At 71.7% G+C, this 56626-nt stretch carries 57 protein-coding genes (2 of these 57 running past the window's edge); 28 read left to right on the top strand and 29 right to left on the bottom strand.

Features of this window, described 5'->3' with window-relative positions; genetic code table 11:
- Positions 1–146: the 3' portion of a hypothetical protein gene (locus tag OG370_RS27055; protein ID WP_328468649.1), read on the top strand. 124 nt of this gene lie to the left of the window's left edge; only the last 146 of its 270 coding nucleotides appear in the window; its start codon lies off the left edge, out of view; its stop codon occupies positions 144–146.
- 63 nt (positions 147–209) lie between these two features.
- Here the strand turns inward: OG370_RS27055 and ychF are convergent, their stop codons facing one another.
- A complete protein-coding gene (gene ychF / locus OG370_RS27050; RefSeq protein WP_328468647.1) occupies positions 210–1298 on the bottom strand; it encodes a redox-regulated ATPase YchF in 1089 nt (362 codons plus the stop codon).
- A gap of 211 nt (positions 1299–1509) precedes the next feature.
- Here ychF and OG370_RS27045 point away from each other — a divergent pair, with 211 nt between their 5' ends.
- Complete coding sequence (locus OG370_RS27045; RefSeq protein WP_328468645.1) at positions 1510–2121, top strand: DUF6542 domain-containing protein; 612 nt, start codon at positions 1510–1512, stop codon at positions 2119–2121.
- Here OG370_RS27045 and ppgK read toward each other — a convergent pair.
- Positions 2042–2779 (bottom strand): polyphosphate--glucose phosphotransferase, encoded by a 738-nt coding sequence (gene ppgK / locus OG370_RS27040; RefSeq protein WP_328468643.1) that lies wholly within the window; start codon positions 2777–2779, stop codon positions 2042–2044. The two genes, OG370_RS27045 and ppgK, sit on opposite strands and share 80 nt — an antisense overlap.
- Before the next feature lie 30 nt (positions 2780–2809).
- A complete protein-coding gene (locus OG370_RS27035) occupies positions 2810–3805 on the bottom strand; it encodes a 4-hydroxy-3-methylbut-2-enyl diphosphate reductase (RefSeq protein ID WP_328468641.1) in 996 nt (331 codons plus the stop codon).
- Between the two features lie 59 nt (positions 3806–3864).
- Between OG370_RS27035 and xseA the strand changes: the two genes are divergently transcribed.
- From xseA to OG370_RS27020, 3 genes are read left to right on the top strand one after another with little or no spacing between them, the layout of a single operon-like run.
- The gene (gene xseA / locus OG370_RS27030; protein WP_328468639.1) at positions 3865–5076 is read left to right on the top strand and encodes an exodeoxyribonuclease VII large subunit; all 1212 of its coding nucleotides are present in this window, start codon (positions 3865–3867) and stop codon (positions 5074–5076) included.
- A 50-nt stretch (positions 5077–5126) separates the two neighbouring features.
- Positions 5127–5510 carry a cupin domain-containing protein gene (locus OG370_RS27025; protein WP_328468637.1) on the top strand — a complete coding sequence of 128 codons (384 nt, stop codon included), beginning with the start codon at positions 5127–5129 and terminating at the stop codon, positions 5508–5510.
- Between the two features lie 10 nt (positions 5511–5520).
- The gene (locus tag OG370_RS27020; RefSeq protein WP_328468635.1) at positions 5521–5763 is read left to right on the top strand and encodes an exodeoxyribonuclease VII small subunit; all 243 of its coding nucleotides are present in this window, start codon (positions 5521–5523) and stop codon (positions 5761–5763) included.
- Between the two features lie 81 nt (positions 5764–5844).
- Here the strand turns inward: OG370_RS27020 and OG370_RS27015 are convergent, their stop codons facing one another.
- A complete protein-coding gene (locus tag OG370_RS27015) occupies positions 5845–6327 on the bottom strand; it encodes a DUF4245 domain-containing protein (RefSeq protein WP_443060897.1) in 483 nt (160 codons plus the stop codon).
- Positions 6328–6542: 215 nt separating this feature from the next.
- Between OG370_RS27015 and glpX the strand changes: the two genes are divergently transcribed.
- Together glpX and OG370_RS27005 are read left to right on the top strand one after the other, a co-directional pair.
- Positions 6543–7574 carry a class II fructose-bisphosphatase gene (gene glpX, locus OG370_RS27010; RefSeq protein WP_328468631.1) on the top strand — a complete coding sequence of 344 codons (1032 nt, stop codon included), beginning with the start codon at positions 6543–6545 and terminating at the stop codon, positions 7572–7574.
- 456 nt (positions 7575–8030) lie between these two features.
- Complete coding sequence (locus tag OG370_RS27005) at positions 8031–9407, top strand: hypothetical protein (RefSeq protein WP_328468629.1); 1377 nt, start codon at positions 8031–8033, stop codon at positions 9405–9407.
- A 68-nt stretch (positions 9408–9475) separates the two neighbouring features.
- On the opposite strand, the gene OG370_RS27000 is transcribed toward OG370_RS27005, so the two are convergent.
- Positions 9476–9829 carry a WhiB family transcriptional regulator gene (locus tag OG370_RS27000; protein WP_443060751.1) on the bottom strand — a complete coding sequence of 118 codons (354 nt, stop codon included), beginning with the start codon at positions 9827–9829 and terminating at the stop codon, positions 9476–9478.
- A gap of 396 nt (positions 9830–10225) precedes the next feature.
- Entirely contained in the window at positions 10226–10945 is a 720-nt protein-coding gene (locus OG370_RS26995) for a DUF1707 SHOCT-like domain-containing protein (RefSeq protein WP_328468627.1), read from the bottom strand.
- 259 nt (positions 10946–11204) lie between these two features.
- Between OG370_RS26995 and OG370_RS26990 the strand changes: the two genes are divergently transcribed.
- From OG370_RS26990 to OG370_RS26980, 3 genes are all read left to right on the top strand, one after another.
- Positions 11205–12860 (top strand): fumarate hydratase, encoded by a 1656-nt coding sequence (locus OG370_RS26990; RefSeq protein WP_328468625.1) that lies wholly within the window; start codon positions 11205–11207, stop codon positions 12858–12860.
- 254 nt (positions 12861–13114) lie between these two features.
- Positions 13115–13870: an SDR family NAD(P)-dependent oxidoreductase gene (locus OG370_RS26985; RefSeq protein WP_328468623.1), complete on the top strand. Its 756-nt coding sequence runs from the start codon at positions 13115–13117 to the stop codon at positions 13868–13870.
- Positions 13871–13882: 12 nt separating this feature from the next.
- Positions 13883–15079, top strand: a complete 1197-nt coding sequence (locus OG370_RS26980; protein ID WP_328468621.1) for an epoxide hydrolase family protein — start codon at positions 13883–13885, stop codon at positions 15077–15079.
- A gap of 84 nt (positions 15080–15163) precedes the next feature.
- Here OG370_RS26980 and OG370_RS26975 read toward each other — a convergent pair whose 3' ends face one another.
- The gene (locus OG370_RS26975; protein ID WP_328468619.1) at positions 15164–15859 is read right to left on the bottom strand and encodes a TetR/AcrR family transcriptional regulator; all 696 of its coding nucleotides are present in this window, start codon (positions 15857–15859) and stop codon (positions 15164–15166) included.
- A 301-nt stretch (positions 15860–16160) separates the two neighbouring features.
- Here OG370_RS26975 and OG370_RS26970 point away from each other — a divergent pair, with 301 nt between their 5' ends.
- A complete protein-coding gene (locus OG370_RS26970) occupies positions 16161–16997 on the top strand; it encodes a helix-turn-helix domain-containing protein (protein ID WP_328468617.1) in 837 nt (278 codons plus the stop codon).
- Positions 16994–17218, top strand: a complete 225-nt coding sequence (locus OG370_RS26965) for a DUF397 domain-containing protein (protein ID WP_328468615.1) — start codon at positions 16994–16996, stop codon at positions 17216–17218. Before OG370_RS26970 ends, OG370_RS26965 begins: the two co-directional genes overlap by 4 nt.
- 64 nt (positions 17219–17282) lie before the next feature.
- Here OG370_RS26965 and OG370_RS26960 read toward each other — a convergent pair whose 3' ends face one another.
- Positions 17283–17681, bottom strand: a complete 399-nt coding sequence (locus OG370_RS26960) for a YybH family protein (protein WP_328468613.1) — start codon at positions 17679–17681, stop codon at positions 17283–17285.
- A 140-nt stretch (positions 17682–17821) separates the two neighbouring features.
- Between OG370_RS26960 and OG370_RS26955 the strand changes: the two genes are divergently transcribed.
- The 3 genes from OG370_RS26955 (at position 17822) to fomD (ending at position 20552) form a co-directional block, all read left to right on the top strand.
- Entirely contained in the window at positions 17822–18220 is a 399-nt protein-coding gene (locus OG370_RS26955) for a hypothetical protein (protein WP_328468611.1), read from the top strand.
- A 236-nt stretch (positions 18221–18456) separates the two neighbouring features.
- Complete coding sequence (locus OG370_RS26950; protein ID WP_328474444.1) at positions 18457–19842, top strand: class II fumarate hydratase; 1386 nt, start codon at positions 18457–18459, stop codon at positions 19840–19842.
- Positions 19843–19865: 23 nt separating this feature from the next.
- On the top strand, positions 19866–20552 hold the full coding sequence (fomD, locus tag OG370_RS26945; RefSeq protein WP_328468609.1) for a cytidylyl-2-hydroxypropylphosphonate hydrolase: 687 nt from the start codon (positions 19866–19868) through the stop codon (positions 20550–20552).
- A gap of 143 nt (positions 20553–20695) precedes the next feature.
- Here the strand turns inward: fomD and OG370_RS26940 are convergent, their stop codons facing one another.
- Positions 20696–21649, bottom strand: coding sequence for an IS481 family transposase (locus tag OG370_RS26940; protein ID WP_328468607.1), 954 nt, complete (start codon positions 21647–21649; stop codon positions 20696–20698).
- A 279-nt stretch (positions 21650–21928) separates the two neighbouring features.
- Between OG370_RS26940 and OG370_RS26935 the strand changes: the two genes are divergently transcribed.
- The 8 genes from OG370_RS26935 (at position 21929) to OG370_RS26900 (ending at position 31805) form a co-directional block, all read left to right on the top strand.
- On the top strand, positions 21929–22627 hold the full coding sequence (locus tag OG370_RS26935; RefSeq protein WP_443060750.1) for a class I SAM-dependent DNA methyltransferase: 699 nt from the start codon (positions 21929–21931) through the stop codon (positions 22625–22627).
- A 67-nt stretch (positions 22628–22694) separates the two neighbouring features.
- On the top strand, positions 22695–24908 hold the full coding sequence (locus tag OG370_RS26930) for a SpoIIE family protein phosphatase (RefSeq protein WP_328468605.1): 2214 nt from the start codon (positions 22695–22697) through the stop codon (positions 24906–24908).
- A gap of 202 nt (positions 24909–25110) precedes the next feature.
- A complete protein-coding gene (locus OG370_RS26925) occupies positions 25111–26568 on the top strand; it encodes a catalase (RefSeq protein WP_328468603.1) in 1458 nt (485 codons plus the stop codon).
- A gap of 212 nt (positions 26569–26780) precedes the next feature.
- Entirely contained in the window at positions 26781–27725 is a 945-nt protein-coding gene (locus OG370_RS26920) for an SPFH domain-containing protein (RefSeq protein ID WP_328468601.1), read from the top strand.
- A 15-nt stretch (positions 27726–27740) separates the two neighbouring features.
- On the top strand, positions 27741–27968 hold the full coding sequence (locus OG370_RS26915; RefSeq protein ID WP_328468599.1) for a toxin-antitoxin system HicB family antitoxin: 228 nt from the start codon (positions 27741–27743) through the stop codon (positions 27966–27968).
- Positions 27969–28066: 98 nt separating this feature from the next.
- Positions 28067–28591 (top strand): PadR family transcriptional regulator, encoded by a 525-nt coding sequence (locus OG370_RS26910; protein ID WP_328468597.1) that lies wholly within the window; start codon positions 28067–28069, stop codon positions 28589–28591.
- A 59-nt stretch (positions 28592–28650) separates the two neighbouring features.
- Positions 28651–29319: an ABC transporter ATP-binding protein gene (locus tag OG370_RS26905; protein ID WP_328474440.1), complete on the top strand. Its 669-nt coding sequence runs from the start codon at positions 28651–28653 to the stop codon at positions 29317–29319.
- Positions 29316–31805 (top strand): ABC transporter permease, encoded by a 2490-nt coding sequence (locus OG370_RS26900; RefSeq protein WP_328468595.1) that lies wholly within the window; start codon positions 29316–29318, stop codon positions 31803–31805. Before OG370_RS26905 ends, OG370_RS26900 begins: the two co-directional genes overlap by 4 nt.
- 53 nt (positions 31806–31858) lie before the next feature.
- On the opposite strand, the gene OG370_RS26895 is transcribed toward OG370_RS26900, so the two are convergent.
- From OG370_RS26895 to OG370_RS26880, 4 genes are all read right to left on the bottom strand, one after another.
- On the bottom strand, positions 31859–33433 hold the full coding sequence (locus tag OG370_RS26895; protein ID WP_328468593.1) for an AI-2E family transporter: 1575 nt from the start codon (positions 33431–33433) through the stop codon (positions 31859–31861).
- Between the two features lie 135 nt (positions 33434–33568).
- Positions 33569–34252, bottom strand: a complete 684-nt coding sequence (locus tag OG370_RS26890; RefSeq protein WP_328468591.1) for a transglycosylase SLT domain-containing protein — start codon at positions 34250–34252, stop codon at positions 33569–33571.
- A gap of 419 nt (positions 34253–34671) precedes the next feature.
- On the bottom strand, positions 34672–35991 hold the full coding sequence (locus OG370_RS26885) for a PhoH family protein (RefSeq protein WP_328468589.1): 1320 nt from the start codon (positions 35989–35991) through the stop codon (positions 34672–34674).
- 171 nt (positions 35992–36162) lie between these two features.
- Positions 36163–36924 (bottom strand): isoprenyl transferase, encoded by a 762-nt coding sequence (locus tag OG370_RS26880; protein WP_328468587.1) that lies wholly within the window; start codon positions 36922–36924, stop codon positions 36163–36165.
- 213 nt (positions 36925–37137) lie between these two features.
- Between OG370_RS26880 and mgrA the strand changes: the two genes are divergently transcribed.
- On the top strand, positions 37138–38181 hold the full coding sequence (gene mgrA, locus OG370_RS26875; RefSeq protein ID WP_328468585.1) for an L-glyceraldehyde 3-phosphate reductase: 1044 nt from the start codon (positions 37138–37140) through the stop codon (positions 38179–38181).
- Positions 38182–38302: 121 nt separating this feature from the next.
- Here mgrA and OG370_RS26870 read toward each other — a convergent pair whose 3' ends face one another.
- Entirely contained in the window at positions 38303–39022 is a 720-nt protein-coding gene (locus OG370_RS26870; protein WP_328468583.1) for a prepilin peptidase, read from the bottom strand.
- A 66-nt stretch (positions 39023–39088) separates the two neighbouring features.
- On the opposite strand from OG370_RS26870, the gene OG370_RS26865 reads away from it, so the two are divergent.
- Positions 39089–39439: a DUF192 domain-containing protein gene (locus tag OG370_RS26865; RefSeq protein ID WP_328468581.1), complete on the top strand. Its 351-nt coding sequence runs from the start codon at positions 39089–39091 to the stop codon at positions 39437–39439.
- 131 nt (positions 39440–39570) lie between these two features.
- Here the strand turns inward: OG370_RS26865 and OG370_RS26860 are convergent, their stop codons facing one another.
- From OG370_RS26860 to OG370_RS26810, 11 genes are all read right to left on the bottom strand, one after another.
- Positions 39571–40233: an OmpA family protein gene (locus OG370_RS26860; RefSeq protein WP_443060749.1), complete on the bottom strand. Its 663-nt coding sequence runs from the start codon at positions 40231–40233 to the stop codon at positions 39571–39573.
- A gap of 7 nt (positions 40234–40240) precedes the next feature.
- The gene (locus OG370_RS26855; protein ID WP_328468579.1) at positions 40241–40606 is read right to left on the bottom strand and encodes a hypothetical protein; all 366 of its coding nucleotides are present in this window, start codon (positions 40604–40606) and stop codon (positions 40241–40243) included.
- Positions 40607–40851: 245 nt separating this feature from the next.
- Positions 40852–41412 (bottom strand): pilus assembly protein TadG-related protein, encoded by a 561-nt coding sequence (locus tag OG370_RS26850; RefSeq protein ID WP_328468577.1) that lies wholly within the window; start codon positions 41410–41412, stop codon positions 40852–40854.
- Between the two features lie 29 nt (positions 41413–41441).
- The gene (locus tag OG370_RS26845) at positions 41442–41699 is read right to left on the bottom strand and encodes a Flp family type IVb pilin (RefSeq protein ID WP_328468575.1); all 258 of its coding nucleotides are present in this window, start codon (positions 41697–41699) and stop codon (positions 41442–41444) included.
- 189 nt (positions 41700–41888) lie between these two features.
- On the bottom strand, positions 41889–42779 hold the full coding sequence (locus tag OG370_RS26840) for a DUF5936 domain-containing protein (protein ID WP_328474436.1): 891 nt from the start codon (positions 42777–42779) through the stop codon (positions 41889–41891).
- A 22-nt stretch (positions 42780–42801) separates the two neighbouring features.
- Positions 42802–43722: a type II secretion system F family protein gene (locus OG370_RS26835; protein ID WP_328474434.1), complete on the bottom strand. Its 921-nt coding sequence runs from the start codon at positions 43720–43722 to the stop codon at positions 42802–42804.
- A gap of 53 nt (positions 43723–43775) precedes the next feature.
- On the bottom strand, positions 43776–45110 hold the full coding sequence (locus tag OG370_RS26830; RefSeq protein WP_328468573.1) for a CpaF family protein: 1335 nt from the start codon (positions 45108–45110) through the stop codon (positions 43776–43778).
- On the bottom strand, positions 45107–45586 hold the full coding sequence (locus OG370_RS26825; protein WP_328468570.1) for a TadE/TadG family type IV pilus assembly protein: 480 nt from the start codon (positions 45584–45586) through the stop codon (positions 45107–45109). The genes OG370_RS26830 and OG370_RS26825 overlap by 4 nt, the downstream gene beginning before the upstream one ends.
- Positions 45583–47172: an AAA family ATPase gene (locus OG370_RS26820; protein WP_328468568.1), complete on the bottom strand. Its 1590-nt coding sequence runs from the start codon at positions 47170–47172 to the stop codon at positions 45583–45585. The genes OG370_RS26825 and OG370_RS26820 overlap by 4 nt, the downstream gene beginning before the upstream one ends.
- Positions 47173–47260: 88 nt before the next feature.
- Positions 47261–47995, bottom strand: a complete 735-nt coding sequence (gene cpaB / locus OG370_RS26815; RefSeq protein ID WP_328468566.1) for a Flp pilus assembly protein CpaB — start codon at positions 47993–47995, stop codon at positions 47261–47263.
- A gap of 12 nt (positions 47996–48007) precedes the next feature.
- Positions 48008–48856 (bottom strand): hypothetical protein, encoded by an 849-nt coding sequence (locus tag OG370_RS26810; protein ID WP_328468564.1) that lies wholly within the window; start codon positions 48854–48856, stop codon positions 48008–48010.
- 362 nt (positions 48857–49218) lie between these two features.
- On the opposite strand from OG370_RS26810, the gene OG370_RS26805 reads away from it, so the two are divergent.
- Complete coding sequence (locus OG370_RS26805) at positions 49219–50643, top strand: chitinase (RefSeq protein ID WP_328474432.1); 1425 nt, start codon at positions 49219–49221, stop codon at positions 50641–50643.
- A gap of 114 nt (positions 50644–50757) precedes the next feature.
- Here the strand turns inward: OG370_RS26805 and OG370_RS26800 are convergent, their stop codons facing one another.
- From OG370_RS26800 to OG370_RS26790, 3 genes are all read right to left on the bottom strand, one after another.
- Complete coding sequence (locus OG370_RS26800; protein ID WP_328468562.1) at positions 50758–51201, bottom strand: RidA family protein; 444 nt, start codon at positions 51199–51201, stop codon at positions 50758–50760.
- A gap of 101 nt (positions 51202–51302) precedes the next feature.
- Positions 51303–52157 carry an IclR family transcriptional regulator gene (locus OG370_RS26795; protein WP_328468560.1) on the bottom strand — a complete coding sequence of 285 codons (855 nt, stop codon included), beginning with the start codon at positions 52155–52157 and terminating at the stop codon, positions 51303–51305.
- Positions 52154–53257: a sugar kinase gene (locus OG370_RS26790; RefSeq protein WP_443060896.1), complete on the bottom strand. Its 1104-nt coding sequence runs from the start codon at positions 53255–53257 to the stop codon at positions 52154–52156. The genes OG370_RS26795 and OG370_RS26790 overlap by 4 nt, the downstream gene beginning before the upstream one ends.
- Before the next feature lie 269 nt (positions 53258–53526).
- Here OG370_RS26790 and OG370_RS26785 point away from each other — a divergent pair, with 269 nt between their 5' ends.
- Together OG370_RS26785 and OG370_RS26780 are read left to right on the top strand one after the other, a co-directional pair.
- Positions 53527–54810, top strand: a complete 1284-nt coding sequence (locus tag OG370_RS26785; RefSeq protein WP_328468557.1) for an alanine racemase — start codon at positions 53527–53529, stop codon at positions 54808–54810.
- Between the two features lie 119 nt (positions 54811–54929).
- Positions 54930–56522, top strand: coding sequence for an N-acyl-D-amino-acid deacylase family protein (locus OG370_RS26780; protein WP_328468555.1), 1593 nt, complete (start codon positions 54930–54932; stop codon positions 56520–56522).
- 36 nt (positions 56523–56558) lie between these two features.
- On the opposite strand, the gene OG370_RS26775 is transcribed toward OG370_RS26780, so the two are convergent.
- A protein-coding gene (locus OG370_RS26775; RefSeq protein WP_328468553.1) for a KAP family P-loop NTPase fold protein crosses the window boundary here: on the bottom strand, positions 56559–56626 show its end. 2200 nt of this gene lie beyond the right edge of the window; only the last 68 of its 2268 coding nucleotides appear in the window; the start codon falls outside the window, past its right edge — the gene reads right to left on this strand; its stop codon occupies positions 56559–56561.

Raw genomic sequence — 56626 nt, 5'->3', positions numbered from 1 at the left:
GGCTGCCTGCGCTGATCAACGAACTGACCACGACGGCTCACACCACCGGCGCCTCCGAAGCATGGCGTGCTCTCGGGTCCGCCTACCGGTCCACGCACGACGTGACGATGAAGTGGGGCTACTACGACCTCGGCCTTGCGGACTGAGTGCGGACCGCCGGGCCGCCCAGCCCGCTCCGCCGCAGGTCAGACGGCCTTCCGCCCGCTCGGCTAGACGTTGAAGCGGAACTCCACCACGTCGCCGTCCTGCATGACGTAGTCCTTGCCCTCCATGCGGGCCTTGCCCTTCGCGCGGGCTTCGGCGACGGAGCCGGTGGTCACGAGGTCGTCGAAGGAGATGACCTCGGCCTTGATGAAGCCCTTCTGGAAGTCGGTGTGGATCACGCCCGCGGCCTCGGGTGCGGTGGCGCCGCGCTTGATGGTCCAGGCGCGGGACTCCTTGGGACCGGCCGTGAGGTAGGTCTGGAGCCCGAGGGTGTTGAAGCCGACCCGGGCGAGGGTGGCGAGCCCGGGCTCCTCCTGACCGACGGACTGGAGGAGTTCGAGGGCCTCGGCGTCGTCGAGTTCGGCCAGGTCGGCTTCGAGCTTGGCGTTGAGGAAGATCGCCTCGGCGGGGGCGATCAGGGCGCGCTGCTCGTCCTTGAACGCCTCGTCGGTGAGCTCGTCCTCGTCGACGTTGAAGACGTAGAGGAACGGCTTCGTGGTGAGCAGGTGCAGCTCGTGCAGGAGGGCGCCCTGCTCGGTGTCCTTGGTGATGCCGTGGGAGAAGAGGGTGTCACCTGCGGCGAGGATCGTCTGCGCGGCCTCGGCCGCGGCCAGCACCTTCGCCTTGTCCTTCTGCATCCGCGATTCCTTGGTCAGGCGCGGGATCGCCTTCTCCACGGACTGCAGGTCGGCGAGGATCAGCTCGGTGTTGATCGTCTCGATGTCGTCGCGGGGCGAGACCTTGCCGTCCACGTGGACCACGTTCTCGTCCTTGAAGGCGCGGATCACCTGGCAGATCGCGTCGGACTCCCGGATGTTCGCGAGGAACTTGTTGCCCAGGCCCTCGCCCTCCGAGGCACCGCGGACGATGCCGGCGATGTCGACGAAGTCCACCGTGGCGGGGAGCACCCGGGCCGAGTCGAAGATCTCGGCGAGCCGGTGCAGCCGTGGGTCGGGCACGCCGACCACGCCGATGTTGGGCTCGATGGTGGCGAACGGGTAGTTGGCCGCCAGCACGTCGTTCTTGGTCAGGGCGTTGAAGAGCGTCGACTTGCCGACATTCGGCAGGCCGACGATTCCGATGGAGAGCGACACGTGACGACTTCCCGTGGGCAGGAGGTGGGGGCTGGCGCCGACCAGTCTACGGGCCGCCGCGCCACCGGCGGGACGCCCACCCGACCTCCGCCCATCACCCCCGCGTCAACCCCGCCTCACTCGAACGGAGCACTTCGAACAGAGGGCCCAGGCGAGCGAATCCGCGTGTCCCGGACCTGCGCGACCAGCGCAACCCGCCTACGTTGAGTAGGTGGAGCAACACACTGCGCGTACGAGCACCACCGCCCGCCAGGTCCCCGCCGCACTCCCGTCGAAGGCGGCGCCGGCAGCCTCGGCGGCGGCGTCCGGATCGACCGCGGCCTCGGCCTCGACATCCGCGTCCGCGCCGCCCCGGCCGAGCAACCGGCTCGCGGCGGCCGCGCACCGGCTGCGGGCCCTGCCCCGCCCCCGTCCCCGCCTGACCGGCCTCGGCACGGGCGCCCTGACCACCGTGGTGACGGTGCTCGGCGGGGCCGTCGACTCCCTGCTCTTCGACGGCCCCGGCGTCCTCTTCGGGCTGGTCTTCATCGCCGTGTGCATCGCCGCGGCGGTGTACGTACGGCCGTACGACCTGGTGGCGGCACCGGTGGCGGCGCCCATCGCGTTCGCGGTGGGCATCACCCTGACGGCCGACAGCGGCGACGGCAGCCTGCTCGGGCACGTGGTCGGGGTCTTCACCGGCCTGGCCCTGATGACCGGCTGGCTCTACACCGGTACGGTGCTCGCCGCCGCGATCGTGGCGGTCAGAGCTTTGCGGCAGCCATCGCGGCGCCGACGATCCCCGCGTTGTTCTGCAACTCCGCGGGGACGATCTCCGCGCTGATCCCGTGGATCAGCGGCAGGAACTTGTCGGGCTTCCGGCTCACCCCGCCGCCGATCACGAACAGGTCGGGCGAGAAGAGCATCTCCACGTGCGCGAGGTACTTCTTCAGCCGGTGCGCCCAGTGCTCCCAGCTCAGATCCTCGTCCTCACGGGCCTTGACCGACGCGCGCTTCTCCGCGTCGTGGCCGTGCAGTTCCAGGTGGCCCAGCTCGGTGTTGGGCACCAGGTGCCCGTCCACGAACAGCGCGCTGCCGATCCCGGTGCCGAGGGTGAGCAGCATGACGGTGCCGCCGCGGCCGCGGCCGGCCCCGAAGGTCATCTCGGCGACCCCCGCGGCGTCCGCGTCGTTGAGGATCACCACCGGCAGGCTCAGCCGCTCGCTGATCAGCTTCCGCGCGTCCACGCCCACCCAGCCGCTGTCCATGTTGGCGGCGGTGCGGGTCACGCCGTCCACCACCACGCCGGGGAAGGTCACGCCGAGCGGGCCCTTGTGGCCGAAGTGCTCGACCACCTCGGCCACGCCCTCGACGACACCCTCCGGTGTCGCCGGCTGCGGGGTGGGCACCTTGTGCCGCTCGTCCGACAGGTCGCCCCGGTCGAGATCGACCGGAGCGCCCTTGATTCCCGTACCGCCGATGTCCACACCGAACATGTTCATGGCCCCCAGGTTAAAGGTGGGTGGAACCGCTCACCTCTTGGCCGATTCCCGCTCGACGGCCTCCGCACGCAGATCCCGGCGCAGTTCCTTCGGCAGCGAGAACTGGATGGACTCCTGCGCGGAGGTCACCACCGACACGTCGTCGAAGCCGCGCGCGGCCAGCCACTCCAGCACCCCGTCGACCAGCACCTCCGGTACGGACGCGCCCGAGGTCACGCCGACCGTGCGCACGCCCTCCAGCCAGCCGTCCTCGCACTCCTCGGCGAAGTCCACCAGGTACGACGCGCCGGCGCCGGCCTGCAGCGCGACCTCGACCAGCCGGATGGAGTTGGAGGAGTTGCGGGAGCCGACCACGATCACCAGGTCGGCGTCGGCGGCGATCTGCTTCACCGCGACCTGGCGGTTCTGCGTGGCGTAGCAGATGTCGTCGCTCGGCGGCGAGACCAGCCGCGGGAAGCGGTCCTTGAGGGCGTCCACGGTCTCCATCGTCTCGTCGACCGAGAGCGTGGTCTGCGAGAGCCAGACCACCTTGGACTCGTCGCGCACCTTCACCTTGGCCGCGTCGGCGGGGCCGTCGACCAGGTGCATGCGCTCGGGCGCCTCGCCCATGGTGCCGACGACCTCTTCGTGGCCCTCGTGGCCGATGAGCAGGATGTCGTAGTCCTCGCCGGCGTAGCGGACGGCTTCCTTGTGCACCTTGGTGACCAGCGGGCAGGTCGCGTCGATCGAGGCGAGGCTGCGCTGGGCGGCCTCCTCGTGCACGACCGGGGCCACGCCGTGCGCGGAGAAGATCACGATCGCGTTCTCGGGCACCTCCTCCGTCTCGTCGACGAAGACGGCGCCCTTCTTCTCCAGGGTCTGCACCACGTACTTGTTGTGCACGATCTGCTTGCGGACGTAGACCGGGGCGCCGTACTGCTCCAGCGCCTTCTCGACGGTGATGACGGCACGGTCCACACCCGCGCAGTACCCGCGGGGGGCGGCGAGGAGGACACGGCGGGTGGAGTCAGAGGTCATGCGGTCCATCGTACGGGGCCGTCTCCGGGGCGGGGTGGGGTGTCGGCGGGGCGCACTAAGGTGCGGGTATGGCTCTGAACACCTCGGCGGAAGCGCCGATTCCGGTCGGCGAGGTGTCGCGGCTGATCGGCGGGTGGATCGACCGGCTCGGCGCGGTGTGGGTGGAGGGCCAGATCACGCAGCTCTCCCGCCGCCCGGGTGCCGGGGTGGTGTTCCTGACGCTGCGCGACCCGTCGCACGACACGTCGTTGTCCGTGACCTGCTACCGCGCGGTGTACGAACAGGTGGCCGACGTGGTCGGCGAGGGCGCGCGGGTCGTGGTGCACGCCAAACCGGAGTGGTACGGACCGCGGGGCACGCTGTCGCTGCGGGCGAGCGAGATCCGGCCGGTCGGGATGGGCGAACTGCTGGCGCGGCTGGAGCAGTTGAAGAAGTCGCTGGCGGCCGAGGGGCTCTTCGCGGCGGACCGCAAGCGCCCGCTGCCGTTCCTGCCCGGGCTGATCGGCCTGGTGACCGGCCGCGCGTCGGCCGCCGAGCGGGACGTACGGGAGAACGCGCGGCTGCGCTGGCCCGCCGTCCGCTTCGAGGTGCGGAACGTCCCCGTGCAGGGCGCGGCCGCGGTCCCCCGGGTGGTCGAGGCGGTGCAGCAGCTCGACGCCCACCCGGAGGTCGACGTCATCGTGGTGGCGCGCGGCGGGGGCAGCGTGGAGGACCTGCTGCCGTTCTCCGACGAGCGGCTGGTGCGGGCGGTCGCGGCGTGCGGCACCCCGGTGGTCTCCGCGATCGGGCACGAGCCGGACACGCCACTGCTCGACCTGGTCGCCGACCTGCGCGCGTCCACCCCCACGGACGCCGCCAAGCGGATCGTGCCGGACGTGCGGGAGGAGCTGGCCCGCGTCCGGTTGGTACGGGACCGGGCGCTGCGGGTGCTGCGCGGCATCCTCGACCGGGAGGAGCGCGGGCTTGAGGCGGCGCTCAGCCGTCCCGCCCTCGCGGCGCCGTACCGCATGGTCGAGCAGCGCGAGACGGAGGTCGCCGACCGGGTGGACCGGGCCCGGCGCACCCTGGGGCACCTGCTCGACCGGGCCGACGCCGACCTCACCCACACCCTCGCCCGCGTCGTCGCCCTCTCCCCCGCGGCCACCCTCCGCCGCGGCTACGCGGTCCTCCAGCGCGAGGACGGCGCGGCGGTCCGCGACCCGGCCGAGGTCGCCGACGGCGACACGCTGCGCGCCCGCGTCGCCGAGGGCGACTTCACGGTGCGGGTCCAGGTGAACTGAGGCGCGAACCGAGCGGAAGAGGGCGGGTTGATGCCGGAAGAGGGCGGGCGATGAAGGACGAGCACGAGTTCCACGACACGGCGGGGGTGCCGTGGCGCGCGGCCGAGGGCGCGCCCGGGGTGAGCGAGCGGCCGCTGTCCGCCGGGCCCGATCCGGCGGTCGAGCAGACCCGGCTGGCCCGTTGGGAGCCCGGGCTCGACACCTCCGCGGCGGGCGTGATCCGGCACCCCTACTACGAGGAGGTGTACCTGCTGGAGGGCGAGTTGGAGGACCTCACCCTCGGCCGCACCTTCAGCGCGGGGCACTACGCCTCCCGCCCGCCGGGCATGCCGCACGGCCCCTACCGGACGAGGACGGGGTGCCTGATGCTGGAGATCCGGTCGCCGGACCGACCTCGCTCCGCGCCGCTCGGGACTGTCCGCAGTACGCCCTAGGCTTGCGGGCATGGCAGACGAGGAATCCACCAGCGCCGTACTCGGCTACGAACAGGCCCGCGACGAGCTCGTGGACGTGGTGCGCCGCCTGGAAGCGGGCGGCGCGACCTTGGAGGAGTCGCTCGCCTTGTGGGAGCGGGGCGAGGAGCTGGCCAAGGTCTGCCGGCGCTGGCTGGAGGGCGCCCGGGCCCGGCTGGACGCCGCGCTGGCAGCGGAGGACCCCGAAGAGGCGGAGAGCGCCGAGCCCGAATAGCGCCCCACCCGCCCACGGCAAGGTCCGACTCACGGCAATGTCCGACTCACGGCCTGAGGGCGCCGACGGGCCGGAAGCCGCTTACGGCTTGAGGGTCGCCGCGAAGCGCTGGAGCTGGGCGTCCGGCGCCGTACCGAGCACCACCGTGGTGACGCCCTTCTCCTCGCGCACCAGCGCGTCGTAACGCCCGCCGGTGTAGTACTGCCAGCTCGCCCCGCCGACCGCGACCGTACGCCCTGCGTCGCGGTGCGCGTTGATCGTCACCTGGCTGATGAAGCCGGTCGGGTCGCCGTTGGACTGCTCCAGCGCCACGTACTGCTGGTCGGGGTCGATGAAACCGAGGTGCCAGGTCACGTTGCGGCGGTCGCCCGCGGTGTACGTGACGGAGGTGGCGTGCCACTTCGCGCTGAGCCCTTCGGGGCCGGCCACCGGGTAGGGCGCGTCCCGCCTCGCCTGCTTCAGCTCCACGCTGTACCCGACCGTCTCCGTCTTGACCGGGGTCCCCTTGGAGTCGTGCGGGATGAACAGATAGATCAGGTAGACGACGACCCCGAGCACGAGCATCGACAGGACCAGGTCCCGGATCGTCTTGTTGCCACCACGCTTGTCCGCTGCCACGCGCCCTATCGTCCCCCATGGGCGTTTGCGGCCCGTCCGCCGGGTACCCGAAGAGTTGGTGACTGCTCATGTGACATGTCCCCTGCTCAGATTTGCAGTTCACCCGATAAGGTCGCAGCACCCTCATTTTCCGGCCGTCCCCGTACAGAAAGGTGCGCGTGATGACCGAACAGCACTTGCCTCCGCAGCTCGAAGTGAGTCCGGAGGCACCCGACCGCAACCTCGCCCTGGAACTGGTCCGGGTCACCGAGGCCGCCGCGATGGCCTCGGCCCGCTGGGTGGGCCGAGGCGACAAGAACGGAGCGGACGGCGCCGCCGTCAAGGCCATGCGCACCCTCGTGCACACCGTGTCGATGAACGGCGTGGTCGTCATCGGTGAGGGCGAGAAGGACGAAGCGCCGATGCTCTACAACGGCGAGCGGATCGGCGACGGCACCGGTGCGGAGTGCGACGTCGCCGTGGACCCGGTGGACGGCACCACGCTGACCGCCAAGGGCATGCCGAACGCCGTGTCGGTGCTCGCGGCGGCCGACCGCGGCACGATGTACGACCCGTCGGCGGTCTTCTACATGGACAAGCTGGTGGTCGGCCCGGAGGCGGCCGAGTTCGTGGACATCACCGCGCCGCCCGCGGTGAACATCCGCCGGGTGGCGAAGGCGAAGGGCATCGCCCCCGAGAACGTGACGGTCGTGGTGCTCGACCGGCCGCGCCACGACGAGTTGGCCCGGCAGATCCGGGAGACCGGCGCGCGGATCAAGTTCATCGCGGACGGCGACGTGGCGGGCGCGATCATGGCGGCCCGCGAAGGCACCGGCGTCGACATGCTGCTGGGCATCGGCGGCACCCCGGAGGGCATCATCACCGCCTGCGCGATGGCCTGCATGGGCGGCACGATCCAGGGCCGGCTGTGGCCGAAGGACGACGCGGAGCGGCGCAAGGCGCTGGACGCGGGCCACGACCTGGACCGCGTGCTGCACACCACGGACCTGGTCAGCGGCGACAACGTGTTCTTCGTGGCGACCGGCATCACCGACGGCGAACTGCTGCGCGGCGTGCGCTACCGGGCGGAGACGGCCACCACCTCCTCCCTGGTGATGCGGTCGAAGTCCGGCACGATCCGGCAGATCGACTCGGTGCACCGGCTGTCGAAGCTGCGGGCATACAGCGCGATCGACTTCGACCGGGCGAACTGACCGCCTCCTCACCGCCGACCGACCGCCAACTGCCCGCCCCGGTAGGGGAAGAGGACGCCAGGCGAGCCGGGCCGGGCGCTGCCCGCCATCCGTCGCGACGGGTGGCGCGCCCGCGTCGCCGGCCGCCTGCGTCCCTCGGCCACGCGTACGCGTGCGTGCATACGTATGTACGTGAGGCCCCGGTCTCGCACCCGACCGTGACACCCTTCACCGCTGCCACCCGGCGCGATAGCGTTCCCCTTCGCCGGGGGGTGTCCACGTGGGGAACTTGGACGCGGGGGCATCCGTCCGCCCGACTGAAGGCGACGGAGAGGCGTACCAGTGAAGCGTGTCGACGGGGACGGAAGAGCACCGGAGACGAAGACAGGGACGACGACGAGGACAAGGACCGGGACGGGGACCCGCAAGGGGCGGTCCCGGGCGGGCAGGTGGCGGCTGACCGGCCGCGTCACGGCGGTGGGGATCGCGGCGCTCGCGCTCGGCCTCGCCTCCTTGGGCGCCGCGGGCTCGGCGAGCGCGTCGCCCGGAACCCCGGGCAAGGCGGTCCGCGCCTCGTCCGCGGCGGCGGCGAAACTCGAACTGACGGTGCACCGCGTATCGGACGCGTCGCAGCAGGCGATGGACGACACCTTCGCCAACAGCAGCATCCACACCATCGCGAACACCGTGAACCACCATCTGCACACGGTCACCGGCGGCGACTGCACCGCCGACGAGAAGGACACCGCGCCCCTCACCCCGACCGCGAGCAGCGCCTACTGCTGGGACGCCGGGGACGCCGCCACGCAGAGCTTTTCGCCCCAGGGCATGACCTCCTCCGGCGACGCCGACGGCGACGGCGTGTGGGGGACCGACCGCGTGCTGCTCTCCGGCTGGGCCAGCGCCCCCAAGACCACCGCCATGGGGCGCATCGCGGTGATCAACGACACCGACGGGTCGCCGAACAAGCTCGGCTACCGGTGGGTGCTGCCGGTCATCCCCACCGCCGGCGGCACGAACTTCGCCCGCTTCGGCTCGCACATGGGCGGCATGGTGTGGTGGGGCGACAAGCTGCTGGTCACCGCGTCGCTCGACGGCGACGCGCACCACAACGCGATCTACGTCTTCTCGACCAAGCACATCTACCAGGCGAACACGAACGCCTCCTGGATCGGCCACCGCGGCAGCCAGGTGTCGGCCCACGGCTACCAGTACTTCTGGCCGGCCATCGGGTCGTACAGCGTCACCTCGGGCTGCTCCTACAAGGATCACAGCGCCGACCGGCTGCCCTGCTTCGACGGGCTGTCCATGGACCGGTCGCAGGACCCCTACACGCTGGTCGCCAACGAGTGGGTCTCCTCGGGTACGGTCGGGGCGACCTCCCGGATCTGGCGCTACAAGCTCGCGCCGACCAGCCGTCTGATGCCCATCGCCGTGAACAGCGCCGGCCACGCCGATCCGATCGACGTGTACGACACGGACATCGTCGGCATCCAAGGCACGCTGAATCAGACCGAGAACGGCGAGAGAGTCGTCTACACCGCTGATTCGCTGGGCAGTCCGGGGGTACACGGCATCCCATGGCGGGTTCCGCTGCCTGCCACCGGAGCGCAGACCGCGGCACACGCGACCACCTCGACCGGCGGCAGCACCAGCGCCGGCACCGCCGCCGAGCACTCCTGGGCACAGCACTCGGAGGGGATGACCTTCATGGCCGACCAGAACCAGGTGTGGGCGCAGACGGAATGGGCCGCGGCCCCGGACGGTGAGTACCCGACGACCGGCACGGTGGTACGGCAGCGGATCGTCTTCTCCGTCCCGATGGACGATCTACGGTCCTCGCTGGTGTCCTGACGGCTCCTGGACGACTCCCTGACGACTCCTTGTGGGCACCGCCGACCGCCACCCGCGGCCGGCGGTGCTCAGCCGGCGGCGGCGATGCGGGGGGCCGTGTGCTGGAGTTCGACCTCGCGACGGCGCCTGCGGGCGAGCACAACGCGGCGCTCGGCGGCGGTCATGCCACCCCACACTCCGTACGGCTCCGGCTGCAACAGGGCGTGTTCACGGCATTCGAGCATCACCGGGCACCGCGCGCAGACCCGCTTGGCGGCTTCCTCGCGCGACAGCCGGGCCGCCGTCGGCTCCTTCGACGGAGCGAAGAACAGCCCCGCCTCGTCGCTTCGGCAGGCGGCCTCCGAGTGCCAGGGGCCGCCCAGATCCCGCGGGTGTCCGGGCGGGAGCGTGAGGTCCGTGGCGGGCTCGATCGGTTGAAGCACGGGAAACTCCTGACGACGGCGTTGGGGGTCCCCCAGGCGCGGCTCTGGGGGAGATTGCCACGCTTGCCCGTCGCTGCCCGGCGCCCGGCGAAGCTGGGCGGAGCTGCCGTGCGGCGGCGTGCCGTTCCCCTACCCGCTGTGCGCGACTTCATGCGCACCGTGTTCGTTCCCGCGTACGACCATCGCTCCGGCGTGCGCCGCCCCGGTCGTCCGGAATGCCGGGGGCGGGCGGGAGTTGGGGCCGGAGTCGGGCCAGGCTTCGGGCGCGAGCCGCCCGGGAGGAACGGCCGGCGTCCGCGTCAGGGCGGTGTCAGCCGTGTCGGGCCGCGTCAGGCCGGGGCGAGCAGCGTCAGACCGTGCCGGTCGCTGCCGCCACCGTCACCGCGGTCACCACCGTCAGCCTTCGAGCCGCTTCTTCGCCCAGTCGACGACCTTCTTGCCGCGCTTGGCCTTGGCCTCGACCCCGCCCCAGAAGGCGACGCCCACGACCCGGACCGACGGCGCCTGCGGGTCGGGGGCCTCGAAGGCCCGCACGTCGGCGCCGCCCATGATGCCGATCACGCCACTGCCTTGCAGCGTGACGTTCTCCGGGACCTTGATGCTGATGCCACCCATGACCGCGGTGCAGTGGATGACCAGTTCCGGCGAGGTGAACGTCGCCTCGGTCAGGTCGATCTCGATCCCGCCCATGACCGCGACCGCGGTGATCCGGTTGCCGACCCGCCAACGGCCCTTGCGTTCCGCTCCGCTGAGGATGCCGACCAGGGTGGGGTTCTCGCCGATCGGCTCGCCCGCGTACGAGCGCGCCGCGGCCGAGGGCGCCGCCGCGGTGGTCACACGGCCCGCGGGCAGGTCCCCCACCAGCGGCTCCAGTTCGCCGACGGTCTTCGCGGCGTAGACCCGGTCCAGCCGCTCGGAGTGCTCCTCCGCGTCGAGGCGGCCCTCGGCGAGAGCCTCGCGCAGGATGTCGGCCATCCGGTCGCGGTCGGCGTCCGAGGCTCGCAGGGCGCCGCCGGCCGTCTGCGGGACCGCCGGGGCGGCGGGGCTGGTCGCCGGGCTGGGGCGGTCGGGCGTTTCCGCGGGCTGCGAGCGCTTCTGGAGCGGCGATTCGTCCACCCGACCACCGTACACAGCCGTCCACAGACGCGATAGATCGCGACTACCCCGAGGGCCCCCTGAGCCCTCCCTTAGGGGGCGCGGGGAATCGGCCCGCACCGGCTTCGGCGCGGGCGCTCCGTACCACCTTCGGCCGGGGCGCCCGCGACCCCCGGCGGGCCCTCCACCGGGGCACCCGGCCCCGCGGCGGAGGCGGGGTGCGGGGGAATTACTCTGAATATGCTTCAGCGTCGACGCAGCCGAGTGAGGATTGCCGCATATGCCCGAGTTCACCTATACGGATCTGCTTCCGCTCGGTGCGGACCCCACTTCGTACCGCCTGGTCACCGCCGAAGGCGTCAGCACGTTCGAGGCGGACGGCCGCACCTTCCTGAAGGTGGAGCCCGAGGCGCTGCGGCGCCTGGCCGCCGAGGCCATGCACGACATCTCGCACTACCTGCGCCCGACCCACCTCGCCCAGCTCCGCCGCATCCTGGACGACCCGCAGGCCAGCCCGAACGACCGCTTCGTCGCCCTGGACCTGCTGAAGAACGCGAACATCGCGGCCGCCGGCGTGCTCCCGATGTGCCAGGACACCGGCACCGCGATCGTGATGGGCAAGCGCGGCCAGCAGGTGCTGACCGAGGGCGGCGACGAGGAAGCCCTGTCCCGCGGCATCTACGACGCGTACACCAAGCTGAACCTGCGCTACTCCCAGATGGCCCCGCTGACCATGTGGGAGGAGAAGAACACCGGCTCCAACCTGCCCGCCCAGATCGAGCTGTACGCCACCGACGGCGGCGCGTACAAGTTCCTGTTCATGGCGAAGGGCGGTGGCAGCGCCAACAAGTCCTTCCTCTACCAGGAGACGAAGGCGGTGCTGAACGAGGCGTCGATGATGCGGTTCCTGGAGGAGAAGATCCGCTCGCTGGGTACGGCCGCCTGCCCGCCGTACCACCTGGCGATCGTGGTCGGCGGCACCAGCGCGGAGTTCGCGCTGAAGACGGCGAAGTACGCCTCCGCGCACTACCTCGACGAGTTGCCCGCCGAAGGGTCCCCGGCCGGGCACGGCTTCCGGGACAAGGAGCTGGAGCAGCAGGTCTTCGAGCTGACCCAGAAGATCGGGATCGGGGCGCAGTTCGGCGGGAAGTACTTCTGCCACGACGTGCGCGTGGTGCGGCTGCCGCGGCACGGCGCGTCCTGTCCGGTGGCGATCGCGGTGTCCTGCTCCGCCGACCGCCAGGCGCTCGCGAAGATCACCGCGGAGGGCGTCTTCCTGGAGCAGTTGGAGACCGACCCGGCGCGTTTCCTGCCGGAGACCACCGACGAGCACCTCGACGACGACGTGGTCCGCATCGACCTCAACCGGCCGATGGACGAGATCCGCGCCGAGCTGACCAAGTACCCGGTCAAGACCCGGCTTTCGCTCTCCGGGCCGCTGGTCGTCGCGCGCGACATCGCGCACGCCAAGATCAAGGAGCGGCTGGACGCGGGCGAGGGGATGCCGCAGTACCTGCGCGACCACGCGGTCTACTACGCGGGCCCCGCGAAGACCCCCGAGGGATACGCCTCCGGGTCCTTCGGGCCCACCACGGCCGGCCGCATGGACGCGTACGTCGAGCAGTTCCAGGCCGCCGGCGGCTCGTTCGTCATGCTCGCCAAGGGCAACCGCTCCCAGCAGGTCACCGACGCGTGTGCCGCGCACGGCGGTTTCTACCTCGGCTCCATCGGCGGCCCCGCGGCCCGCCTCGCCCAGGACTGCATCAAGAAGGTCGACGTCCTCGAATACGCGGAACTCGGGATGGAGGCCGTCTGGAAGATCGAGGTCGAGGACTTCCCGGCGTTCGTCGTCGTCGACGACAAGGGCAACGACTTCTTCCAGGACCCCGCCCCCTCCCCCACCTTCACCTCCATCCCCGTCCGCCCGAGCGCCTGAGCCCTCCCCTCCACCCGCTCCACCCGTCCGCTCCACCCGACCGACGCGGCCCCCGGCCCGGCCTCCACCGGCCTCCGGGGGCCGCGGTGCGTGCGGGGCGCACCCCCATACCTTCGCGTTCATGTACTCAAATCCATAAGCTCGCCCATCCATGCGCAGAAGGCAAAGCCATCGCGGGAAATAATCTGTACTTGAGTACAGTTACATGAGGCAAGGGGGACTGCGCGAACGGGAACGAACGGGAAGGGCAGCACATGGACTACGACATCGCGGACAAGGTCATCGCGGTCACCGGGGCCGGCCGCGGACTCGGCAGGGCGATCGCGCTCTGCCTGGCCGGGCACGGAGCGCGCGTGGCCGTACTGACGCGCGAACAGGACCAGGCCGAGGAGACCGCCGCGCAACTGGCCGCCGTCACCGACGCCGAGCACATCCACACCGCCTGCGTCGACGTCACCTCCGAGGACCAGGTACGGGAGGCCGTGGCCGACCTGGACCGCCGGTGGGGCCGGGTGGACGCGCTCATCAACAACGCGGCTCTCATGCCGGCGATGACACCGGTCGTGGACGTCGACATCGCACTGGTCCGCAAGGTCATCGACGTCAACCTGATCGGCTGCGTCATCACCACCAAACACTTCGCGCCACTGATGGTCCGCGGCGGCGGAGGCCGCATCGTGAACATCAGCAGCATGATCGGGGTGCAGGCGAACCCCGGCCAGACCGCCTACGGAGCCAGCAAGGCCGGCGTCAACATCCTGACGAACGTCGTGCATCGCGAGCTGGCCGACCAGGGCATCCGCACCGTCTCGCTCGCCCCGGGCCTGACCGACACCCCGGGGATGCGCGCGATCGCCAGCGACGAGTACATCGAACGCGTCGCCGGGGCCTACCCGGGAGGACGCCTCGGCCGGCCGGAGGACGTGGTCGAGTTCGTCGCCTTCCTGTGCAGCAGCGCCGCGCACCACCTGTCCGGCACGCTGCTTCCGATCCGACCCGTCACCGGCTGAGAGGGACACATCATGACAACGGGCAGGACGACCAACGACACGACGACCACCGGCACGACCCCTGAGGAGCCGGACGACACCGCGATCCGTCGCTTCGAGATCCACGTGCCCGACTCCGCCGTCGACGACCTCAAGGAGCGGCTCGCCAAGGTCCGCTTCCCGGAGAAGGAGACGGTCGCGGACTGGTCGCAGGGCATCCCGCTCGAATACACCCGGCGGCTGTGCCGCATCTGGCGCGACGAGTACGACTGGCGCACGGTCGAGACCGAGATCAACCGCCGCGACCAGTGGATCACCCGCATCGACGGCCTCGACATCCACTACCTGCACGTCCGATCGGCCCGCCCGGACGCCCGCCCCCTGCTGATCACACACGGCTGGCCGGGGTCCGTCGTCGAGGCGCTCGACGTCATCGACGGCCTCGTCGAACCCCCCGCCGACCAGCCGGCGTTTCACCTGGTGATCCCGTCCCTGCCCGGTTACGGCTTCTCCGGCAAGCCGGCCGGGCCCGGCTGGAACCTCGACCGGATCGCGGACGCGTGGGCTCAGCTCATGGCACGCCTGGGCTACGACCGTTTCCTCGCCCAAGGCGGCGACTGGGGCGCGATGATCACGACGACCCTCGCACTGCGGCACCCGGAGCGTGTCGCGATGATGCACACGACCGTCCCGTGGGTGCTGCGCCCCACCTGGTTCGACGACAAGGACCTCAGCGATCTGGAGCGCCGTTGGCTGGCGGAGCGGGAGGAGTTCGTACGGACCGGCACCGGGTACGCCGCGGAGCAGTCCACGAAGCCCCAGACGCTCGGCTACGGCCTGACCGACTCCCCGGCCGGGCAACTCGCCTGGATCGTGGAGAAGTTCTTCGAGTTCACCGACAACGACAGCGGGCCCGAGAGCGCCGTTCCGCTGAAGCGCATCCTCGACAACCTCTCGGTCTACTGGTTCACCGCGACGGCGGCCTCGGCCGCCCGGCTGTACTGGGAGAGCCACGGGCGCATGGACATGACGGCACCCGTGACGGTCCCCGCGGGGGTGTCGGTGTTCCCGCGTGACCTGATGAAGCTGCCGCGCGCCTGGACCGCGGACCGGTTCAAGGACCTCCGCCACTGGCGCGCGCTGGACCGCGGCGGCCACTTCGCCATGCTGGAGGTTCCGGACGTCTTCGTCTCCGAGGTCCGGGAGTGCTTCTCGAAAGCGGACCGGTGACGAACTGCGCCGCGCCGCGCCCGGAGCTGACCACGGGGCCTGGCGGGCGAGCGCCCACCGGTGACAGCGGGGGTTGCGCGCCGCTTACTCCGGCGGCGGTTCCGCCCCCGGCGCCGCCAGGCGCGTGAGCTCCAACGAGCGTACGAAGTCGATGGACCGCCTCAACCCGAGGCGGTCCGCTTCGACGCAGAGACCGGTCAGCACCGGTTGGAGGTGAGCCGTGAGCGCTTCGAACAGCCCCCCCACCGGTACCTTGTTCTGCGGGCCTGCCCAGCGCCACAGCACGTCCAGGTAAACCGCCCGGATGACATCACCGGCCGTCTTCGGGTCGATGTCGTCGACGAACTCGCCGTCGCGCTGCCCGTCGCGGACCACGCCGGCGAACAGGTGCGCGGCGACCGGCTCCTCGACGATCGGCCCGCCCGATCGCACCCACGCGGCGATGAACACCCGTCCCTCGTCGCGCCGTTGCTCGTAGTCGTCGGCCATCACCCGCATGATCACCAGCAACCGGGCCGCGGCGGAGGCGCGCCGGGCCGACGGACCGGCGTCGTACGCCGCCATCGCCGACTGCATCGCGGCGCGCCGCTCCGCCACCCACGCGGTCACGAAGTCGTCTTTCCGCGGGAAGTGGTTGAACGCCGTCTGCCGGGCGACTCCGGCCGCCCGTGCGATGTCGTCGAAGCTCGTCTCGTCGAACCCCCGGCTGACGAACAGCTGCCGGGCCGCCGTCAGCAGCCGCTCCCGCGTCTGCTGCTTGCGGTCCTCCTGCCGCGCCATGCCGGTGCCCCTCTGCCCTCGCGTCATCAGTGCACTCGGGTCGTGCTCAAGCGTATCCGGGCCACTCCCAGGGAGGTGACACCCGGCTCACGCCTCGAACATTAGCTCGAAAGGGCTAACTTCGTTCGCTTTCCTTCCCTTTGGGCCGAATCGGTCCGTAAGGTCGAATCCGGAGACAAGCGGACGGCCGGCCCGTCGGACGTCGGCCCGCCCCGGACAGCCTTGCCGGGGCAGGCCGGGCCGACCAGGGGTGGCGGGGTTCCGAACGGCTCGGAACCATCGACCTTTCGGGGGTGCGGAGATGATGGATGTTCAGGAGCGGGACAGCTGGCAGCAGGGCCGGAAGGACGGCGCGGCGTATCTGGGCCGGGAGGTCAGATACGCCCGGGAGCATCTGGGATTGACACAGCAACAGCTCGCCGAGCAGACGGGATACGAACGGCCTCACGTGACCCGGGTGGAGAGCGGGCAGCTCCTCGCGTCCGAGCAGTTCGTGAAGGCGTGCGACCGCATCTTCGAGACGTCGGGCTTCTTCACGCGGTTACGGGAACGGGTCACCGAGCGCGGCCACCCGGGCTGGTTCGTGCCGTACGTGAAGTTGGAGCAGGGCGCGAAGGAGATCTGCGACTACTCCAGCACTCTACTGATGGGCATGTTGCAGACCCCGGAATACGCGGAGGCGACCTTCCGGGCGGCCAACCCCCGTGAGGACGACGGGCAGATCGAGACGCGAGTCGAGGCGAGACGGCAGCGGTATGCCGTGATGGAGGGCAAGCGGCCACCGCTGCTGTGGGTGATCCTGCACGAGGCGGTACTGCGCACCGAGGCCGGCGGACGGGCCGTGATGGCGGCGCAGTTGGAGCACCTTGCACTGCGGGCGGCGAACCCGAACATCACCGTGCAGGTCCTGCGGTTCTCGGCGGGAGCCCCGACATCTTCCGCGCCCTTTATCCTACTGTCGTCATGGGACGGGACCCGGGTGGTGTACTCGGAGACCCGCAACGCGGGGCACGTGGACGACTCGGTGGAAGCGGTGGAGAGCGCCCGGGGAGCGTACGACCGGCTCCGCGCCGCGGCCGCGTCCCCGCAGGACTCGTTGTCCCTCATCCGAAGCATCGCGGAGGAGCACACCAGATGAGCCACACCGCCGACACCACCAGCACCGCCTGGATCAAGAGCAGTTACAGCGGCGGCGAGGGCGGCAACTGCGTCGAGTGGGCGCCCTCCCACATCGCCGCCCACGACACCGTGCCGGTGCGCGACTCCAAAAACCCTGACGGGCCCGCCCTCGCCTTCACCCCCTCCGCCTGGACCGCCTTCATCACCGCGATACGCACCGGCGAACTTCCCACCGCCTGAGCCGCAAAGCCGGGCTCGGGCCCGGGAGGGTGGGCAGCCGCGTCCGCAAGGCGGCCGCCCGTCGTCAGGTGCTGAGGTGCTCGTGCTGCATCTTCCACTCGCCGTGCCGTTTGACGACCACGTTCGTGCCTCGGCCCTGTCCGGATCGGGGCTGCCCGTCGACGAGCCCGGTCCAGCGGAAGCGATAGCGGCACACGGCGTGCTCCGGGGTGAGGACAAGCCATTCGAGGTCGCTGATCTCGTAGCTCTCGTCCTGGATGGCGTCGAAGGTCCGCTGGACCGCGACCGCGATCTCGCGCTCGCCGCGGTAGGAGCCGTCGGTGAACCAGTAGACGGCGTCCTCCGCGATCATCGGCAGCACCCGGCCGATCCGGTGGCTGTTGTTGGCCTGCTCGTACCGCCGCAGGAAGGCGGTGAGTTGGGCTTCGAGGGCGGGCGAGGAGCCCGGGGTGGGTGGTTGCACGTTTCGCATATTCGCTCAAACGAGCGAATCATGCACGGTTCCCCTTCCCTGGCGCACCGGTTCGCACATACGCTCGGAAATGTGGAGGTAAGCGGGCGAACGCGTCGGAGAGATCGATGGTGTTGGAGGTGCGTGGGCGGATGAACGGTCAGCAGGGTGAGGCCGGCGAGATGCTGCGTGGGGTCCTGATCGGGGAGAGCCTCCGGGTCGGGTCGGCGCTCGACGGCGTGCCCTTGCAGGTGTCGACGGTGCGGCGGATCGCGGTGACCGGTGCGGCCGAGGGGCAGCCGGCCCAGTGGACGCTGCTGGACTTCCGAGCCCCGGAAGCGGAAGCGGAGCGGCTGGCCGCGGCGCTGGCCGACTGCCTCGCGCCGAGCGGGGGTTGGTACGTCAACTACAACACCGCGGCCGACGCGTTCGTGGTCTTCGCCGACCGCGTGTTCCGCTACCCGCGCGGCGACCCGGCGGGGCGCGCCGAGGTCGCCGCCTACGGCCGCGGCATCGGCATACCGGAATCCCAACTCGACTGGGAGGACTGAGCTCCGCCCGTTCGCGCAGCGCACCCCCGGCGACTGCGGGAGCGGGGCGGAATGCACATGCACGCCAGAGAGCGGGGTGATCCATTGCACGACGGAGGGCCGACGGAGGCACGACAGCGGGAGGACGGCGGCACGCTGAAGGCACCCGGAGACCGCTGCCGGGCTTGGCCGCGCGCGGGCGCGTCCGGGGGAACAAAGGGAGGGAGCGAGGCACTGTAGGAGGTATGGACGACGGTATGGACGACTTCCGGGTCGAGCACGACTCGATGGGCGAGGTGCGGGTTCCCGCGGCGGCGAAGTGGGGCGCGCAGACCCAGCGCGCCGTGCAGAACTTCCCGATCTCAGGGCAGCGGATCAGCCGCGCGCACATCCAGGCACTGGCCCGGATCAAGGCCGCGGCGGCGAAGGTGAACGCCGAGCTGGGCGTGATCGACGCCGACATGGCGGCGGCCATCGCCTCGGCGGCGGACGAGGTCGCCGCGGGGACATGGGACGCGGAGTTCCCGATCGACGTGTTCCAGACCGGCTCGGGCACGTCGTCCAACATGAACACGAACGAGGTGATCGCCGCGCTGGCCACCGAGCGGCTGGGCCGCAAGGTGCACCCGAACGACCATGTGAACGCCTCCCAGTCGTCCAATGACGTGTTCCCGTCCTCGATCCACATCGCGGCGACCGCGGCGGTGACCGGAGACCTGGTGCCGGCGCTGACCCGGTTGGCGGAGTCCCTGGAGGCGAAGTCGGCGGAGTTCGCGGGCGTGGTGAAGGCGGGCCGCACCCACCTGATGGATGCCACGCCGGTAACGCTGGGGCAGGAGTTCGGCGGGTACGCCGCGCAGGTGCGGTACGGCGTCGAGCGGCTGGAGGCCTCACTGCCGCGCCTGGCGGAGCTGCCACTGGGCGGCACCGCGGTGGGGACGGGGATCAACACGCCGCCCGGGTTCCCGGCCGCGGTGATCGCGGAGGTCGCCCGGGCGACCGGCCTCCCGCTGACCGAGGCGCGCGACCACTTCGAGGCCCAGGGCGCCCGGGACGGCATCGTGGAGGCGTCCGGCCAGTTGCGGACGATCGCCGTGGGGCTGACGAAGATCGCCAACGACCTGCGGTGGATGGCCTCGGGCCCGCGCACCGGGCTGTCCGAGATCAGCCTGCCCGACCTCCAGCCGGGCTCGTCGATCATGCCGGGCAAGGTCAACCCGGTGGTCCCGGAGGCGGTGCTGATGGTGGCAGCGCAGGTGATCGGCAACGACACGGCGATCACCGTCGCGGGCGCCGCGGGCAACTTCGAGCTGAACGTGATGCTCCCGGTGATCGCCCGCAACGTCCTGGAGTCGGTACGGCTGCTGGCGAACGTCTCGCGGCTGCTCGCGGACCGCACGATCGACGGCATCACGGCGCACCCGGAGCGGGCCCGGGAGTACGCCGAGTCCTCGCCGTCCGTGGTCACCCCGCTGAACCGCTACATCGGCTACGAGGAAGCCGCGAAGGTGGCGAAGAAGTCGCTGGCTGAGCGGAAGACGATCCGGCAGGTGGTGATCGAGGAGGGGTACGTGGAGCGCGGCGAGCTCTCCGAGGCGCAGCTCGACGAGGCGCTGGACGTGCTGCGAATGACCCACCCGTAGCACGCCTTCCGTAAACTCTGTTCATGACAGCCGACCTCGACACCACGCAACCGGACGGATCGAACGCGCCGCGGCCGGGCCGCTGGGCCCCTGGTGACCATGTGCTGTGGCGCTACCGCGGCAATGGCACGGACGAGGTGCACATCTGCCGCCCGGTGACGGTGGTGCGCGACGAGCCGGACCTGCTCGTGGTGTGGCTGGCGGCGGGCACCCGCTGCATCAAGCCGGTGCTCGCCGACGGCACTCCGCTGTACCAGGAGCCGCTGGCCACCCGGTACACCAAGCCCCGCACCCGGGTGGCGGAGGAGTGGTTCGGCTCGGGGGTGCTGAAGCTGGCCCGGCCGGGTCAGCCCTGGTCGGTGTGGCTGTTCTGGGAGCAGGACTGGCAGTTCAGAAGCTGGTACGTGAATCTGGAGGAGCCGCTCAACCGGTGGTCCGCGGGGGTGGACTCGCAAGACCACTTCCTCGACATCTCGGTCCACCCGGACCGTAACTGGTACTGGCGGGACGAGGACGAGTTCGCGCAGGCGCAGGCCGACGGGCTGATGCCGGCCGAGCTGGCCGCCCGGGTCCGGCAGGCCGGCCGGGAGGCGGTGCGCGCGATCAGGGCCTGGGACCCGCCCTTCCGTGACCGCTGGCAGGACTGGCGGCCCGACCCGTCGTGGCCGGTGCCCGAGTTGCCGTCCGACTGGGACCGCCCCGCGGTGTGAGCCCGGGAGCAGGGGAGCGCGGGACCAGCGAAGACGGGGGGCGCGCGCGCAGGTCCGGGCGCCGGTCATGATCCCCTTGGCGCGCCCCGGGCCGTCGACCGTAGGATCGTCCACCGGAAGCCTGCGCAATTGCCCAGCACGGCCTAGATGTACTGACCCGTTAGGTTGGGGACGCGGCTGGCGGGTGGTTGGCCTTTGAGTGCGGTGTGTCCGCGGTGGTGATTGTAGGTGTGGAGCCACTGCTGATAGGCGGCGCGTCGTTCGGCGTCGGTGCGGTAGGGCTTCGCGTAGGCCCATTCGTCCAGCAGGGTGCGGTTGAACCGTTCGACCTTGCCGTTGGTCTGGGGCCGGTAGGGCCGGGTGCGTTTGTGTGAAATACCTTGCTCGGCAAGGGAGTTGCGCCACAGATGTGACTTGTAGCAGGAGCCGTTGTCGGTCAGGACCCGCTGGACGGTGATACCGGCGGCGGCGAAGAAGGCGTGGGCGCGCTGCCAGAACCCGACGGCGGTCTCTTTCTTCTCGTCGGCCAGGATTTCGCTGTAGGCCAGGCGGGAGTGGTCGTCGATGGCGTTGTGCAGGAAGCTCATGCCCGCCTTGGTGCGGTTCTTGCGGCCTGCTTGCCGGCCGAGGACCTTGTGGCCGCCGCCGTCGGGGATGTTGCCGAGTTTCTTGATGTCGACGTGGACGAGGTCGCCGGGGGCGGCGTGTTCGTAGCGGCGGATCACCCGGCCGGTGGCACGGTCCAGGTGGGCCAGACGGGCCAGCCGGTAGCGGGTCAGGACACGGTGCACGGTCGCCGGGTTCAGCCCGAGAAGGTAGGCGATACGGGCCGGTCCCCACCGGCGCAGGACACGGACCTTGATGATCCGCCGCTCGGTACGGGTCGGTGTCCGGCGCGGGCTGGAGTGCGGGCGCGAGGAGCGGTCGACCATCCCGGCCTCGCCCAGCTCCCGGTAGCGGGCCGCCCACCGCTGAGCCGTGGTGGGCGAGACCTGGAAGCGTTCGGCGGCCCGGCGCAGGGTCCACCGGTCGTCAACGATGCAGCGGGCCAGCCGCAGACGGCCGGTCTCGGTCAGAGGTGCATTACGGTGGGGCATGAGGGCCTTCTGATCGTTCGATGTCGATGTCGCAATCCACACCGAACCCGGAAGGCCCTTACTCGTTCAAGATCACCCCACCGTGATCACTGTCACCAACCTCCGTGGACAGAACACCTAGAGTTTGACGCCACGTCACGGGGGTACAAACGAGTGCCGCTCCTGTGCATATGCCAAACAACGCCCCACCGGACCCACCCTTCCCGTCACCGCTTCACCCCGGTCCCATCCCAGCCCCGTCCGTCACAACAGTCACAGCAGCCAGGGAGGCCCTGAGCAGTGGATACCGACGGTTACGAGCCCGTTGGCACGCCGTCCGACAACCCCGCGGCGGCGTCGGGGCGGGACCGTACCGGCCAGGCCGAGGCGTTCGACGCCATCGGCGACCGGTACGACGAGGCGTTCCCGCACAAGGACGGCCAGATCACCGCGGGCAGCTGGCTCATCGCCGAACTGCCGCCCGCCGCCCGGGTGCTCGACCTCGGGTGCGGCACCGGCCTGCCGACCGCCCGGCAGTTCGTCGAGGCCGGCATGCGGGTGACGGGAGTGGATCTGTCCGCCGGCATGCTGGCCAGAGCCCGGTCGAACGTCCCCGAGGCGGAGTTCGTGCAGGCGGACGTGGCGGACCTGGTCGACGGCGGGCCGCTGACCGCCGGCGGCTTCTCCGCGATCGCGGCGTTCTTCACCCTGCTGATGCTGCCCAGGGCCGAGATCCCGGCCACGCTGACCGCCGTCCGCGAACTGCTGGAGCCCGGCGGTCTGCTGGCGCTCGGCATGGTCGAGGCGGACGTGGACGACGTACCGATCCCTTTCCTCGGGCACACCGTGCGGGTTTCGGGGTATCTGAAGGACGAGCTGCGCGAGATCGTGGTGGACTCGGGCTTCGAGGTGATCAAGGAGATGTCGTACACGTACGCGCCGGCGAGCACCGACGTGCCGCCGGAGGAGCAGATCTTCCTCTACTGCCGACGCGCCTGACCCAGACCAGGCCCGAGCCCCGCCTCGCGCTGGCCGCGGCGGAGCACCGACGGATGGACCTACTCGCGTGACCACGGACCCGCCCCGCCCACCCCGGCCGCACACCGTGCCGTCCCCGCAGGACCCGCGCGGCAGCTTCGGCGTGCGCGAATCGGCACCGCCGGCCCAGGACGACACCACCACGACGCCGAGCGGCGCCGGGTCCGAGGCGCACGACCACGACCACGCGGGGCACCCGCCCGCCGCCCGCGCGCACGACGAGCAGACCACCGAGCCCGCCGCACCCACCCGGCCCGGGGCGTACAGTGCACGGCGGAGCGATGGTGCCCCGGCGGCCGGGCAGCACCGCGCGGAAACGGCGCCGGGCGAGGCGCGCGGCGGGGCCCAGCCCGAGGGGCCCGCGCAGTCCCCCGCCCCGGCACACGACACGGGATGGGTGCCGGCAGTGACGGAGGGGAGCGAGGCGTTGAGCTCGTTTGTGAGCACACCGCCGCGGGGCACGCCGCTGGACGCGGCCGGCCACACCGCGGCCGGGCACACCGCGGACGAGGACTCGGTGGGCATGCGCATCCCGATGCCGGTGCAGACCGGCCCCGAGGCGGACCGGCTGCGGTACGTCGGCGCGGCCACCCGGCGGATCGCCCGCGGCCTCGACCTGGACGAGATCCTGCTCGGGCTGTGCCGCTCGGCGGTGCCCGCGTTCGCCGACGCGATTCTGGTCTACCTGCGCGAGCCGCTCCCGGTCGGCGACGAGCGCCCCTCGGGTCCGCTGCGGCTGCGGCTGCGCCGGGCCGACGGCGGCCTGGAGGGGCCCGGCGACACCCCGGACATGCCGGTCGGCGACCTGCCGGCGCTGGAGACCCCGTCCGGCGGCGCCCCCGAGACCATCGGGGTGCTGCTCGACGGTCCGCTCGCCGAGGTGCTGCGCGGGGTGCGCCCGGTCTTCGCGGACTCGCCGCGGGCCGCGGACGCCCTCGCCGAACTCCTCGGCAACCCCCCGGGCCCGTTGCCGGTCGGCCGCCGCGCGCTGCTGGCCCCGCTGCGCGGCCGCCGCCGGGTGATCGGCGCCGCGGTGCTGCTGCGCCGCGCGGACCGGCCGCCGTTCGAGTCCGACGACCTGCTGGTCGCCGCCCAACTCGCCACGCACACCGCGCTCGGCGTCGACAAGGCGGTGCTCTACGGCCGCGAGGCGTACATCGCCGACGCCCTCCAGCGCGAGATGCTGCCGGACTCGCTGCCGCAGCCGACCGGTGTGCAGCTCGCCAGCCGCTACCTGCCGGCCGCCGAGTCCGCGCGGGTCGGCGGCGACTGGTACGACGCGATCCCGCTGCCCGGCAGCCGGGTCGCGCTGGTGGTCGGCGACGTGATGGGCCACTCCATGACCTCGGCGGCGATCATGGGCCAACTGCGCACCACCGTGCAGACCCTCGCCGGGCTGGACCTCGCCCCGCAGGAGGTGCTCTACCACCTCGACGAGCAGGCCCAGCGGCTCGGCCAGGACCGGATGGCCACCTGCGTCTACGCGGTGTACGACCCGATCGCGCACCGCCTGGTGGTGGCCAACGCCGGTCACCCGCCGCCCGTACTGCTGCACGCCGACGGCCTCGCCGAGGTGCTGCGGGTGCCTCCGGGCGCCCCGATCGGCGTCGGCGGCGTGCCGTTCGAGGCCGTGGAGCTGCCCGCGCCCGCCGGGGCCACACTGCTGCTCTACACCGACGGCCTGGTGGAGTCCCGCACCCGCGACGTCTGGGGCGGTATCGAGTTGCTCCGCGAGCGGCTGCACGACGCCGCCACCGTGGTCTCCCCGCCGCCCCTGGAGCCGCTGTGCGACGAGGTGCTGGAGATCCTGGGCCCCGGTGACCGCGACGACGACATCGCGCTGCTCGCGGCCCGGTTCGCCGGGATCGCGCCGAGCGACGTCGCGTACTGGTTCCTGGAGCCGCAGGCCCAGACCGCGGGACGCGCCCGCCGGCTGGTCCGCCAGGCGCTGATGCGCTGGGGCCTGGACGACCAGGTCGACGCCGCCGAGCTGCTGGTCAGCGAGATCGTCACCAACGCGGTGCGGTACGCGGAACGCCCGGTCACCCTGCGGCTGCTGCGCACCGACGTGCTGCGCTGCGAGGTCGGCGACGACGCCCCGCTGCTCCCCCGGATGCGGCACGCCGCTCCCGAGGAGGAGGGCGGCCGCGGCCTCTACCTCGTCAACCGCATGGCGCAGCGCTGGGGCGCCACCCGTCTGGGCGCCGGCAAGGTCGTCTGGTTCGAGCTCCCGCTGCCCTGATTTCCGGCCCTTCACCTCCGGGGGCTCAGTGCCCGCATTCCGGCGCAACCGAGTTGGCGGGGGTGCCGTCACCGGCGTGGCCTGAGTGCCTTGAGTCGGCATGCCTCAACGAATGTTCGGTGCGAGGGTGGGTAGCGGCCCGCGAGACGATGACCGGTGTCCTGATGCGGCATCGGCCCAGGAGGACCCGGAAGGACACTCCATGAGCACGTCGAACATCCCGCCCACCACCGACAACGCCGGCATCCCGGTGGAGAGCGACGAGCATTCGCTGACCGTCGGACCCGACGGCGCGATCCTGCTGCAGGACCACTACCTGATCGAGAAGATGGCCCAGTTCAACCGGGAACGGGTCCCGGAGCGGGTGGTGCACGCCAAGGGCAGCGGGGCGTACGGCCGGTTCGAGGTGACCAACGACGTCAGCCAGTTCACCAAGGCCGACCTGTTCCAGCCGGGCCGCTCCACCCGGATGCTGGCCCGGTTCTCGACGGTCGCCGGTGAGCAGGGCAGCCCCGACACCTGGCGCGACCCGCGCGGCTTCGCGTTGAAGTTCTACACCGAGCACGGCAACTACGACCTGGTCGGCAACAACACCCCGGTGTTCTTCGTCCGCGACACGATCAAGTTCCAGGACTTCATCCGCAGCCAGAAGCGCCGCCCCGACAACGGCCTGCGCGACAACGACATGCAGTGGGACTTCTGGACGCTCTCCCCGGAGTCCGCGCACCAGGTGACCTGGCTGATGGGTGACCGCGGCATCCCGAAGACCTACCGGAACATGAACGGCTACGGGTCGCACACCTACATGTGGATCAACGGCGCCGGCCAGAAGTTCTGGGTGAAGTACCACTTCAAGACCGACCAGGGCATCGACTTCCTCACCCAGTCCGACGCGGACGCGATGGCCGGGCAGAACGCGGACTTCCACCGGCAGGACCTGTACGAGTCGATCGAGCGGGGCGAGCACCCGTCGTGGACGCTGCGGGTGCAGGTCATGCCGTTCGAGGACGCGGCGGACTACCGGTTCAATCCGTTCGACCTGACGAAGGTGTGGCCGCACGGCGACTACCCGCTGATCGAGGTCGGCCGGATGACGCTGGACACCAACCCGGAGGACTACTTCATCCACATCGAGCAGGCGGCGTTCGAACCGTCGAGCATGGTGCCGGGGATCGGCCCCTCCCCCGACAAGATGCTGCTCGGGCGGCTGTTCTCCTACCCGGACACGCACCGCTACCGGATCGGCCCGAACTACCAGCAGCTCCCGCCGAACCGCCCGCACGTGCCGGTGCACTCCTACGCCAAGGACGGCCCGATGCGGTTCGAGCCGGCCAGGACCGGGGCACCGTACGCGCCGAACTCCTACGGCGGGCCGGCCGCGTCCGCGCAGGCGTACGGGGACATCGCCGGGTGGCAGTCGGCCGGTGAGATGGTGCGGGAGGCGTACACGCTGCACAGCGAGGACGACGACTTCGGGCAGCCGGGCACGCTGGTGCGCGAGGTGCTGGACGACGCGGCGCGCGACCGGCTGGTCGGCAATGTCGCCGGGCATCTGTCCGACGGGGTCAGCGCGCCCGTCCTGGAACGCGCCTTCGCTTACTGGCGCAGCATCGACCAGACCGTCGGCGACCGGATCGCCCAGGCCGTCAAAACCCGCTGACCGCCAAAAACCGCCGACCGTCAGGATCGGCCCAGGATCGGTCCGTTCTCGCCTGGACCCACCGTAAGAGCGCAGCCCCGGAACACGTGTCCCCCCCGTGCTCCGGGGCTGCATCGCGTGCCGGCCCCGGCCATGCCTTAACCGTGACCGCCTCGCGTTTTTATGATATCACTTAGATAAGTGCAGGGAATCACAAGAACGGGGTGGATCTCATGACCGAGCAACCACAGGAGACGGCTCCGGCCGAGCAGAGCGACGTCCCGGAGATGCCGGCGCCGAGAGTGTCCGAGCGTCGGGCGGCGGGGATGCCGGGGCTGCCGTTCCTGCTGATCGCGCTGCTGGTGATAGCGGGCGGGGTGGCGCTGACGGTGGTCGGCGCCAGGACGGGCGGCGGTACGGCGGTCGCGCTGGTGACGGTCGGCATCGTGGTGGCCGTGGTGGCCTTCGTGCTGCTCTTCGGGCTGACCCAGGTCGCGCCGGGGCAGGCGCGGGTGTGCCAGCTGTTCGGGCGCTACCAGGGGACGATCCGGCAGGACGGCCTGCGCTGGGTGAACCCGTTCACCAGCCGGCGCCGGGTCTCCACGCGGCTGCGCAACCAGGAGACGGCCGTCCTGAAGGTCAACGACGCGTATGGCAACCCGATCGAGCTGGCCGCGGTCGTGGTGTGGCAGGTCAAGGACACCGCGCAGGCGGTCTTCGAGGTCGACGACTTCGTGCGGTTCGTGTCGATCCAGACCGACACCGCGGTACGGCACATCGCGACGCGCTACCCGTACGACAGCCACGACACCGACGGGCTGTCGCTGCGCGAGAACAGCGAGGAGATCACCGAGCGGCTCTCCACGGAGATCGCCGCACGGGTGGCGTCGGCGGGAGTGCGGATCATCGAGTCGCGGTTCACGCACCTCGCCTACGCCGCCGAGATCGCCTCGGCGATGCTGCAGCGGCAGCAGGCGGGGGCGATCGTGGCGGCCCGGCAGACCATCGTGGACGGCGCGGTGGGCATGGTCGAGTCGGCGCTGTCGCGGATCGCCGAGCAGGACATCGTGATCCTGGACGAGGAGCGGAAGGCGTCCATGGTCAGCAACCTGCTGGTCGTACTCTGCGGCGAGCGGGCGGCCCAGCCGGTGCTGAACACCGGCACGCTCTACCAGTAAGGCGGACCGCAGCCAGTGACCGAACCCAGCCGCCCATCCCGCAAGCAGGTGCTGCTCAGGCTCGACCCGGCCGTCCACGACGCGCTCGCCGCGTGGGCGGCGGGCGAGTTGCGCAGCACCAACGCGCAGATCGAGTACCTGCTCCGGCGGGCACTGACCGAGGCGGGCCGGATGCCGACGGCCGTCCGGCCGATCCCGCGCCGCGGGCGCCCGGCGAAGGAGCCGCCACCCGAGCCCCGTTGAGGCCATAGAACCGCCCCGACCTGCGGGAACAGCCGAGTCGACGAGTTATGCACAGTGGGTATACACGTGATGTATACCCATGGTGTAGTCTGCTCGGCATGTCAATCGGCCAGACCCTGCTCGGACTCCTGGAGTCCGGGCCGCGCCACGGTTACGACCTCAAGCGCGCCTTCGACGAACGCTTCGGACACGATCGGCCGCTCGCCTACGGCCAGGTCTACTCGACGATGGCCAGGCTGCTGAAGAACGGCCTGGTCGAGGTGGACGGCATAGAGCCCGGCGGTGGCCCGGAACGCAAGCGGTACGCCATCACCGACGCCGGGATCACCGACGTGGCCGGCTGGCTCGCCCAGCCGGAGAAGCCCGAGCCCTACCTCCAGACGACCCTCTACACCAAGGTCGTCCTGGCCCTGCTGACCGGCAGGTCCGCCGTGGACCTGCTGGACACCCAGCGCGCCGAACACCTGCGGCTGATGCGCGAGCTGACCCGTCGCAAGAAGGACGGCGACCTCGCCGACCAGCTCATCTGCGACCACGCCCTGTTCCACCTGGAAGCCGACCTGCGGTGGCTGGAACTGACCGCGGCCCGACTGGACCAACTCGCCGCGGAGGTGGCCAAGTGAGCGCTGGAGAAGCCGACAACCGTCCGGGCACCGATGACCAGGACGCCTCGACCGAACCGCTGCTGCGGGCGATCGCGATACGCAAGGCGTACGGACCCACCGCCGCCCTCGACGGGGCGGACCTGACCATCCGCGCCGGCGAGGTCGTCGCGGTGATGGGCCCCTCCGGGTCCGGCAAGTCGACGCTGCTGCACTGCCTGGCCGGCATCGTGCGGCCCGACTCCGGCGAGGTCCGCTACCGCGGGCAGGAGCTGTCGGCGATGTCCGACGGGGAGCGCAGCGCGCTGCGCCGCACCGACTTCGGCTTCGTCTTCCAGTTCGGCCAGCTCGTCCCCGAGTTGACCTGCCTGGAGAACGTGGCGATGCCGATGCGGCTGGGCGGCGTCAAGCGCCGCGTCGCGGAGGAGAAGGCGGCTCAGTGGCTGGAGCGGCTGGAGGTCTCCGACGTCTCCGGCAAGCGGCCCGGCGAGGTCTCCGGCGGGCAGGGCCAGCGGGTCGCGGTCGCCCGCGCCCTGGTCGACGACCCCCGGGTGGTCTTCGCCGACGAGCCGACCGGCGCACTGGACTCGCTCAACGGCGAGCGCGTGATGCGGCTGCTCACCGACGCCGCCCACGACACCGGCGCGGCCGTCGTCCTGGTCACCCACGAACCCCGGGTGGCCGCGTACTCCGACCGGGAGATCGTCGTGCGGGACGGGAAGTCGCGCGACATGGAACGGGTGTCATGAGTACCCAGCACGGAAGCGCGCGGTTCGAGCCGTTCGCCGGCTTCGACGCGACCGGCGGCGGTCCGCGCCGCCCAGGACACCCAGGACACGATGGGCGCCCGCCCGGGCCGGCCGAGCACTCCGCCGACCTGCGCACATGGCTGCGCGACCTCGCGCTCGGCGCGCGCTTCGCGATCAGCGGCGGGCGCGAGGGGTGGACCCGCACCATGCTCACCGCGGTCGGGGTGGGGCTCGGGGTGGCGCTGCTGCTGCTGACCGCGGCGGTGCCGGCGATGATGCAGACCCGCAGTGAGAAGGAGAACGCCCGCCAGCCCGCCAGCGCCACCTACATCGCCCATCCCACCACCGACAGCCTGCTGCGGGCGGACGCCCAGACGACCTACCGCGACCACGACATCGGCGGGGCCCTGGTGCACCCGGAGGGCGCGGAGGCGCAACTGCCGCCCGGCCTGACCCGCTGGCCCGGCAACGGGCAGATGGTGGTGTCGCCCGCGCTGAAGAAGCTGCTGGCGTCCACGCCGCTGCTGCGCGAGCGCCTGCCGTACACGATCACCGGCACCATCGGGAAGGCCGGGGTCACCGGCCCGGCGGAGTTGTACTACTACGCCGGCAGCAACCAGTTGGTCCCCCACGACTCCCGCTACCTGGTCGGCAACGCCGACCGGATCACCGGCTTCGGCCCCGCCGGCCAGTCGGAGCCGCTCGGCCCGACGCTCGAACTGCTGCTGGTCATCGTCCTGGTGGTGCTGCTGCTGCCGGTCGCGGTGTTCATCGGCACCGCGGTACGCCTCGGCGGTGAGCGCCGGGACCGGCGGCTGGCCGCGCTGCGGCTGGTCGGCGCGGACATCCGGATGACCCACCGGATCGCGGCCGGCGAGGCGGTGTTCGGGGCGCTGTTCGGGCTGCTCTTCGGCGGGGCGCTGTTCCTGATCGGCAGACAGCTCGCCTCGAAGGTCAGCGTCATGTCGATCTCCGCGTTCTCCTCGGACCTGACGCCGAACCCGGCGCTGACCGTACTGATCGTGCTCGCCGTGCCGATCGCGTCGATCGCGGTGACCCTGGCCAGCCTGCGCGGCACCACGATAGAGCCGCTGGGCGTCGTACGGCACGCCGTCGGCCGGCGCCGCCGGCTGTGGTGGCGGCTGCTGCTGCCCGCGGTCGGACTGGCCCTGCTGGTACCGCTGTTCGGCAAGGTCCATGGTGGCTCGGGGATCAACGAGTACCAGGTCGCGACCGGCGCCGTCCTGCTGCTCTTCGGGGTGACCGCGGTGCTGCCGTGGCTGGTGGAGGCCGTCGTGGGGCGGCTGCGCGGCGGGCCGATCGCCTGGCAGCTGGCCACCCGCAGGCTCCAGCTCAGCAGCAGCGCGTCCGCCCGGATGGTGAGCGGGGTGACCATCGCGGTCGCCGGCGCGATCGCGCTCCAGATGCTCTTCAACGGCGTCAGCGGCGACTACGTCCGGTCCACCGGCGCCGACACCAACCGCGCCCAGGCCGTCGTCAACGGCATGGTCGCGAGCGGCGCGCAGCTCGACGCGGACGCGAAGTCCATCGCCGCCGCGCAGGGCGTCAGGCAGGTCTACGGCTACGTGCACGGCGACGCCACCGGGCCGGACGCGAGCAAACTCCCCAGGAACGACGAGACGCAGTACCCCGGCCTGGCGATCAACGTCGGCGACTGCACCGCGCTCCGGCAGATGGCGCGGATCACCACCTGCCGGCCGGGCAGCGTGTTCCTGGTGCCGCCGGACGACGGCACCGACAGCGACTACCAGAAGTACGCCAAGCCCGGGGGGAAGCTCGACCTCAACACACCGGACGGCAACGCCTACAGCGGCAAGCCCCGGCTGTGGCAGATCCCGGCCACCGCGGTCAGCGTGCGCTCACGCGCGGACGCCACGGGCGCGCACGTGTGGGGCGTGCTCGCCACCCCGGAGGCGATCGACAGCTCGTCGCTGAAGTACCTGGTCGGGCAGCTGGCGGTCGTGCTCGACCCGGACCAGCCCGACGCGATCGAACGGGCGCGCAACGCCGTGGCCCACCTCGGTGTCGACATGTCCATCTTCACCCTGTATGACACGCGGACGAAGGCCGGCTTCACGCAGATCCACCGCGGTCTGCTCGCCGGGGCGGTCTTCACCATGGGGCTGATAGGCGCGGGGTTGCTGGTGACGATGCTGGAGCAACTGCGCGAGCGCAAGAAACTGCTCGCGGTGCTGGTCGCGTTCGGCACCCGGCGCTCGGTGCTGGCGTGGTCGGTGCTGTGGCAGGCGGCGGTGCCGGTGGTGCTCGGGCTGGTGCTCGCCGTCGCGGCCGGCATCGGGTTCGGCGCGGCGCTGCTCGCGATGGTGGAGCGGCCCTTCCACACCGACTGGGTCAGTGTCGCCACGATGACCGGGGTCGGGGCGGGGGTCATCTTCGCGGTGACGCTGCTCAGCATGCCGCCGCTGTGGCGGCTGATGCGGGCGGACGGGCTCCGCACGGAGTAGGGCGCGTCCCGACGGGGCGCGTGGGGGGGGTCGAAATTCCCTCCCGCGCGCCCCTATTTCACGCCGTCGTCCGCCAGTTCACGCGCGTCGAGCTCGTCCTCGGCCGTATCCGTGTCCGTGTCCGTGTCCGTGTCGGTATCCGCCGTCGCGCGCCCAGCCGCAGCCGTCTCCGGGGCGGGGTCCGCGTCGAGGCCCGGGGCCGAGGACGGGTCCGCCACCTCCTGCGCGGGCTCGGCGTCCGGCGCGGGTACGACCGGGGACGTCCCGGTCTCGGTCTCGGCCTCGGTACCCGACTTCGCCCGCGCCCTGAGCACGCCGACGACCGTGTTGCTCACCGCGACCAGCGGCACCGCGCTGATCGCCCCGCCGATCCCGGCGATCATCGACCCGGCCGCCACCGACAGCACCACCGCCAGCGGGTGGACCCGCACCGCGCGGCCGAGGATGAACGGCTGGAGCACATGCCCTTCGATCTGCTGCACCGCGAGCACCACGAGCAGTACCAGCAGCGCGGTGAACGGCCCCTGGGTGACCAGCGAGACGACCACCGCCACCGCGCCCGAGGCGACCGCGCCGACCAGCGGCACGAACGACGACACGAAGATGACGACCGCCAGCGGCACCGCCATCGGCACGCCGAGGAAGAAGATGCCGATGCCGATGCAGATCGCGTCGATCATCGCCACGATCACGGTGCCGCGCACATACAGCGTCAGGGTGCGCCAGGCGCGCGGGCCGGCTTCGGCCAGTCCGGCCCGGGCGTCCCGCGGGAACAGCCGCAGCACCCAGTTCCAGATGTTCGGCCCGTCGTAGAGCAGGAACAGGGTGCTGAACATCGCCAGCAGCACGCCGGTCAGGAACTCCACGATGACGGTGACGCCTTGCAGGCCCGCGTCGGTGAGCTGCTTGGTGTTGTGCCCGATCGCGTTGCTGAGGTTGTTGGCGACCTGGTTGATCTGGTCGTCGGTGACGTGGAAGGGGCTGTTGAGCAGCCACTTCTTCCCCTGGTCGATACCGTCCTGGAGGCTGGTGGACAGGCTGTCGATGTTGTCCATCACCTGCCACACCACGAACCAGCCGACCAGGCCCATCACCACGAAGCCGCCGATGAAGACCATCGCGGTGGCGAGCCCGCGCGGCACCCCCATCCGCTTCAGGCGGGCCACGAACGGCTGGAGCAGCGCGGTGATCAGCAGCGCGGCGACGAACGCCAGCACCAGCAGCCGGACCGCGCCTATCACCCGCATCAGCACCCACACGGTGCCGGCCAGGACCAGCAGCCGCCAGCCGATCTCGGCGGCGACCCGCATGCTCCACGGCACGACCGCGACCGGGTTCGGCACGGGCGCGGTGCGCGGCGGCGCGGGCGGGTCGGATGCCGCCGCCTGCGCGGGAACTGACGCCGGGTCGGCGGTGCCGGCCGCCGCCGGGTCCGGCGGCTGCGCGACGGCGGCCTCGGGCCGGGCCGGCTCCGGCTGGCCGGGCACGCCAGAGGGGGCCGCGGTGGTCGCGGCCCCCCGGTGCTCCGCGTCGCGCGCGGAAACAGTGGCGTGTCGTTCGTCCAGTCGCCCGGCGAGATTCGCCAGACCGGACGCGAGCGTGGCGCTCCAGTGGCGTTTGTCCGGCATCGCTGTTCTCCCCCTGACCCGTCGGCCGTCTGTGGCACTGCTGTGCAAGACGACGTTACCCGGGATCAGGGTTGACCCGGCCACGGTAGTGGCCCGATCGGTGGCGCGACGCGGCTGCCGGTCCGGCGCCGGATTCTAGTAGTAGTGGTTGACCTGCCAGAACTGCCAGGCGTCACAAGGACTGCCGTAGCGGCTGTTCATGTAGTTCAGGCCCCACTTTATCTGCGTGGCCGGGTTGCTCCGCCAATCGGCGCCCGCCGAGGCCATCTTGGAGCCGGGCAGGGCCTGGACCAGACCGTAGGCACCACTGGACGCGTTCTGAGCGGTGTAGTCCCAGCCGCTCTCGTGCGTCACGATGTTGGAGAAGCACATGTACTGGCCGCTGCCGACGATCTGCTGCGCCATGGCCTGCACCTGTGCGGTGGTGTACGAAGCCTGTACCGAGAAGGTGGCGCTCGAGTCGCCCTTGCCGGACTCCGCCTTGATCTTGGCCGCCTTGGCCGCCGCTGCGTCGTCCGCCTTCTTCTTGCTGGCGGCGTCCTTCGCGGCCTGGACGCGGGCTGCCTGCTCCGCGGACTGCCGGGCCGAGGCGTCCGCGGCGTCCGACTGAGCTTGTACCTGCTCCGTCAACGACGCCTGCTGCACCTGCTGGCCGGCGGGGATGTCTGCGAGGAGGGTGGTCGTGCCCGCGGCTTCGACGGGCTGGTCGGCTGTGCCGCTGCCCTGGTCTGCGCCCGACGCGACGCCTACCACGGCGCCCACTGTGGTGACCGCAGTGGCTGACGCCACCGCGAGTCCCCGGACCGAGATCCGGCTCACACGGTTTCCTTCCGGAATCGCCCGCTTGGTGACCGCACGGACGGAATCGTGCCCCTGGCGCGGTCCCCCTGGGCCGGTCCGCCGTACGGGCCGGGCGGTCACGGGGGTACTGGCCCGGTGCGAAGTCCCTTGCGGGGTCCGCGTGATGCTCGGGCGGCTCATGGCGTCGATGTGGACTTGTGGGTGACGCGTTCCCGTGCCCCGAGGGGTACGGGAGTGCCATGAGCGGGGCCTGACAGCCTCACACCCTGCCGTACTCCGACGCCGTGCGGCAATTTCCGGTTGAGTGGCAAAGTTCACATGCTGCGGACGGAGGTAAATCCCTGCACGCACACCCCCCGAACGCTAAGCTGCTGCGCCCGGTTTCCCGGACGCAGCAGCCTCAACTCGCCTGATTATCGGACAGATACGGCCATTGCTCAGCCGCCGGTCTCCTCCAGCATCTCGGTGACGAGTGCCGCGATCGGCGACCGCTCGGAGCGGCTGAGCGTCACGTGGGCGAAGAGCGGATGGCCCTTCAGTTTCTCCACCACCGCCACGACTCCGTCGTACCGCCCGACCCGGAGGTTGTCGCGCTGGGCCACGTCATGGGTGAGCACCACCCGCGAGCCGGCCCCGATCCGGGACAACACGGTCAGCAGGACGTTCCGTTCCAGCGACTGGGCCTCGTCGACGATCACGAACGCGTCGTGCAGCGAGCGGCCCCGGATGTGGGTGAGCGGCAGCACTTCGAGCATGCCGCGCGCCACCACCTCCTCGATGACCTCCTTCGACGTCACCGCCGCGAGGGTGTCGAAGACGGCCTGGGCCCACGGGCTCATCTTCTCCGCCTCGCTGCCCGGCAGATAGCCCAACTCCTGCCCGCCGACCGCGTACAGCGGGCGGAAGACCATCACCTTGCGGTGCTGGCGGCGCTCCAGGACCGCCTCCAGGCCCGCGCACAGCGCCAGCGCGGACTTGCCGGTGCCGGCCCGCCCGCCCATCGACACGATGCCGACCTCCGGGTCCAGCAGCAGATCCAGCGCGATCCGCTGCTCGGCGCTGCGGCCGTGGATGCCGAACGCCTCCCGGTCGCCGCGCACCAGGCGCACCCGGCCGTCCTCGGTGACCCGGCCCAGCGCCTTGCCGCGCTCGGACTGCAGCACCAGCCCGGTGTGCACCGGCAGATCCGCCACGTCGGGCAGATCGATGACCTCCTGAGCGAAGAGGGCGTCCACGTCCTCGGCGCCGATCTGCAGCTCCTCCATCCCGGTCCAGCCGGAGGTGATGGCGAGCTCCGCGCGGTACTCCTCGGCGAGCAGGCCGACGGAGGACGCCTTCACCCGCAGCGGCAGGTCCTTGGAGACGACGGTGACGTCGTACCCCTCGGCCTGGAGGTTGCGGGCGACGGCGAGGATGCGCGAGTCGTTGTCACCCAGCCGGAAACCCGCGGGCAGCACCCCGGGGTCCGAATGGTTGAGCTCGACCCTGAGCGTGCCACCGATGTCGCCGATCGGAATCGGCGCGTCGAGCCTGCCGTACCTGATCCGGAACTCGTCGAGCGTGCGCAACGCCTGGCGGGCGAAGTAGCCGAGTTCGGGGTGGTGGCGCTTGGCCTCCAACTCCGTCACCACGACGACCGGCAGCACGACCTCGTGCTCGTCGAAACGGGTGAAGGCGTTGGGGTCGGCGAGCAGCACGCTGGTGTCGAGTACATATGTGCGCCGGTCGTGATCACGGCGATTCTTGCTGGTCACCACGTGTGGACGAACCCCCTCGGGAGAGGTGAGTCTTGCGGTCCGGCAGCCAAGGTCCGGATGCCGGTCTGCCAGTGATATGCCCTGGATCAGCCGCTCGCATGCGGATGCATACGACAGTCACCCGACGGTCACCGCCTCGCCACGGAACGCTCACCCCTCCGGTGGAGTCGGTCACGCTCCGTAGCGGCGATGCCGGGCCGCGTAGTCACGCAGCGCCCGCAGGAAGTCCACCTTGCGGAAGGCGGGCCAGAAGACCTCGCAGAAGTAGTACTCCGAATGCGCGCTCTGCCACAGCATGAAACCGGACAGCCGCTGCTCGCCCGAGGTGCGGATCACCAGGTCGGGGTCGGGCTGGCCGCGGGTGTAGAGGTGCTCGGCGATGTGCTCGACGTCGAGGATCTCGGCCAGGTCCTCGATGGAGGTGCCGCGCCCGGCGTGCTCGTGCAGCAGCGAGCGGACCGCGTCGGCGATCTCCTGCCGGCCGCCGTAGCCGACCGCCACGTTGACCAGGATGCCCTCCTGGCCGTCGGTGGCCTGCTCGGCCTCCTTCAGCACGCTCTGGGTGCGCGCGGGCAGCAGGTCCATCGTGCCCACGTGGTGCACCCGCCAGCGGCCCGCGGCGGCCAGTTCGGTGACGGCGTCCTCGATGATGCCCAGCAGCGGCACCAGCTGGTCGGCCGGCCGGTCCAGGTTGTCGGTGGACAGCAGCCACAGGGTGACCACCTCGACCCCGGTCTCCTCGCACCAGCCCAGCATCTCGGCGATCTTGTCCGCGCCGGCCCGGTGGCCCTGCTCGGGGCTGCCGCCGGACGCCTTGGCCCAGCGCCGGTTGCCGTCCAGGATCACGCCGATGTGCTTGGGGGTCTGCGACACGTCGATCCGGCGTTCCACCCGGCGGGAGTACAACCCGTACACCAGGTCGCGCAGATTCATCGCGTACCAGCCCCTCATGTGCTCGTCGCCCGAGCGGCCACACTACTGCGCGAACAGCCGTACGGACGAACCGGGTCGAGCAGCCGCAGGTCACGGACGGCGCCGGATACGGGCGCCGGACGGTGGCGCGACGGGGTCGTGATCAGCGACGCGACCGCGCGACGGGCGGTATCGGGTAGTAGACCCTTCAACCGCGCGTGATAAGCAGAGGACGTGAACATCCGAAACCTCTACCGCGCCTCCGACGAGCGCTACGACTCGATGGAGTACCGCCGCACCGGACGCAGCGGCCTCAAGCTCCCGGCCGTCTCGCTCGGCCTGTGGCACAACTTCGGCGACGACCGCACCCTGGACTCGCAGCGGGCCATCCTGCGCCGCGCCTTCGACCTCGGGATCACCCACTTCGACCTGGCCAACAACTACGGCCCGCCGTACGGCGCCGCCGAAGCCAACTTCGGCACCCTCTTCGCGCAGGACTTCCGCCCCTACCGCGACGAGCTGGTCATCTCCACCAAGGCCGGCTACGACATGTGGCCGGGCCCCTACGGTGAGTGGGGCTCCCGCAAGTACCTGCTCGCCTCGCTCGACCAGTCGCTGTCCCGGATGGGCCTGGACTACGTCGACATCTTCTACTCCCACCGCTTCGACCCGGACACCCCGCTCGAAGAGACGATGGGTGCCCTGGCCACCGCGGTCCAGCAGGGCAAGGCGCTGTACGTCGGCATCTCCTCCTACGGGCCGGACCGGACCCGCGAGGCGGCGCGCATCCTGCGTGAGCTGGGCGTGCCGGCGCTGATCCACCAGCCGTCGTACTCCATGATCAACCGCTGGATCGAGGACGACGGGCTGCTCGACGTCCTCGACGAGGAGGGCATGGGCTGCATCGGGTTCGTGCCGCTGGCCCAGGGCCTGCTCACCGACCGCTACCTCGGCGGCATCCCGGCCGACTCCCGGGCCGCGCAGGGCAAGTCGCTCAACCCCGCGCTGGTCAACGACGAGACGATCGCGCGGCTGCGCGCCCTCAACGACGTCGCCGCCGCCCGCGGCCAGTCCCTGGCGCAGCTCGCGCTGTCCTGGGTGCTGCGGGACCCGCGGGTGACCTCGGCGCTGATCGGGGCGTCGTCCGTCGGGCAGCTGGAGGCGAACGTCGCCGCGGTCGGGGCGGCGCCGCTGACCGCGGAGGAGCTGGCGGAGATCGACCGGCACGCCGTGGAGCCGGAGGGCGTGAACCTCTGGAGCGTCAGCAGCGACGCGTAGCCGGACCCCGGGTGCCCCTGTTCCGCCGGTTCAGGGGCACCCGGGCGCGGGGGGCTCTGACGGCGGGACTCGGAGGGCGAGAGCTGACGGCGGGAGCCTCTGACGGCCGCGGGCTGACGGGTCAGGGCACCAGGAGCAGTGCGGTGAGGGCGCCGGCGAGCATGAAGGGGCCGAAGGGCATCGCGGTCTTGCGGGTGGCCCGCCGGGTGGCGATGAGGACGAGCCCGACCACCGCCCCGAGCAGGAACCCGGCGAACGTGCCGGTGATCACGGCGCCCCAGCCGTACCAGCCCAGGACGAGCCCGAGGGTGGGAGCGAGTTTCACGTCGCCGAAGCCCATGCCGGCCGGGTTGACGAAGAACAGCACGGCGTAGAGGACCCCCAGCACCACCGCGGCGATCAGGGCGCGCGTCCAGGAGCCGTGGTGGGAGGGCAGCAGGGCGGCGCCGCCGAGCAGGAGCGCGGTGAGCCCGAGCGCGGGGAGGGTCAGGACGTCCGGCAGCCGGAAGACCGCGAGGTCGACCCGGGCGAGGACCCCGCAGACCGGTACCAGCAGCAGCCAGACGGCGAGTTCGGGGTGCCCGCCCACCCGCCAGGCGAGTGCCGCGCAGACCAGCGCGCAGCCCAGCGCGGCACCGTAGCCGGGTCCGTGGCGCCGCTGGTCCTCGGGGCACCGCCCGCAGCGGGCCGGGCCGAGCCAGCCGCCGACCGGGTGCCCGGACGGGCAGGTCCCCGCCCAGGGCTCCTCGGCGGGGACCGCCAACCGGTAGGCGGCGCGCGGCAGGAGCAGCCCGCTCGCTATTCCCCAGACGGCGGCGCCCACGATCAGATAGACATGCACCGGGCCGACCGTACACGGGCGGTCGCGCCGTTCGGGAGGGGCCGGGCGGACGGGGAGGAGACGACGATGCGCCGACGCTGGCGGGACGGCGAGGGCCTGCTGCGCACACCAGGCACCGAGGTGGCGCTCCGGGTCGCCGCCTCCTACCGCGCCCGTACCCGGGGGCTGTTGGGCCGCGACGGGCTCGACGGCGCGTTGCTGCTCACCCCCGCGTCCAGCATCCACACCGTCCGGATGCGGTTCGCCATCGACGTGGCCTACCTCGACCAGCGGCTGCGCGTCCTCGCGGTGCGCACCATGCCGCCCGGCCGTGTCGGCCGCCCCCGGCTGCGGGCCCGGCACGTGCTGGAGGCCGAGGCGGGTGCCTTCGCCCGGTGGGGCATCGTGAAGGGCGTCACGCTGGAAGTGCCGGACTGAGGACGGGCCTTGGCGCCGTCGCGGGTCGGGCTCCCGGTACGCGGAAACGGGAACGGGCCGGTTCGCAAGGGGGGAGCGCGAACCGGCCCGAGGGGGGACCCAGACGTTACCGCGCCCGGGGCCGGTGCTCCCTACGACGACGCGGGTGGCGTGAAGGTGATCTCCACCCGGCGGTTCTCGCGGCGGCCGCTCTCACTGGAGTTGTCGGCGATCGGGTACTGCTCGCCGTAGCCGCGGACCTGGAAGGTGTGCGCCGGGTCCCCCAGCGTCGCCAGTTGCGCGGCCAGCACGTTGTAGACCGCGGTGGCCCGCTGCTTCGACAGCACGTCGCCGTGCTCGCTGCTGCCCAGGTTGTCGGTGAACCCGAAGACACGGATGGGTGAGGTGACGTGCTGCGCGTTGATATCACCCGCGATCGCCTGGATACGGGACGTCGCGGTCGCCGAGAGCTTCGCGCTGTCCTTCGTGAACAGCACCTCGGCCTGCAGGGCGTACGTCACCGTCGTGTTCGACGTCTCCTGCCGCTCCTCCGGCTGGCTGGCGGACACCGAGCCCTGGTCGGTCACCGAGACGATGTCCAGGACCTTCGGCGGGGCCAGCGTGGCGCCCTCGGGGAGTTTCAGGTCCGGTGAGTTCGGGTCGATCTGCACGGGGGCGGAGGGCGTGGGGTCGCCCGCGGTCGGCGGCGGGTTCGGGTCCGCGCCGGCGGGGGTGGCGCACACGAGGATCAGCGCGGCCGCGGCGGAGGCGCCGGCCGCGGCGACGGTCCGACGGGGGTGGGGTGTGCGGGTCACGGCGGGGTCACCCCTCGGAGATGGAGATCTTGGCGGGGGGCATGGTGGGGAGTTCGAACTCGACGGAGGTGGTGGATTCGGGTGGGGAGGGGAACTGGGCGAAGAAGGGGCGGGTTTCCTTGGGTTCGATTCCGACCAGGCCCATCGTGCACAGGCAGCGCCCGTCCGTGTCACGCAGGACGTAATAGCGCTTCTTCCCCGCCTCATCGACCAGGACGGCTCCAGCGACCGACGCCCCGGAATGGCTGAGCGCGGTCTCCTCACCGACCCACAGATTGGCGCTGAAGGCCGACTGCCCGTTGTTCGTCACCGTACCCTCCACCGTGACGAAACCTCCGGAGTCGCGCACCGCGGAGTTGATGGTGACGAGCATGTCGCTCTCGCCCTTGATCTGAGCCAGGACCTGAGTCGGCGACGGGGAGGGCGAATCCGCTCCGCCTCCACCCTTCGTGGCCTGGACGGACGAGCTAGGCGACGCTGAGGACTTGCCATCCTCCTTCTTGCTGCCTCCTCCCCCACAGCCCGTCATGGTGACGGCGGCGGCAACGGCGAGTGCCACGGCTGTCGTCGCCCTGCGCGCGTGTCCCATCATTCCCCGTCCTCGCTGATCGTCGGAGTTCACTTGCTGAGGTGCACCGAGTAGAAGTCCGAGAGATCCAACGTGAATCCCTGAGCACTCGGATCGATGGTCATTGGGCCCCCGTCACAGGTGAAGCGCATCGTATGGCCGCTCTTGGCATCGGTTCCGAGGGAGCATCGCGGCTCGACGACCGCGGTGGCGGTGGCCTCCGCGTGCTTGGATTCGGTGCCGTCGATCACCGAACTGCCCACGGTGTCATCGGTGATGACGGAAACGGTGTAGCCCACGCCGCTGCCGACCCGCTCACACTGCCGCACCGTGGCTCGGTTGTCGCCGGCGTACTGGCGAGCCGCCTGGCAGGCTGCTCCGTCATCGGTACCGGCATCATTGAGGAGTTGGCCCAGGATGTCGCTGTTACCTGTGTTCAGTGCCTGGAGGAACGCGATCTTGACCTCATCGCGATTCTGTCGGGCTGCTGCCAGCGCCGCGGAGTCAGCAGCCGTCTGGGCCTTGCTCCGCACGTTCGTCGCCTGTCCGACGGCGAAGAACGCGAACGCCAGGAAGAACAACGCCCCCATGGCGACGATGTAGATGCCCACCGTCTGCCCGCGGTCGCTGCTGAACCGTCCTACTTCCCGCCGCCGCTGGTGATCTTGTTGATCGTGTTGGTGATCGCGTTCTTGATGGTGTTTCCGATATCCGTCGTCCCCGCCAGCACCCCGATGATCACCGCGATCACCACCGCGATCCCGAGGTATTCGAAGGACGTCTGGCCGCGGTCCGAGCGGGTCGCCGTGCGGGCGGCGAGGCGGGCGGTCAGACGGTCCGTGCGGGTGCGGAGCCAGACCTCGGCGTCCGTGTAGTGCTGGAGAACCCACCTGTTCACGATTGCTCGCCCCATTCCTGATCACCTGGCTCCTGGTCACGGCGGCCGGTTCCGGCCGTTCGGGCTCGGGGGGCACGGCGCACCGCCTTTCGCTGGTCCTGCTGCTCATGCCGGGCACGTCGGCGCCCTCTGAGCCAGCATGACGCGAACTCACGCTGTGTCGTACCCCGTTCACGCAAAACAACCGGCTCACCCACCCCCGAAGAGGTCACCGAAGTGAATCTGGGAGCCGATGATCGTGCCCGAGATGAGCAGGATCATGGTGGCCGGGACGAGCAGGATCGTGATGACGCCCGTCGCGCGCGGGACCATGCGGGCCGCGCGGCGGCGGGCGTTCTGCGCCTCGGTACGGCGCATGTCGGTGGCGATCTGGAGCAGGGTGCGCGCGATGGGGGCGCCGAGTTCCTCGCCCTGCTGGAGCGCGGTGACGAACTGCCCCACCTGGTCGCTGCGGTTGCGCTTGCGCAGCTGGTCGAAGGCGTCGCGGCGGCTGACCCCGACGTCCATCTGCCGCAGGGCGACCCGGACTTCGTCGGACCAGGGACCCTGGTAGACGGAGTTGACGCGTTCGAGGGCCTGGCGGAAGCCGAGCCCGGCACTGACCACGACCGCGAGCACGTCGAGGAAGTCCGGCAGGGTGCGCTCGATGTCGTCGCGGCGACGGCGGATCGCGAGCCAGATGCCGAGGTCGGCCCACCACCAGGCGTAGCCGAGCAGGAGGAGCGCCAGGAACCAGTTGCCGCGGCTGAACAGCGCCAGGGCGGCGAGGCCGCCGAGGAAGCCGTAGACAGCGCGGCGGGCGGCGTAGCGCTCGACGGTGAGCCCGTAGGGGTGGCCGGCGTGGTCGATCCGGGCGCGCATCTTGGCGATCCGGGCGGGGCCCATCATCCGCAGCACCATGGGCGCCCAGCGCATGCCGACCCGGTCGATGGCGTTGCCGGTGCGGGTGGTGCGGGTGCGGCCGACTTCGAGGGCGAGCGCGAGGTCGTCGGGGAGTCTCGTGTCCGCGCGCAGCAGGCCGACCCCGTAGACGACGCCGGTCAGGGCGGCGGCGAGCAGGACGGCGAGGCCGAGTCCGATCAGGGTCATCGTGGCAGGTTCCTCACACGTCGATCCGGGACATCCGGCGGATGAGCGCGAAGCCGACGACGTACAGGGCCAGGGCGACCAGGACGCAGATCCGGCCGATGCCGGAGCCGGTCATGGCGCTGAGCGAGCCGGGCATGATGCGGTTGAGCAGCAGCAGCGAGCCGATGCCGATCACCGGGACCGCGTAGGCGGTGACGGTGACCTGGGACATCTGGGTACGGATCTCGCGGCGGGTCTCCTTGCGCTCCTCCAGGGTGACGGTGAGGTTGCGCAGGGACTCCACGACGGAACCGCCGGCCCGGCTGGACAGCACGAGGGTGGACACCAGGACGACCAACTCGCGGCTGGGCAGGCGCTGCTGGAGTTCGCCGAGGGCGTCCTCGACGGAGTGGCCGAGCGCCATGGCGTCGGCGACCTGCTTCAACTCCTCGCCGGCGGGCGCCTCCAGCTCCTCCGCGGCCATGGAAACCGCGGTGCGCAGCGCCAGGCCGGCCTGGGTGGCATTGGCCAGTACCCGGGCGAGTTCGGGGAGTTGGGCGATGAAGCGTTCGGTGCGCACCCGGCGGCGCCAGGCGAGGAAGGAGAAGCCGGCCCAGCCGGCCAGCAGTGCGGCGATCGGGCCGAAGAACGGCGCGAGCAGGGTCGCGGCGACGATCCAGGCGGCGGCGATGACGCCGGTCACGGCGGCGGTGAACTGGCCGGGGGTGAGGTTGGTGCCGGTGGCGGCGAGCCGTCCGGCCAGCCGGCGGCCCCAGGCGTAGCGGCGCACCCGGCGGTCCAGCGCGGCGAAGGCGGGCCGCCGGGGGCCGTCGTCGCCGAAGTCGCCGGCGAGGCGTTCGACCAGCGCGGCGCGGTCGGCGCGGCCGCCCCACCAGGCGTGCAGGCCCCAGACGCCGAAGGCGAGCGCGACGGTGGCGACGCCGAGCACGAACAGCGGGTAGGGCCCGGAGGCGAACTGGGTACTGGCGAACTGGGTTCGCGCGAGGGTCACTTCGCCTCCCGGCTGTCGAGTTCGAGTTCGGTGGCGCCGACACCGTACGCGGCGGGGATGTGCTCGCCGGACAGGTAGAGGCGGTCGCCGATCTCGCGGGGCAGCGGGTGGTGTTCGTACCAGCCGCGGACGATGCGGTCGACGCCGAGGGGTTCGGCGCGGAAGCGGGTGGCGGAGGTGAGCCGGAAGGTGTCGCGGCCGCGGGAGGAGAGCACCGCGATCTCGGCGATCCGGCGGGTGCCGTCGACGTGCCGCTGGAGCTGGACCAGTACGTCCACCGCGGAGTTGATCTGGTCGCGCAGCGCCTCGAAGGGGATCTTGACCTCGCTCATGGAGGCGAGGGTCTGCAGACGCAGGACGGCGTCCTCGGCGGAGTTGGCGTGCACGGTGGCGAGGGAGCCGTCGTGGCCGGTGGACATCGCCTGGAGCATGTCGAGGGTCTCGCCGCCGCGGACCTCGCCGACGATGATGCGGTCGGGGCGCATCCGCAGGGAGTTGCGGACCAGGTCGCGGATGGTGATGCGGCCCTCGCCCTCGACGTTCGGCGGGCGGGACTCCAGCCGGATCACGTGCTCCTGCTGGAGCTGGAGTTCGGCGGCGTCCTCGACGGTGATGATCCGCTCGCCGTCGGGGATCAGCCCGGACAGCGCGTTGAGCAGGGTGGTCTTGCCGGAGCCGGTGCCGCCGCTGACGATGATGTTGCACTTGGCGCGGACGAACCCGGAGAGCAGGAGCAGCATGTGCTCGTCGAGGGTGCCCAGGCCGATGAGTTCCTGGAGCGTGTAGGCGCGCGGGAAGCGGCGGATGGTCAGGGTGGGGCCGGTCAGCGAGAGCGGCGGGATGATGACGTTGACGCGCTCGCCGGACGGCAGGCGGGCGTCGACCATCGGATTGGACTCGTCCACGCGGCGGTTGACGGTGGAGACGATGCGTTCGATGGTCTGCAGGAGCTGGTCGGCGGAGGAGAAGCGGGCCGGGACGAGTTCGACCCGGCCGCCGCGTTCGACGTAGATCCGGTCCGGGCCGTTGACCATGATCTCGGTGACGGAGGGGTCCTCCAGCAGCGGTTCGAGGATGCCCAGGCCCAGTGCCTCGTCGACCACCCGGCGGATCAGCGCGGCCCGTTCGGCGCTGGAGAGCACCGGGCCCTCGCGGCTGATGATGTGGCCGAGGACGCGTTCGAGCCGGGCGCGGCGCTCGGCGGCGGCGAGCGCCGACATCTCGGCGAGGTCGATCTCCTGGAGCAGTTTGGCCCGGTAGACGGCCACGAGGTGGCCTTCCTGGGTCTGCGGGGTGGCCTCTTCGACGGCGAGGCGGGCACGCAGGCTCATGGCGTCCAGTCCTCCTTCGGCATGGTCGCGTCGCGGTGCACCGGCCCGAACAGGTGCACGCCGGGCAGCACGGACGGGATGTCCACGGTGGCCTCCGCGGTGACGCTCTGCGCGTCGTTCACCGGCCATCCGATGTCCGGGTGGACCCAGCCGCTGACCGCGGCCTCGCCCGCCCGGGCGCCGGCGTCGATGCCTCCCCGCGGGTCGGGCAGCGCCGCGGTACGTGCGGCGGTCCGCGCCGCGGTGCCGGCCTGCGAGCCGCAGTAGGCGGCGATGCCGAGCTGGATGCCGGCGAGCGCGATGAGCAGCAGGAACGGCAGCATGCCGAGGTATTCCAGGGATGCCTGGCCGGCCGGGCGCCGCCCGCCGATCCGCCCGCGGTACCGCTCGCCCGTCCGCCCCCGGCGCCGCTCGGTCGTCCGCCCCCGGGACGGCCTGACGTGCCGCTCGCCGTGCCGCTCCCGCCGCGTCGTCATGGCGTGGTCCCCTCGCCGGCCGTCTCGTCCACGGTGCTCGCGTGGCCGTGCACGGTGACGGGGAAGTCGATGGCGCCGGGGAACAGGACGGGGACCTTGAGGCCGAGGGTGACGGAGACCTGGCCGTCCTGGGAGCGGTCGGCGGTGGGGCCCTGCATGTCGGAGGCCCAGGCGCCGGGGAGGTCACTGGCCGCGGCCGCACGGTAGTCGGCGCCGACGGCGGCGGCGCGGGCGGCCTGGTCGGCGGCGTTGCCCGCGAGGGTGAAGGTGTAGCCGGCCAGCACGGCCTGCCAGACCAGGATGAGGGTGATCAGGATGACCGGCGTCATGCCCAGCGTCTCCAGGGTGACCTGGCCTCGGTCGCGGTCGGCCCGGCGCAGCCGCTTCCCGGACCGCCCGGCCGGCAGCGTCGCGCCGGTGACCAGGCCCAGCTCCCCCGCCAGCGTCCAGATTCCGGTGCGTACGGTGGAGCGCGCGTCGAGGTCGTGCAGCCGCCCCGCGTCGATGACGGGCTGGAGTTCGCGGAAGCCGGCCGGGATGGCGGACTCGGCGATCCTGGAGCCGGTGATCCGGCCGATCAGCGAGGGCTGGATCTCGCTGCCCCGGGTGTGCCGGTTCACCGCGGCGGTGGTGTCCTGGGGCTTGCGGATCTGCAGCCGGTCCCACATCCGCACCATCCGCTTGGCGGCGCGCACGGCGACGACGTCGGGGGTGGTGACCAGCACGGCGGTGTCGGCGGTCTCGACGGCGACCGCGTTGGCACTGGTGACCTGGGTGCCGCAGTCGACGACGACCACTTCGTACCGCTGCCGCAGGGCGGTCAGCACCAGGCGGGCGGCACGGTCGGTGACGTCCTCGCCGCGCTCGCCGTCGGCGGGGGCGAGCAGCAGCGCCAGCCCGGACTCGTGGACGTACATCGCGTCGTTCAGAACGCGCGAGGAGACGTCGGCGATGTCGGCCAGGTCGGCGATGGAGCGGCGGAACTGGACGTCGAGGTACGAGGCGACGTCGCCGCCCTGCAGGTCGAGGTCGACCAGGGCGGTGGAGCGGCCCGACGCGTGTGCGGCCAGGGCTAGTTGGACGGCGATGACGGTGGTGCCGACACCGCCCTTGGCGCCGGCCACCGCGACCAGGGTGCCGCCGGCGACGGCGGGCAGCGCGGCCCGGCCCGGCGCGAGGTGCCGGCGCACCCCCTCCGCCCAGGACGCGGCGGCCTCCACTCGGGCGCCCAACTCGTCGTAGGCGAGCGGCATTCCGATCACCCCGCGGGCGCCGGAGTTCATCGCGGAGGCCAGCATCGCCGGGCTCGGGTCGGCGGTGAGCAGCACCACGCCGACCGCGGGGAAGCGCAGCGCCACGTCCCGCACCAGGTCGAGCGCGGGCATCGGCCCGATCAGGTCGTGCACGACGACGACTTCGGGCAGTTCGTCGACGCCCGCCTCGGCGGCCCGGGCGAGGGCGTCGAGCAGCGCGGTGGAGTTGGGCAGGGCGGGGGCGGGCTCGGCGCCCGGGAGCTGGCCGAGCAGCCCGACCAGCGCGCGGGCGGCGTCGGCGTCGGCGGTGCCGGCGAGGATGCGTACGGTCATCTCGGCCCTCCCATGGCCGCGCCCGGCCTCGTCTCGCCCGGCCGGACCACGCCCGGCCCGACCGTGCCCGGCCCGACCGCGCCCGGCCTCATCGCGCGGCTCCCGACGTGGACGCCGCCGACGTGTCGCCGGAGAGCGTGTAGGTGCGGTCGCTGTCCGGCGGGGCCGCGGTGTCACCGGGGGCGACCAGGGCGAGCCGGACGTGTTCCGCGAACGACTCGGCGTACGCGACGCGTTGGGCGTCCTGGGCATCGAGCGCGAAGGTGATCGGGACGCCTTCCTCGGACAGCCGCTGCGCGTCCTCGTTCTTGTCGAACGCCTTGATCTGGCCGACGTCGAGGACCTGCGCGCCGGCCACGATGATCTTCGAGACGTCGGGGTCGGTGTCCTTGCGGCCGGCGAAGGTGGCGAAGATGTTCACCCGGGCGCCGGGGGTGATCTTGCCCGCGACGCCGGTCTCCGCGTCGATCATGATGGCGATCTCCATCTGCCCGGGCTTGAGTTCGGGCCGGGCGGCGACCATGTCGGACTCCAGCAGCGAGCCCTTCTTCAGCGGCACCGCGGCGATCTTCCCCTGGAACTCGCCGAGGTCGCGGACAGCGGTGTCCGGCAGCCACCGTTTCGGCATCGATATCCGGTGCACCTTGGAGGAGTCCAGCGCGGTGTACGCGGGCACGTCCGACGACAGTTCGTACGCCGTCACCTTCTGGCCCACCTGGGAGCGGGCGTTGCTGACGACGGCGAGCACCCCGGCGAAGGCGGCCACCGCGCAGACCACGGAGACCACCAGGAGGACGACGCCACGGCGCTGACGTGAGTTCATGTGCGGGTGGACCTATCGCTTGTGGGGTTCGAGTTGGGGGCGGCGCGGTGTCTCGACCGCCGTGCCGGGCGGACGGGCGGCGTGCTTGGCCGGGGTGCCGCGATCGTTGATCCGGGTGGCGCAGAACAGGCACTGGTCGCCGATGACTTCGAGCCCGCACCAGGTGCAGGTGTCGCGCCGCACCGAGGTGACGAGCTGGTAGAGCATGCCGACGTCGGCGATGTACGCGGTGAACTCGACCAGCCGTGAAGTCCCCCACCAGCGGGCCGAGTCGGGCGGCAGCGGAACCTCGCGCAGATGCTGGGTGCGCCAGCCGGCGGCGAGCGGCCCGGCCACCCAGCCGGGGTCGAGGCCGTTTCCGGCCACCGCGAGCTGCGTCTGGTAGCCGGGCCCGGGCGGCACGTGCTCCGCGTCGGCCTCGCCCAGGTACGGCTCGGGGTGCGCGACCACCGCGAAGTGCCGCCCGGGCACGAGGGACTTGACGTGGCTGCCGACGCTCACCGGCACCCGGTCCAGCTTGCTGACCGACGCGAGCAGCGCGCCGGAGTGCAGGTAGTACGACAGCAGGCGGGCGGCACCGGCCAGCACGCCGGGCCCTAGGTCCGTGCCGGACAGCTGCCGTAACTGCTCGCCGAGCAGGGTGCGGGCCAGCGGCGGCAGGGCCAGCGGCACGATCGCGATCCGGTCGCCCTCCAGCGCGGAGCGGACGGTGTGCATCCGGCGCCGGGCCGGGTCGTCGGCCTCGGCCGGGGCGAGCGCGACCAGGTGGCCGTGCATGTCCAGCGCGGTGGAGGTGCGCACCACCTGCTCCTCCAGCGGGAGCGCGAGGTCGTCCGCGGTCACCGTGATGACGCTCGGCATGCGGCACCCCTCCCCATCTGCGCGCGGCGGTCCGGGTCGAGTGGGGTCCGCCTGGCCGTACGCGGTCGTCAGCTTATCGATGTGTAGCGAGTTGGGCGCGGAAAGTTGCGGATCGAACGAGGTGAACGACCGGTGTCCATCAGAGGTCTTGACAACCGGATTGGTCTGGACCAACTTTCTCCCTATTACGTGTGTCCATGCCATCCGTGGGCACCCGGGTCACCCGCACACCCCACCACCCCCCAACTCCTTGCCCCCAGGAGGCAGTCGTGGAACGTGCATCGCACGCGAATCGAGCGAGCCATGCGAAGTCGAGAGCAACCCTCAAGCGCAGGCTGATCGCCGGGCTGAGCGCCGCGGCCGTGATCGGCTCCGGCGTCGCGCTCGTCACGGAGGGCGCCGCCTCCGCCGCCACCACCAATCTGGTGGCCAACTCCGGCTTCGAGAGCGGCCTTTCCGGCTGGACCTGCTCCGCCGGCAGCGGTGCGGCCGTCTCCACCCCGGTGCACTCCGGGTCGAGCGCGCTGAAGGCCACCCCGTCCGGCAGCGACACCGCCCAGTGCCAGCAGACCATCAGCGTGCAGCCCAACTCCGCCTACACGCTGAGCGCGTGGGTGCAGGGGTCGTACGTCTACCTCGGCGCGACCGGCACCGGCGGCACCGACCCGTCCACCTGGACGCCGAGCGCCTCCTCCTACTCCCAGCTCAGCGTCGACTTCACCACCGGCGCGAGCACCACCTCGGTGACCGTCTACACGCACGGCTGGTACGGCCAACCCGCCTACTACGCCGACGATGTCACCCTGTCCGGCCCGGGCGGCACCGCGACCACCCCGCCGACCACGCCCCCGACGACGCCGCCCACCACTCCCCCCACCACGCCGCCGACCAGCCCGCCGGCCGGCGACCTGCCCAAGCACGCGGTGACCGGGTACTGGCAGGACTTCTCCAACGGCGCGACCGTGCAGACCATCGCGCAGGTGCAGAACCAGTACGACATCATCGCCGTGGCCTTCGCGACCGCCACCACCACGCCCGGCGCGGTCAGCTTCTCCCTGGACCCCTCGCTCAACTACAGCGAGGCGCAGTTCAAGGCGGACATCGCCGCCAAGCAGGCGGCGGGCAAGAAGGTGGTCATCTCCGTCGGCGGGCAGGACGGCACCATCTCGGTGCGCGACTCCGCCTCGGCGACGAACTTCGCCAACAGCGTCTACACCCTGATGCAGACGTACGGCTTCAACGGCGTGGACATCGACCTGGAGAACGGGATCGACCCGACCTACATGTCGCAGGCGCTGCACAGCCTCAGCGCGAAGGCGGGCTCCGGGCTGATCATCACGATGGCGCCGCAGACCATCGACATGCTGTCGCCGTCCAGTGACTACCTGGCCACCGCGCTGAACATCAAGGACATCCTCACCGTCGTCAACACGCAGTACTACAACAGCGGTTCGATGAACGGCTGCGACGGCGGGGTCTACAGCGAGGGCACCGTGGACTTCATCACCACGCTGGCCTGCACCGCGATCCAGGCCGGGCTCGACCCGTCCCAGGTCGGCATCGGCACCCCCGCCTCCACCAGCGCGGCCGGCTCCGGATACGTCTCGCCGTCGGTGGTCGACAACGCGCTCGACTGCCTTGCCAGCGGCACCAACTGCGGCACCTTCCACCCGTCGGCCAAGTGGCCCACCATTCGCGGCGCCATGACCTGGTCCACGAACTGGGACGCCTCCAACGGGAATTCCTGGTCCAACACGGTGGGCGCCCACGTCCACGCGATGTCGTAGGCACGTCTGCACGTCTGCACGTAGGCACGTAGGCACGTCTGCACCAACCGCACCAACACGAAGGGAGCGCCCCGCACTTGGGGTGCTCCCTTCGCCGTGGGAAGAAGCCGCGGTTCAGCCCAGTACGGCCAGCGCGTCGATCTCGATCAGCAGGCCGGCGGGCAGGCCGACGTAGACCGTCGTGCGGGCCGCGGGCGGCTGCTCCAGGTCGGCGAAGTAGGCGTTGTAGAGGTCGTTCAGCTCGGCGAAGTGCGCGGTGTCGGTGAGGTAGACCCGCACCATCACCACGTCCTCCCAGCTCGCGCCGCCGGCGGTCAGCACGGAGTGGACGTTCTCCAGGGTCTGGAGCGTCTGCTCGCGCAGGGTCGGGCCGGCCGGGGTCGGGGCCTGGCCCTCGACGGCGGGCAGGAAGCCGACCTGGCCGGCGACCTGGAGGATGTTGCCCTTGCGGACGCCGTGCGAGAACTTCGCCGGGGGCGCGGTGTGCGTGGGCGGGGTGATCGCGGTCTTGGTCAGGCGCGGAAGCCGGTCGGTGCCGGTCTCGGGCTGGTCGCTCATGCGTCGGTGTCCTCGTTGCTCGGTTCGTCGGGGAGGGGAGTCGTGGGTGGGTCGGGAGACGTGGTGTGGGTCGTGGCGTGGCCGTGGCGCGGGCCGTGGCGTCAGTCGTGGTCCGCGTCGTGGTGGTCCGCGAGGTGCGCGGCGTCGTCGGGGCGGTCGCTCCCATCGGGGCGGTCGCGTCCGTCGGGCTCTTCGTACTCGTCGCGTCCGCTCCCGTGCCTGCCGCACAGTTCCTCGCCCACCGCGTGTGCGGTACGCAGGATCAGCGGGCGTAGCCGCAGCAACTCGTCTGCGCCGACCACCACGTTGGGCGCGGACAGCGACATCGCGGCGCAGACCCGGCCGTCCGGGCCGTGGATCGGCGCGCCGACGCAGTTGATGGACTCCTCGTGGCCGCCGAGGTCGCTCGCCCAGCCCTGCTCGCGCACCCGCGCCAGCTCGGCGAGGAACGCGGCCGCGTCCGGCGTCGAACGGGCGGTGTAGCGCGGGTAGTCCAGCCGTTCGGCGACCGCCCGCCGCTCGGGCTCCGGCAGGTCGGCGAGGAGCAGCTTGGCGACGGCGGCCACCGTGATGGCGACCGGGCGGCCGACCCGGGAGTACATCCGCACCGGGTAGCGGCTGTCCACCTTGTCGATGTAGACCACTTCGCCCTGCTCGTACACCGCCAGGTGCACGGTGTGGCCGGTGCGTTCGTTGAGCGCGGCCAGGTGCGGGTGGGCGATCTCCCGGATGTCCAGCGCCTCGACGGCCTGCTGGGCGAGCGCGAACAGCCGCGCGCCGAGCCGGTAGCGCTGGTCCTGCTGGCGGTAGACCAGGCCGTGTTCGTGCAGGGTGCGCAGCAGCCGCAGCGCGGTCGACTTGTGCACGTCGAGCCGGGTGGCGACCTGTTCGAGCCCGGCCGGCCCCTCGGCGAGCAGCGGCAGGATGCTCAGCGCCCGGTCCACGGTCTGGCTCATCCCGGCACCTCTCCGCCCGCGTCCCGCGTCCACCCCGGGCCCAGCCGCAGTCTGCCCCATGCGGCGTCGTCCAGCGCGGCCAACGCGTCGGTACGGGCCCGGTCCGGCGGAACCGCCAGGTCGTCGGCGACGGTCAGCGCGGCGGCGGCCAGCAGGTGGCCGTGCCGCATCCGGTCCCGCAGCGGCAGCCCGCGCAGCGTCGCGGACAGGAACCCGGCGGCGAAGGCGTCACCCGCGCCGACGTGCGCGACCACGTCCACGGCGGGCGCCGGCACCTGGAGCCGGACGCCGCCCCGCCCCGAATCACCGCCAGGCCCGCCCGAACCGCCCGCGCCGCTCGAACCGTCCAGGACACCCAGGGCGCTCAGGTCCCCCAGATCCCCCAGCCCCTCCGGCAGCTCCGCCCCCGCGGACGTGAACACCGTCGCCCCGGCCGCGCCCTGCTTGACCACGAGCATCGCCGGTTCCGGCAGCGCGGCCCGTACCGCGTCCGCGTCCGGCAGGCCCCACGCCGCCTGCGCCTCGTCCTCTCCGACGAAGACCAGGTCGCAGCCGCGGGCCAGTTCGGCGAGCTGCCACGGGTCGGCGTCGTGCCACAGCGCCGGGCGGTGGTTGACGTCGAAGGAGACCAGCGGGCGGCCCGGTTCGCGGTGGGTGAGGCGGGCCATCAGGGCGCGGCAGCTCGCGGAGAGCGCACCGGTGATGCCGGTCAGGTGCAGCACCCGGCCGGCCCACACGTCGCTCCGGCGGACCAGCGCGGGCGACAGCGCGGAGGCAGCCGAGCCCTTGCGGTAGTAGACGACCTCGGCGCGCTCGGACGGCCCGGCCGCCGTCGTGGCGCGCTCCTGCGCGGTGCGGAAGTAGACGCCGGTGGGCCGGCGCGGGTCGCGCTGCACCGCGCCGACATCCACCCCGGCCGCGGCGATGGTGTCCACCAGGTGGTCGCCGAAACCGTCCGCGCCGACCCGGCTCACCCAGCTCGTGGTGTGCCCGGCGCGGGCGAGCGTGCAGGCCACGTTGGACTCGGCGCCGCCGATGGCACGGTGGAAGGAGGGGACGTCGGCGAGCGGTCCCGGCCGGGAGGGTACGAAGGTGACCATGGACTCGCCCAGGCAGACGACATCGACACGTTCGGCGCTCGGCGTTGCGGTCACGCGGGTCTCCGCTCCTCGTCGGTACGGGCTCGGGCGGGCGGACGGGGCCGGATCGGAGCCGGCGGATCATCGGGCCGGCCGGTCCGGACGCCGTTGACCCCGCGCCGACCAGGATGTTAGACAGCTTGAAACAGAATACGCAACGGACGTTGCACAGGATGCAACGACCGTACGACGCGGCACCGGCACCGCCGGGCCGCTTCCCGGGAGGGTGGATGGACATCGACGAGCGGATCGCGGCACTGGACGCCGAGCGGATCGACCATCGCTTCAAGGCGCTTCCGCCGGACGCCGAGGGGCTGACCGTGGGCGAGCTGGCCGCGCAGCGCCGCAGCCTGTTCGACGGCGGCTTCGGCACGCCGCTGCTCGTGCTGTCCGAGGAGGCTCTGGAGCACAACCTGGCCGCGCTGGAGGAGTACACGGACAAGTACGGCCTGGTCTTCGCGCCGCATGGCAAGACCTCCATGGCGCCGCAGCTCTTCGCCCGCCAACTCGCCCACGGCGCTTGGGGGATCACCCTGGCCGTGCCGCACCAGGTGCGGGTGGCAAGGGCGTTCGGGGTGCCGCGGATCTTCCTCGCCAACGAGCTGGTCGACGCTGCCGCGCTGCGCTGGATCGGCGCCGAGCTGGACGCCGACCCTGACTTCCAACTCATCACCTACGTCGACTCGTTGCGCGGGGTCGAGCTGATGGACGCGGCGCTGCGCGCGGCCGGCGTACGGCGGCAGCTGGACGTCGTGGTCGAACTCGGCGCCGGGCAGGGCGCGCGGACCGGGGTGCGCACCGACCGCGAGGCCGAGGCGGTCGCGGCGGCGGTGTCGGCGGCCGGCACGCTGCGGCTGGTGGGCGTGGCCGGGTACGAGGGCGAGGTGCCCGCGGCCGATCCGGAGCGGGTACGGGCCTACCTGCGCCGGCTGGTGGCGCTCGCCGAAACGCTCGACCGGGCCGGCCGGTTCGCGGACGCCACCCAGATCGTGGTGAGCGCGGGCGGCTCCGCGTGGTTCGACGCGGTCGCCGAAGTCTTCGCGGAGGTACCGGAGTTGTCCCGTCCGGTGCTCCGGCTGCTGCGCTCGGGGGCGTACGTCACCCACGACGACGACCACTACCGGCGGATCACGCCCTTCAACCGGGTGCCGGACGACGGCGACCTTCAGCCCGCCTTCCGGCTGTGGGCGCAGGTCGTCTCCCGGCCCGCACCGGACCAGGCGTTCCTCAACGCGGGCAAGCGGGACGCCCCTTACGACCTCGGGCTGCCGACGCCCCGCACGGTCCGCTCGGCCCGCGACGGCGCGGTGCGCACCGCGCCCGAGGGGCTGGAGGTGGTCAAACTCTCCGACCAGCACGCCTGGTTGAGCGTTCCGCCCGAGGACGGCCTGGAGGTCGGCGACTGGGTCGCGCTCGGCGTGTCCCACCCCTGCACCACGTTCGACAAGTGGGTGCTCATCCCGGTCGCCCGAGCGGACGGCACGGTCACGTCCTACGTCCGCACGTTCTTCTGACCCGTTTCCGACCCGGTGGTACGGCCCGCCCCCTCGCCGCCCGCGACCCGGCGGCCCCGGGGCTGCGGGGGCGGGCCGCCCGCCGGAAACGCTCGATTCGTAAGGGAAGATGGCTGTTCATGGAGCTGGTGGTACGCGGGGCGCGGGTGGTGGACGGGTCGGGCGGCGACTCCTACCGGGCCGACGTCGGGGTGGTCGGCGGGCGGATCACGGAGATCCGGCGGGAGCGGGACAGCGGGGCGCGGCTCGGCGGGCGGCTCGTGGTGGACGCGGACGGGCTGGCGCTGGCCCCGGGCTTCATCGACATGCACGCGCACAGCGACCTCGCGGTGCTGGAGGACCCCGCGCACGAGGCGAAGGCCGCCCAGGGCGTCACCCTGGAGGTGCTGGGGCAGGACGGCCTGTCGTACGCCCCGGTCGACGACGTCACCCTCAAGGAGCTGCGCACCCAGATCGCCGGGTGGAACGGTCCTGGCGCCGACGCGGAGTTCACCTGGCGCAGCGTGGGCGACTACCTGGACCGGCTGGACCAGGGCATCGCGGTGAACGCCGCCTACCTGGTGCCGCAGGGCACCGTACGGGCGATGGTGATGGGCTGGGCGGACCGGCCGCCGACGGAGATCGAGCTGGACCGGATGAAGGAGGAGGTCGCGCGCGGCCTCGCCGAGGGCGCCGTCGGGATGTCCTCCGGCCTCACCTACACCCCGGGGATGTACGCCTCCGACGGCGAACTGACCGAGCTGTGCCGGGTGGTGGCGGCCTACGACGGCTACTACTGCCCGCACCACCGGTCGTACGGCGCCGGCGCGCTGACCGCGTACGAGGAGATGCTCGCGCTCGCCCGCGCCTCGGGGTGCGCCCTGCACCTGGCGCACGCCACGATGAACTTCGACGAGAACACCGGCCGCGCCCCCGAGCTGCTGGCCCTGCTCGACCGCGCCCTGGACACGGGCGTCGACGTCACCCTCGACACGTATCCGTACACCCCGGGCTGCACCACGCTGGTCGCGCTGCTGCCGAGCTGGGCCGCGGAGGGCGGTCCGGAGGCGACCCTCGCCCGGCTGCGGGACGACACCGCGGCCGAGGCCATCCGCCGCGCCCTGGAGCTCGAGGGCTCCGACGGCTGCCACGGGGTGCCCGTCGACTGGTCCACCATCGAGATCTCGGGCGTCACCGACCCCGCCCTGTCCCCCCGCATCGGCACCCGCGTGGACGGCTGGCCCACCGCCCGCCGGCTCCTGCTCGACGATTGCCTGGGCACCACGATCCTGCAGCACGTCGGCGACGAGTCCAACGTCCGTACGATCATGGGCCACCGCGCACACACCGCGGGCTCCGACGGCATCCTGCGCGGCGCCAAACCGCACCCCCGCGCCTACGGCACCTTCCCGGCCTATCTCGGCCACTACGTCAGGGAGTTGGGCATCCTCACGCTGGAGGAGTGCGTCGCGCACCTGAGCGGGCGGCCCGCGGCCCGGCTGCGGCTGCCCGACCGCGGCCTGGTCCGCACCGGCTACCGCGCCGACCTGGTCCTCTTCGACCCGGACACGGTCGCGGCCGGCGCCACCTTCGAGCGCCCGCGCACCTTGCCGACGGGCATTCCGTACGTGCTGGTGGACGGCCGGTTCGTGATGGCCGACGGCCGGCGTACGGGGGTGCTCGCCGGGCGCTCGGTGCGCAGGTCGCCGGCGCGCGGCGGCCGGCGCGGGTGAGGCGGGGACGGCAAGGCGAGCGTCGGGCGGTGCCGCTCAGCCGGAGGCGGCGGGCGGCCCGGCCTGCGGTCGCCGCAGCCCGGCCCACAGCAGGGCGGCCGCCT

This window comes from Streptomyces sp. NBC_00448, assembly GCF_036014115.1.
In the GTDB taxonomy this organism is placed as follows: Bacteria; Actinomycetota; Actinomycetes; order Streptomycetales; family Streptomycetaceae; genus Actinacidiphila.
Note: the sequence above shows the minus strand (reverse complement) of the source record. Positions and strands in the feature narration are given on the sequence as shown.

Coding starts and splice junctions, on each gene's coding strand:
- ppgK (WP_328468643.1), bottom strand. CDS start 2,779: ATGAACATGTTCGGTGTGGACATCGGCGGTACGGGAATCAAGGGCGCT.
- OG370_RS27035 (WP_328468641.1), bottom strand. CDS start 3,805: ATGGACCGCATGACCTCTGACTCCACCCGCCGTGTCCTCCTCGCCGCC.
- xseA (WP_328468639.1), top strand. CDS start 3,865: ATGGCTCTGAACACCTCGGCGGAAGCGCCGATTCCGGTCGGCGAGGTG.
- OG370_RS27025 (WP_328468637.1), top strand. CDS start 5,127: ATGAAGGACGAGCACGAGTTCCACGACACGGCGGGGGTGCCGTGGCGC.
- OG370_RS27020 (WP_328468635.1), top strand. CDS start 5,521: ATGGCAGACGAGGAATCCACCAGCGCCGTACTCGGCTACGAACAGGCC.
- OG370_RS27015 (WP_443060897.1), bottom strand. CDS start 6,327: ATGCTCGTGCTCGGGGTCGTCGTCTACCTGATCTATCTGTTCATCCCG.
- glpX (WP_328468631.1), top strand. CDS start 6,543: ATGACCGAACAGCACTTGCCTCCGCAGCTCGAAGTGAGTCCGGAGGCA.
- OG370_RS26990 (WP_328468625.1), top strand. CDS start 11,205: ATGCCCGAGTTCACCTATACGGATCTGCTTCCGCTCGGTGCGGACCCC.
- OG370_RS26985 (WP_328468623.1), top strand. CDS start 13,115: ATGGACTACGACATCGCGGACAAGGTCATCGCGGTCACCGGGGCCGGC.
- OG370_RS26980 (WP_328468621.1), top strand. CDS start 13,883: ATGACAACGGGCAGGACGACCAACGACACGACGACCACCGGCACGACC.
- OG370_RS26975 (WP_328468619.1), bottom strand. CDS start 15,859: ATGGCGCGGCAGGAGGACCGCAAGCAGCAGACGCGGGAGCGGCTGCTG.
- OG370_RS26970 (WP_328468617.1), top strand. CDS start 16,161: ATGATGGATGTTCAGGAGCGGGACAGCTGGCAGCAGGGCCGGAAGGAC.
- OG370_RS26965 (WP_328468615.1), top strand. CDS start 16,994: ATGAGCCACACCGCCGACACCACCAGCACCGCCTGGATCAAGAGCAGT.
- OG370_RS26955 (WP_328468611.1), top strand. CDS start 17,822: ATGAACGGTCAGCAGGGTGAGGCCGGCGAGATGCTGCGTGGGGTCCTG.
- OG370_RS26950 (WP_328474444.1), top strand. CDS start 18,457: ATGGACGACTTCCGGGTCGAGCACGACTCGATGGGCGAGGTGCGGGTT.
- fomD (WP_328468609.1), top strand. CDS start 19,866: ATGACAGCCGACCTCGACACCACGCAACCGGACGGATCGAACGCGCCG.
- OG370_RS26940 (WP_328468607.1), bottom strand. CDS start 21,649: ATGCCCCACCGTAATGCACCTCTGACCGAGACCGGCCGTCTGCGGCTG.
- OG370_RS26925 (WP_328468603.1), top strand. CDS start 25,111: ATGAGCACGTCGAACATCCCGCCCACCACCGACAACGCCGGCATCCCG.
- OG370_RS26920 (WP_328468601.1), top strand. CDS start 26,781: ATGACCGAGCAACCACAGGAGACGGCTCCGGCCGAGCAGAGCGACGTC.
- OG370_RS26910 (WP_328468597.1), top strand. CDS start 28,067: ATGTCAATCGGCCAGACCCTGCTCGGACTCCTGGAGTCCGGGCCGCGC.
- OG370_RS26900 (WP_328468595.1), top strand. CDS start 29,316: ATGAGTACCCAGCACGGAAGCGCGCGGTTCGAGCCGTTCGCCGGCTTC.
- OG370_RS26895 (WP_328468593.1), bottom strand. CDS start 33,433: ATGCCGGACAAACGCCACTGGAGCGCCACGCTCGCGTCCGGTCTGGCG.
- OG370_RS26880 (WP_328468587.1), bottom strand. CDS start 36,924: ATGAATCTGCGCGACCTGGTGTACGGGTTGTACTCCCGCCGGGTGGAA.
- OG370_RS26865 (WP_328468581.1), top strand. CDS start 39,089: ATGCGCCGACGCTGGCGGGACGGCGAGGGCCTGCTGCGCACACCAGGC.
- OG370_RS26855 (WP_328468579.1), bottom strand. CDS start 40,606: ATGCTCGTCACCATCAACTCCGCGGTGCGCGACTCCGGAGGTTTCGTC.
- OG370_RS26830 (WP_328468573.1), bottom strand. CDS start 45,110: ATGAGCCTGCGTGCCCGCCTCGCCGTCGAAGAGGCCACCCCGCAGACC.
- OG370_RS26825 (WP_328468570.1), bottom strand. CDS start 45,586: ATGACGACGCGGCGGGAGCGGCACGGCGAGCGGCACGTCAGGCCGTCC.
- OG370_RS26820 (WP_328468568.1), bottom strand. CDS start 47,172: ATGACCGTACGCATCCTCGCCGGCACCGCCGACGCCGACGCCGCCCGC.
- cpaB (WP_328468566.1), bottom strand. CDS start 47,995: ATGAACTCACGTCAGCGCCGTGGCGTCGTCCTCCTGGTGGTCTCCGTG.
- OG370_RS26810 (WP_328468564.1), bottom strand. CDS start 48,856: ATGCCGAGCGTCATCACGGTGACCGCGGACGACCTCGCGCTCCCGCTG.
- OG370_RS26800 (WP_328468562.1), bottom strand. CDS start 51,201: ATGAGCGACCAGCCCGAGACCGGCACCGACCGGCTTCCGCGCCTGACC.
- OG370_RS26795 (WP_328468560.1), bottom strand. CDS start 52,157: ATGAGCCAGACCGTGGACCGGGCGCTGAGCATCCTGCCGCTGCTCGCC.
- OG370_RS26790 (WP_443060896.1), bottom strand. CDS start 53,257: ATGGTCACCTTCGTACCCTCCCGGCCGGGACCGCTCGCCGACGTCCCC.
- OG370_RS26785 (WP_328468557.1), top strand. CDS start 53,527: ATGGACATCGACGAGCGGATCGCGGCACTGGACGCCGAGCGGATCGAC.
- OG370_RS26780 (WP_328468555.1), top strand. CDS start 54,930: ATGGAGCTGGTGGTACGCGGGGCGCGGGTGGTGGACGGGTCGGGCGGC.